This window comes from Pedobacter borealis DSM 19626 (assembly GCF_000708285.2).
Taxonomy (GTDB): Bacteria; Bacteroidota; Bacteroidia; order Sphingobacteriales; family Sphingobacteriaceae; genus Pedobacter; species Pedobacter borealis.
Genome location: NZ_JAUG01000004.1, coordinates 1 through 57,671 on the forward strand (window position 1 = coordinate 1; position 57,671 = coordinate 57,671).

Annotated in this window: 55 protein-coding genes and 1 riboswitch (1 of these 56 running past the window's edge); of the genes, 28 read left to right on the forward strand and 27 right to left on the reverse strand. The window is 38.2% G+C overall.

Translation table 11 applies throughout. The annotated features are described in order from the left end of the window. Window positions 1-473: 473 nt before the first annotated feature. Window positions 474-1,772, forward strand: a complete 1,299-nt coding sequence (locus AW17_RS02060; RefSeq protein WP_029274429.1) for an MFS transporter — start codon at window positions 474-476, stop codon at window positions 1,770-1,772. Window positions 1,773-2,088: 316 nt separating this feature from the next. On the opposite strand, the gene AW17_RS02065 is transcribed toward AW17_RS02060, so the two are convergent. Continuing rightward, on the reverse strand, window positions 2,089-2,469 hold the full coding sequence (locus tag AW17_RS02065; RefSeq protein WP_029274430.1) for a VOC family protein: 381 nt from the start codon (window positions 2,467-2,469) through the stop codon (window positions 2,089-2,091). A gap of 121 nt (window positions 2,470-2,590) precedes the next feature. Here AW17_RS02065 and AW17_RS02070 point away from each other — a divergent pair, with 121 nt between their 5' ends. The 4 genes from AW17_RS02070 to AW17_RS02085 all read left to right on the forward strand — a co-directional run bounded on the left by AW17_RS02070 (window position 2,591) and on the right by AW17_RS02085 (window position 6,958). Next, a complete protein-coding gene (locus tag AW17_RS02070) occupies window positions 2,591-3,871 on the forward strand; it encodes a replication-associated recombination protein A (protein ID WP_029274431.1) in 1,281 nt (426 codons plus the stop codon). Between the two features lie 28 nt (window positions 3,872-3,899). Next, the gene (locus AW17_RS02075) at window positions 3,900-5,408 is read left to right on the forward strand and encodes a DUF5687 family protein (RefSeq protein WP_245234992.1); all 1,509 of its coding nucleotides are present in this window, start codon (window positions 3,900-3,902) and stop codon (window positions 5,406-5,408) included. 2 nt (window positions 5,409-5,410) lie between these two features. Beyond that, entirely contained in the window at window positions 5,411-6,103 is a 693-nt protein-coding gene (locus AW17_RS02080) for an ABC transporter ATP-binding protein (RefSeq protein WP_029274434.1), read from the forward strand. A gap of 177 nt (window positions 6,104-6,280) precedes the next feature. Continuing rightward, window positions 6,281-6,958, forward strand: coding sequence for a YiaD family glycine zipper/OmpA-like lipoprotein (locus AW17_RS02085; RefSeq protein WP_029274435.1), 678 nt, complete (start codon window positions 6,281-6,283; stop codon window positions 6,956-6,958). A gap of 793 nt (window positions 6,959-7,751) precedes the next feature. Here the strand turns inward: AW17_RS02085 and AW17_RS02090 are convergent. Then, window positions 7,752-8,102 carry a hypothetical protein gene (locus tag AW17_RS02090; RefSeq protein WP_029274436.1) on the reverse strand — a complete coding sequence of 117 codons (351 nt, stop codon included), beginning with the start codon at window positions 8,100-8,102 and terminating at the stop codon, window positions 7,752-7,754. Window positions 8,103-8,207: 105 nt separating this feature from the next. On the opposite strand from AW17_RS02090, the gene AW17_RS02095 reads away from it, so the two are divergent. The 3 genes from AW17_RS02095 (at window position 8,208) to AW17_RS02105 (ending at window position 10,991) form a co-directional block, all read left to right on the forward strand. Continuing rightward, a complete protein-coding gene (locus AW17_RS02095; RefSeq protein ID WP_029274437.1) occupies window positions 8,208-9,233 on the forward strand; it encodes a Gfo/Idh/MocA family oxidoreductase in 1,026 nt (341 codons plus the stop codon). Between the two features lie 77 nt (window positions 9,234-9,310). Beyond that, window positions 9,311-10,084: a M90 family metallopeptidase gene (locus AW17_RS02100; RefSeq protein ID WP_029274438.1), complete on the forward strand. Its 774-nt coding sequence runs from the start codon at window positions 9,311-9,313 to the stop codon at window positions 10,082-10,084. A 1-nt stretch (window position 10,085) separates the two neighbouring features. Then, window positions 10,086-10,991, forward strand: coding sequence for a DUF6263 family protein (locus AW17_RS02105; protein ID WP_029274439.1), 906 nt, complete (start codon window positions 10,086-10,088; stop codon window positions 10,989-10,991). Between the two features lie 119 nt (window positions 10,992-11,110). On the opposite strand, the gene AW17_RS02110 is transcribed toward AW17_RS02105, so the two are convergent. The 5 genes from AW17_RS02110 to AW17_RS02130 form a co-directional block, all read right to left on the reverse strand. After that, window positions 11,111-12,097 carry an alpha/beta fold hydrolase gene (locus AW17_RS02110; protein ID WP_029274440.1) on the reverse strand — a complete coding sequence of 329 codons (987 nt, stop codon included), beginning with the start codon at window positions 12,095-12,097 and terminating at the stop codon, window positions 11,111-11,113. Between the two features lie 267 nt (window positions 12,098-12,364). Then, entirely contained in the window at window positions 12,365-13,198 is an 834-nt protein-coding gene (locus tag AW17_RS02115) for a GIN domain-containing protein (protein ID WP_029274441.1), read from the reverse strand. Window positions 13,199-13,202: 4 nt separating this feature from the next. Continuing rightward, window positions 13,203-13,577 carry a GntR family transcriptional regulator gene (locus tag AW17_RS02120; protein ID WP_029274442.1) on the reverse strand — a complete coding sequence of 125 codons (375 nt, stop codon included), beginning with the start codon at window positions 13,575-13,577 and terminating at the stop codon, window positions 13,203-13,205. Window positions 13,578-13,594: 17 nt separating this feature from the next. Then, window positions 13,595-14,413: a hypothetical protein gene (locus AW17_RS02125; protein WP_029274443.1), complete on the reverse strand. Its 819-nt coding sequence runs from the start codon at window positions 14,411-14,413 to the stop codon at window positions 13,595-13,597. A gap of 3 nt (window positions 14,414-14,416) precedes the next feature. After that, entirely contained in the window at window positions 14,417-15,244 is an 828-nt protein-coding gene (locus AW17_RS02130; protein WP_029274444.1) for an ABC transporter ATP-binding protein, read from the reverse strand. Between the two features lie 223 nt (window positions 15,245-15,467). On the opposite strand from AW17_RS02130, the gene AW17_RS02135 reads away from it, so the two are divergent. Next, window positions 15,468-16,547: an NADH:flavin oxidoreductase/NADH oxidase gene (locus AW17_RS02135; protein WP_029274445.1), complete on the forward strand. Its 1,080-nt coding sequence runs from the start codon at window positions 15,468-15,470 to the stop codon at window positions 16,545-16,547. A gap of 290 nt (window positions 16,548-16,837) precedes the next feature. On the opposite strand, the gene AW17_RS02140 is transcribed toward AW17_RS02135, so the two are convergent. Beyond that, a complete protein-coding gene (locus AW17_RS02140; RefSeq protein ID WP_029274446.1) occupies window positions 16,838-19,150 on the reverse strand; it encodes a TonB-dependent receptor in 2,313 nt (770 codons plus the stop codon). A 633-nt stretch (window positions 19,151-19,783) separates the two neighbouring features. Between AW17_RS02140 and AW17_RS02150 the strand changes: the two genes are divergently transcribed. The 6 genes from AW17_RS02150 (at window position 19,784) to AW17_RS02170 (ending at window position 23,466) form a co-directional block, all read left to right on the forward strand. Further along, on the forward strand, window positions 19,784-20,356 hold the full coding sequence (locus tag AW17_RS02150; RefSeq protein WP_029274448.1) for a TlpA family protein disulfide reductase: 573 nt from the start codon (window positions 19,784-19,786) through the stop codon (window positions 20,354-20,356). Between the two features lie 104 nt (window positions 20,357-20,460). After that, window positions 20,461-20,964 carry a GNAT family N-acetyltransferase gene (locus AW17_RS02155; protein ID WP_029274449.1) on the forward strand — a complete coding sequence of 168 codons (504 nt, stop codon included), beginning with the start codon at window positions 20,461-20,463 and terminating at the stop codon, window positions 20,962-20,964. Then, on the forward strand, window positions 20,964-21,446 hold the full coding sequence (locus tag AW17_RS02160; RefSeq protein WP_029274450.1) for a MarR family winged helix-turn-helix transcriptional regulator: 483 nt from the start codon (window positions 20,964-20,966) through the stop codon (window positions 21,444-21,446). The genes AW17_RS02155 and AW17_RS02160 overlap by 1 nt, the downstream gene beginning before the upstream one ends. Window positions 21,447-21,541: 95 nt before the next feature. Further along, a complete protein-coding gene (locus tag AW17_RS02165; protein WP_029274451.1) occupies window positions 21,542-22,600 on the forward strand; it encodes a nucleoid-associated protein in 1,059 nt (352 codons plus the stop codon). Between the two features lie 106 nt (window positions 22,601-22,706). Next, a complete protein-coding gene (locus AW17_RS24005) occupies window positions 22,707-22,880 on the forward strand; it encodes a hypothetical protein (RefSeq protein ID WP_157280182.1) in 174 nt (57 codons plus the stop codon). 22 nt (window positions 22,881-22,902) lie between these two features. After that, on the forward strand, window positions 22,903-23,466 hold the full coding sequence (locus AW17_RS02170; RefSeq protein ID WP_209444183.1) for a transposase: 564 nt from the start codon (window positions 22,903-22,905) through the stop codon (window positions 23,464-23,466). A 101-nt stretch (window positions 23,467-23,567) separates the two neighbouring features. On the opposite strand, the gene AW17_RS02175 is transcribed toward AW17_RS02170, so the two are convergent. The 6 genes from AW17_RS02175 to AW17_RS02200 form a co-directional block, all read right to left on the reverse strand. After that, window positions 23,568-24,914 (reverse strand): DUF58 domain-containing protein, encoded by a 1,347-nt coding sequence (locus AW17_RS02175; RefSeq protein ID WP_029274453.1) that lies wholly within the window; start codon window positions 24,912-24,914, stop codon window positions 23,568-23,570. Window positions 24,915-24,997: 83 nt separating this feature from the next. After that, entirely contained in the window at window positions 24,998-25,975 is a 978-nt protein-coding gene (locus tag AW17_RS02180) for an AAA family ATPase (protein ID WP_029274454.1), read from the reverse strand. Further along, complete coding sequence (locus tag AW17_RS02185) at window positions 25,956-27,146, reverse strand: DUF4350 domain-containing protein (protein WP_029274455.1); 1,191 nt, start codon at window positions 27,144-27,146, stop codon at window positions 25,956-25,958. Before AW17_RS02185 ends, AW17_RS02180 begins: the two co-directional genes overlap by 20 nt. Beyond that, a complete protein-coding gene (locus tag AW17_RS02190) occupies window positions 27,143-27,871 on the reverse strand; it encodes a DUF4129 domain-containing protein (RefSeq protein WP_051691585.1) in 729 nt (242 codons plus the stop codon). Before AW17_RS02190 ends, AW17_RS02185 begins: the two co-directional genes overlap by 4 nt. A gap of 1 nt (window position 27,872) precedes the next feature. Next, on the reverse strand, window positions 27,873-28,757 hold the full coding sequence (locus AW17_RS02195; RefSeq protein ID WP_029274458.1) for a hypothetical protein: 885 nt from the start codon (window positions 28,755-28,757) through the stop codon (window positions 27,873-27,875). A gap of 1 nt (window position 28,758) precedes the next feature. Beyond that, window positions 28,759-29,712 (reverse strand): stage II sporulation protein M, encoded by a 954-nt coding sequence (locus AW17_RS02200; RefSeq protein ID WP_029274459.1) that lies wholly within the window; start codon window positions 29,710-29,712, stop codon window positions 28,759-28,761. Window positions 29,713-29,900: 188 nt separating this feature from the next. Here AW17_RS02200 and AW17_RS02205 point away from each other — a divergent pair, with 188 nt between their 5' ends. Next, entirely contained in the window at window positions 29,901-30,641 is a 741-nt protein-coding gene (locus AW17_RS02205) for an RDD family protein (protein WP_029274460.1), read from the forward strand. Here the strand turns inward: AW17_RS02205 and AW17_RS02210 are convergent, their stop codons facing one another. From AW17_RS02210 to AW17_RS02230, 5 genes are all read right to left on the reverse strand, one after another. Beyond that, on the reverse strand, window positions 30,642-31,037 hold the full coding sequence (locus AW17_RS02210; RefSeq protein WP_029274461.1) for a DUF2752 domain-containing protein: 396 nt from the start codon (window positions 31,035-31,037) through the stop codon (window positions 30,642-30,644). It abuts the gene before it with no gap. After that, window positions 31,038-31,379 (reverse strand): CD225/dispanin family protein, encoded by a 342-nt coding sequence (locus AW17_RS02215; protein ID WP_083488603.1) that lies wholly within the window; start codon window positions 31,377-31,379, stop codon window positions 31,038-31,040. It lies immediately after the preceding gene. 84 nt (window positions 31,380-31,463) lie between these two features. Further along, window positions 31,464-32,189 carry an SGNH/GDSL hydrolase family protein gene (locus tag AW17_RS02220; protein ID WP_083488604.1) on the reverse strand — a complete coding sequence of 242 codons (726 nt, stop codon included), beginning with the start codon at window positions 32,187-32,189 and terminating at the stop codon, window positions 31,464-31,466. A 44-nt stretch (window positions 32,190-32,233) separates the two neighbouring features. Then, complete coding sequence (gene lipB, locus AW17_RS02225) at window positions 32,234-32,962, reverse strand: lipoyl(octanoyl) transferase LipB (RefSeq protein ID WP_051691594.1); 729 nt, start codon at window positions 32,960-32,962, stop codon at window positions 32,234-32,236. Between the two features lie 11 nt (window positions 32,963-32,973). Further along, complete coding sequence (locus AW17_RS02230; protein WP_029274465.1) at window positions 32,974-33,621, reverse strand: 4'-phosphopantetheinyl transferase family protein; 648 nt, start codon at window positions 33,619-33,621, stop codon at window positions 32,974-32,976. A gap of 71 nt (window positions 33,622-33,692) precedes the next feature. Here AW17_RS02230 and dcd point away from each other — a divergent pair, with 71 nt between their 5' ends. The 6 genes from dcd (at window position 33,693) to AW17_RS02265 (ending at window position 41,474) form a co-directional block, all read left to right on the forward strand. Continuing rightward, on the forward strand, window positions 33,693-34,229 hold the full coding sequence (dcd, locus tag AW17_RS02235; protein WP_029274466.1) for a dCTP deaminase: 537 nt from the start codon (window positions 33,693-33,695) through the stop codon (window positions 34,227-34,229). Between the two features lie 790 nt (window positions 34,230-35,019). Further along, window positions 35,020-37,710 carry a carboxypeptidase-like regulatory domain-containing protein gene (locus AW17_RS02245; protein WP_029274468.1) on the forward strand — a complete coding sequence of 897 codons (2,691 nt, stop codon included), beginning with the start codon at window positions 35,020-35,022 and terminating at the stop codon, window positions 37,708-37,710. A gap of 98 nt (window positions 37,711-37,808) precedes the next feature. Continuing rightward, entirely contained in the window at window positions 37,809-38,570 is a 762-nt protein-coding gene (locus AW17_RS02250; RefSeq protein ID WP_029274469.1) for an enoyl-CoA hydratase/isomerase family protein, read from the forward strand. Window positions 38,571-38,737: 167 nt separating this feature from the next. Beyond that, window positions 38,738-39,619, forward strand: coding sequence for an SDR family oxidoreductase (locus tag AW17_RS02255; RefSeq protein WP_029274470.1), 882 nt, complete (start codon window positions 38,738-38,740; stop codon window positions 39,617-39,619). Between the two features lie 65 nt (window positions 39,620-39,684). After that, on the forward strand, window positions 39,685-40,956 hold the full coding sequence (purD, locus tag AW17_RS02260) for a phosphoribosylamine--glycine ligase (protein WP_029274471.1): 1,272 nt from the start codon (window positions 39,685-39,687) through the stop codon (window positions 40,954-40,956). A gap of 11 nt (window positions 40,957-40,967) precedes the next feature. Next, window positions 40,968-41,474 (forward strand): SMI1/KNR4 family protein, encoded by a 507-nt coding sequence (locus tag AW17_RS02265; protein ID WP_029274472.1) that lies wholly within the window; start codon window positions 40,968-40,970, stop codon window positions 41,472-41,474. A 176-nt stretch (window positions 41,475-41,650) separates the two neighbouring features. Here AW17_RS02265 and AW17_RS02270 read toward each other — a convergent pair whose 3' ends face one another. Together AW17_RS02270 and AW17_RS02275 are read right to left on the reverse strand one after the other, a co-directional pair. Then, window positions 41,651-42,796, reverse strand: coding sequence for a TlpA disulfide reductase family protein (locus AW17_RS02270; RefSeq protein WP_029274473.1), 1,146 nt, complete (start codon window positions 42,794-42,796; stop codon window positions 41,651-41,653). Window positions 42,797-43,028: 232 nt separating this feature from the next. Then, on the reverse strand, window positions 43,029-44,210 hold the full coding sequence (locus AW17_RS02275; protein ID WP_029274474.1) for a formimidoylglutamase: 1,182 nt from the start codon (window positions 44,208-44,210) through the stop codon (window positions 43,029-43,031). 72 nt (window positions 44,211-44,282) lie between these two features. On the opposite strand from AW17_RS02275, the gene AW17_RS02280 reads away from it, so the two are divergent. The 3 genes from AW17_RS02280 (at window position 44,283) to AW17_RS02290 (ending at window position 47,245) form a co-directional block, all read left to right on the forward strand. Continuing rightward, window positions 44,283-45,245: an NAD-dependent epimerase/dehydratase family protein gene (locus AW17_RS02280; protein ID WP_029274475.1), complete on the forward strand. Its 963-nt coding sequence runs from the start codon at window positions 44,283-44,285 to the stop codon at window positions 45,243-45,245. Next, window positions 45,245-46,546: an HAD-IB family phosphatase gene (locus AW17_RS02285; RefSeq protein WP_029274476.1), complete on the forward strand. Its 1,302-nt coding sequence runs from the start codon at window positions 45,245-45,247 to the stop codon at window positions 46,544-46,546. Before AW17_RS02280 ends, AW17_RS02285 begins: the two co-directional genes overlap by 1 nt. A gap of 99 nt (window positions 46,547-46,645) precedes the next feature. Continuing rightward, a complete protein-coding gene (locus tag AW17_RS02290; RefSeq protein ID WP_029274477.1) occupies window positions 46,646-47,245 on the forward strand; it encodes a transposase in 600 nt (199 codons plus the stop codon). 92 nt (window positions 47,246-47,337) lie between these two features. Here the strand turns inward: AW17_RS02290 and AW17_RS02295 are convergent, their stop codons facing one another. Continuing rightward, the gene (locus tag AW17_RS02295) at window positions 47,338-48,615 is read right to left on the reverse strand and encodes a voltage-gated chloride channel family protein (protein WP_051691586.1); all 1,278 of its coding nucleotides are present in this window, start codon (window positions 48,613-48,615) and stop codon (window positions 47,338-47,340) included. Window positions 48,616-48,634: 19 nt separating this feature from the next. Further along, window positions 48,635-48,697, reverse strand: a riboswitch (Fluoride riboswitch). Window positions 48,698-48,761: 64 nt separating this feature from the next. On the opposite strand from AW17_RS02295, the gene AW17_RS02300 reads away from it, so the two are divergent. Beyond that, a complete protein-coding gene (locus tag AW17_RS02300) occupies window positions 48,762-49,727 on the forward strand; it encodes a tryptophan 2,3-dioxygenase family protein (protein WP_029274479.1) in 966 nt (321 codons plus the stop codon). Window positions 49,728-49,871: 144 nt separating this feature from the next. Then, window positions 49,872-50,936, forward strand: coding sequence for a branched-chain amino acid aminotransferase (locus AW17_RS02305; protein WP_029274480.1), 1,065 nt, complete (start codon window positions 49,872-49,874; stop codon window positions 50,934-50,936). 592 nt (window positions 50,937-51,528) lie between these two features. Here the strand turns inward: AW17_RS02305 and AW17_RS02310 are convergent. From AW17_RS02310 to AW17_RS02330, 5 genes are all read right to left on the reverse strand, one after another. Continuing rightward, window positions 51,529-51,993 carry a DUF4920 domain-containing protein gene (locus AW17_RS02310; RefSeq protein WP_029274481.1) on the reverse strand — a complete coding sequence of 155 codons (465 nt, stop codon included), beginning with the start codon at window positions 51,991-51,993 and terminating at the stop codon, window positions 51,529-51,531. A gap of 325 nt (window positions 51,994-52,318) precedes the next feature. Next, the gene (gene radA / locus AW17_RS02315; RefSeq protein WP_029274482.1) at window positions 52,319-53,695 is read right to left on the reverse strand and encodes a DNA repair protein RadA; all 1,377 of its coding nucleotides are present in this window, start codon (window positions 53,693-53,695) and stop codon (window positions 52,319-52,321) included. A 348-nt stretch (window positions 53,696-54,043) separates the two neighbouring features. Continuing rightward, window positions 54,044-55,594, reverse strand: coding sequence for an Rne/Rng family ribonuclease (locus AW17_RS02320; protein ID WP_029274483.1), 1,551 nt, complete (start codon window positions 55,592-55,594; stop codon window positions 54,044-54,046). 279 nt (window positions 55,595-55,873) lie between these two features. Continuing rightward, window positions 55,874-56,755, reverse strand: coding sequence for a tetratricopeptide repeat protein (locus AW17_RS02325; RefSeq protein ID WP_029274484.1), 882 nt, complete (start codon window positions 56,753-56,755; stop codon window positions 55,874-55,876). Between the two features lie 9 nt (window positions 56,756-56,764). Further along, a complete protein-coding gene (locus AW17_RS02330; RefSeq protein WP_025143406.1) occupies window positions 56,765-57,067 on the reverse strand; it encodes an HU family DNA-binding protein in 303 nt (100 codons plus the stop codon). 169 nt (window positions 57,068-57,236) lie between these two features. Here AW17_RS02330 and mutY point away from each other — a divergent pair, with 169 nt between their 5' ends. Then, window positions 57,237-57,671: the start of an A/G-specific adenine glycosylase gene (gene mutY / locus AW17_RS02335; RefSeq protein ID WP_029274485.1), read on the forward strand. The gene runs 627 nt beyond the window's last position; 435 of the gene's 1,062 nt are visible here — the first part of the coding sequence; it begins with the start codon at window positions 57,237-57,239; the stop codon falls past the right edge of the window.

Below are 57,671 nucleotides of genomic sequence, written 5' to 3' on the forward strand. Positions count from 1 at the left end.
TTAGTCCAGAGAAAGCGATTGAAATTGCAAAAACTATTTATTCATTGAAGGTTCTTAATCCATTAAATAATGAAGTGGTCGAGCAAACTTTAATCTTGAATGAAGAGCAGAAATACTTAAGCCAATTATTCAACTTTTGAAACTGGGTGTCCCAGTGCGGAAGACAGGTGAGGTCGGGATGAAAAACAACTCCGCTCTTTCTTTATAAAATTATCATATTTTTGATTAACAACTGTTATAACCTGAGTTCGATTATTAAATCTCACTTTGTGACGTTTTAATCAAGTTTTCAGTTAAGGCGGTCGTCACCCTGAATTTATTTCAGGGTCTTTCACGCTAAAAAGATGCTGAAATAAATTCAGCAGGACGATAAAGCTGGATTAGGCGTGTATAAGATATGATTTTCAGCTAATAATTATCGAACTCAGGTTTATAGATTTAAGTTTCATTCAATCAATATCCAATCATTCTACATGGAAGAAGCATTACAACAGAACGAAATTAAAGATATAGAATATCGGTTAAAATCTATATTTGGCGGTTCGGTGGGTAATCTTGTGGAGTGGTACGATTGGTATACCTATTCTGCTTTTGCGCTTTATTTCTCTCCTGCCTTTTTCCCGAATAGCAATCCAACTGCACAGTTATTAGATACTGCAGGTATTTTTGCCGTAGGCTTTTTAATGCGGCCTATCGGTGGCTGGTTGTTTGGCAGCATTGCCGATAAGTTAGGCAGAAAAAGATCGATGACACTTTCTGTTCTCATTATGGCCATTGGGTCATTAATTATCGGTTTAACTCCAGGTTACAAACAGATTGGAATTGCAGCACCGTTACTACTCATTTTTGCAAGATTGATTCAGGGGTTGAGTACTGGCGGCGAATACGGTACTTCTGCCACTTACCTCAGTGAAATGGCCACTAAAAAACATAGAGGCTTTTATTCAAGCTTTCAATATGTAACCCTGATCGGTGGGCAATTATTGGCCTTAGGTATTCAATTAATTTTGCAAAACTGGTTGCTTACACCTGCCGAACTGCATGAATGGGGCTGGCGGATTCCATTTTTTATCGGCGCCATACTTTCTTTCATCGCGCTGTACCTACGTAGACATATCGACGAAACCTCAGCTTTTAAAAGCAAAAACTCGGCAGACAAAAAAGGTGGCATTGCGGTACTGATGAAATATCCAAAAGAAGTTTTTACCGTAGTAGGCTTAACTTTGGGCGGAACGATTGCCTTTTATACATTTAGCACTTACATGCAGAAATTTCTGGTTAATACGGTACATCTCAGTAAAGAAACCTCCACAACATTATCATTCATTTCTCTGTTGGTTTTTGCCGTTATGCAGCCGCTGTTTGGCCTGTTATCCGATAAAATTGGGCGTAAACCTTTATTAATTGGTTTTGGTGTGCTGGGTACTTTATGTACTTATCCAATTTTAACCGGTTTGGCTGGAGAAACCAATACTACTATCATATTCTTGCTGATGATTGGCGCTTTGATTATCGTGAGCGGTTATACGAGTATTAATGCTGTAGTCAAGGCAGAACTGTTCCCTGCCGAAATCAGGGCTTTGGGTGTGGGTTTACCATATGCTTTAACTGTTGCCATTTTCGGTGGAACGGCAGAATATTTTGCGCTATGGTTTAAGAACATCGGTCACGAAAATTATTTCTACTGGTATGTAACCGGATGTATTTTAATCTCGTTGATTTTATATACCACGATGAAAGATACGAAACACCATTCGAAGATTGAAGATTAATTTCTTGAAACTTAATACAATACGGGGCGTCATTTCCAACTTGATTGGGAATCTTAATGCAATCAAAACAGCCCTTTTTTGGTAATGAAATGTTGAGGTGTCAGTCTGAGTCTGTCGAAGGCTTTTCTTTAAACAACTTAAATAGTCCTCGTTTGTAACGAGGATTATCGAGATCTGCATTTGTAATGCAGATAAACAAACCAAATGGCGATAAAATCGCCTTTCTCCTCCATCCTCGTTGCAAACGAGGACGATGAAAGCGTTACCATCTCCGTGTCAATCTGTGCTTCCGTGGCAAAAAGTCTTTGCGAGGAGTTTACAAATAATTACTCACTTCAATTAAATTCATATCCGGGTCGCGGAGGTAAATAGAGATGATTTTCCCATTGGCGCCAGTGCGTTCTACAGGCCCTTCCTCAATTTCGATGCATTTTTCTTTAAGTTCCTGTATCACTTCGCGTAAGGGGAAATCGGTAATAAAACATAGATCGGCTGTTCCGGGCATGGGTTTGAAAGCTTTTGGTTCAAACTCACTTCCATATTGGTGCAGGTTAATTTTCTGATTCCCAAATTTCAAAGCCTTTCTGTTTTCGGCAAATTCAATAATTTCCATTCCCAGGGCAAGGCTGTAAAACCTGCAAGTGCTTTCTAAATTGGCAACCGTTAGTACCAGGTGATCTAAGTTTTTAGTGTCCATAGTAATAAATTAGAACTAAAGCATTCGTCCTTTTGTTTTAACAACCTGGGATTTATGCTTTCAATATTTGGTTAGTAAATTATCGACAAACAAAATACTCAATTTTTATATATTTACCATTATGGAAAACCTGCCTCCTTTAGCCGAACGTATGCGCCCTCAAAATCTCGATGAATATGTTGGTCAACAGCATTTAGTTGGAGAAGGTGCGGTTTTACGCAAAGCGATCGAAAGCAGTCAGCTCCCTTCCATGATTTTTTGGGGACCTCCAGGTGTGGGTAAAACAACCTTGGCCTATATCATTTCGCAGGCACTAGATCGCCCGTTTTTTAACTTAAGCGCCATTAACAGTGGTGTGAAGGATATTCGGGAGGTAATTGATAGGGCCGCACAGCTGAAGGATAGTTTTTTAGGCCTACCCATTTTGTTTATTGATGAGATTCACCGTTTTAGTAAATCGCAACAAGATAGTTTATTGGGGGCAGTGGAAAGAGGCTTGGTTACCTTAATTGGTGCAACGACCGAAAATCCGTCTTTCGAGGTGATCTCCGCTTTACTTTCCCGCTGTCAGGTTTACATTTTAAAATCGTTAACCGAAACGGAGTTAGCGGGTTTATTGGAAACAGCTATTAAAAAAGATAGCATTCTCTCAGAGAAGAATATTACTATAAAAGAGCACGAAGCATTGATCCGTTTATCGGGTGGTGATGCGCGGAAATTGTTAAACGTGCTCGAAATTGCCATTAATGGCATCGGTGGAAATAAAATTATACTCACCAACGAAAATGTACTGGCGCATGCACAGCAGAACCTTGCGTTATACGATAAAGCCGGAGAGCAACACTACGATATCATTTCGGCCTTTATTAAATCCATCCGTGGCAGCGACCCCAATGCAGCTGTTTATTGGCTGGCTCGAATGATAGAAGGGGGTGAAGATCCACTTTTCATTGCCCGTAGATTGCTGATCTTGTCTTCAGAAGATATTGGCAATGCCAACCCTAATGCCCTGCTTTTGGCCAATAATTGTTTTACTGCAGTAAATGTAATCGGTTATCCGGAGGCGCGGATCATCTTATCGCAATGTGTAACCTATCTGGCCAGTTCGCCTAAAAGCAATGCAGCTTACGAGGCCATTAACAAAGCACAGGCCTTGGTTAAACAGACAGGAAATTTGCCTGTGCCTTTGCATATCCGTAATGCACCGACCAAATTGATGAAAAATATCGGTTATGGAAAAGATTACCAATATTCGCACGGATACGAAGGCAATTTTTCACCACAAGAATATTTTCCAGAAGAATTAAGTGGCACAAAACTCTACGATCCGGGGAAAAACCCTGCAGAAGAGAAGTTGCGTGAAAAGCTTAAGCAGAACTGGAAAGACAAATACAAGTATTAGTGTAACATTTTCTGTCGAATGACTACTAATGAGTATATTAACCACATTAACATCTAAACTAAATATGCTGAGTACTTTTTTAAGCCATCAAAGAAAATCTTTCTGGCGTTCGCGGAATAAAGGCGGTAGTATTGCTACACAAATCATTATTGGTTTTTTTATGCTTTATTTTCTTGTTGTTGCAGTGGGGATTGGCTTTGGTATGACAATTTTTCTCCCAAAAATTTTCCCCAATCAAACTGTAATGACAAGCTTCAACGGAATAATTTTATATTATTTCGCATTCGATTTTTTGATGCGGTTACAGCTTCAGGACATCCCGACACTGAGCATCATTCCTTATTTGCACCTCAAGATACCAAAGCGTAAGATCATCAATTTTTTAAATGCAAAGGCACTTTTCTCGGCCTTTAATTTATGGCCATTTTTCTTGTTTTTTCCGTTCATATTCATCGAGATATGGAGTATAGATGGTGCGTTAGTTGCAGTAATGTACATTGTCGCTATCCTCTCCATAATGGTATTTAACAACTATTTTATACTATACCTTAAGCGTAAATCGATCACCAATGTATTGTTTACCTTGGTTGGTTTGGTTATAATCGGCGTGTTTGCCGCCTTAGAATATTATAAGGTGATTTCTATCATGGTCGCATCTAACTTTGTTTTTAGCGAGATGGCCGATAAACCTTATTTGGGGCTTATCTTTCCAGTTATAGCATCTGTAATTTTTATCCTCAATTCTAATTACCTGCGCAGAAATCTTTATGTAGAAGAATTAGGTTCGAAACAGGAGAAGAAAGTAAGTACTGATTATGCTTTTTTAAACCGATTTGGGAAAGCTGGCGAATTGGCTGCACTAGAACTCAAATTAATTTTAAGGCACAAACGGCCGCGTTACTCGGTATTTATGGGGCTGTTCTTTTTATTATATGGATACCTCTTTTATAAGGCCCCGTATATTGCAGCAGATTCTTTTAGTAAGATGATTTTTGCGGCAATTTTTATGACGGGTTTTTCTGTACTTAGTTATGGCCAGTTTATGTTTGCGTGGCAAAGCTCACATTTTGATGGTTTACTCATAAATAAAATCGACTTTAAAGATTACATCAAAGGCAAGTTTTTACTCTTTACTATAATGTGTACCATAACAACTATTTTAGCCAGTTTTTATGGCTTTTTAAGTCCAAAACTTTTATTATTACACTTAGCGGCATATCTGTATAACATTGGCTTCTGTACAGTTCTGGTTTTGTATTTAGCCACTTTTAATTACAAACGGATTGATATCACAAGAAGTGCTAGCTTTAATTTTCAGGGTATGGGCGCTACCCAATGGATTTTAATGATCCCTTTTATACTTATTCCCTATCTTGTTTATTTGCCTTTTGGTTATTTAAACAGGCCGTACCTGGGTTTAATGACAATCGGCTTTTTTGGCCTTATCATGTTATTCATGCGAGCTTACTGGGTTAACTATATTGCAAAAAGATTAGAATTACAACGTTATAAAATAGCCGAAGGCTTTAGAGAATAATTATGATTTTAGAAGTTAAGAATTTACAAAAAGTTTATGGCGATAAAACCGTTGTAAACATCGAGGATTTGCAGATTACCGCAGGCGAAACCGTTGGCTTAGTTGGAAATAACGGCGCTGGTAAAACCACTTTCTTCCGGATGCTTTTAGATTTAATCCGCCCAACCAATGGCCAGGTTTTATCAAAGGGCGAAAATGTAATGCACAACGATAACTGGAAAAACTATACCGCATCGTTTTTGGATGAAGGTTTTCTGATCGATTACCTAACTCCAGAGGAGTATTTCATTTTTATTGGCAGTTTGCATAACTTAAGTGTGGCTGATGTTTCTGCCTACCTAAACCAATATGGCGAGTTTTTTAATGGCGAAATATTAAACAGTGGAAAATACATCCGCGATTTTAGTAAAGGAAATCAGAATAAAGTAGGAATTGCGGCTGCCCTGATGCAGAAGCCGGAAATCTTAATTTTAGATGAGCCTTTTGCCAACCTCGATCCAACCACGCAGATCCGTTTAAAGAAATTGTTGAAAGAGCAGACAGGCAACATGACTACCTTTATTTCCAGTCATGATTTAAATCACGTTACCGACGTTTGTAACCGGATCATTTTGGTTGAAAAAGGGCAGGTAATTAAAGATTTTAAAACAGACGAAAATACATTGAAAGAGTTGGAGAGTTATTTCTCTGCCTAGTTTTTGTACTAAGAATGATACATTATCGAAGAGTCTCCATTAATTCGGGACTCTTTTTTTGTGCGTATAATTTTTATTTAGGCTAAAATTTGGTCAAAACAGACAGAAAATCCAGTTCGGTTACTTTTTGGCATTGTGTTTGAATATAAGGAGTAGAAATTATAAATCTAGATTATTATGAGTATTTCAAAAGTAAGAATAGCAACATTAAGTATAGGGTTAGCAGTAGGTTCGATGGCATTCCAAAGTTGTGATAGTTTAACTAAAACACAAAAAGGAGCTGGTATTGGTGCTGCAGCTGGCGGTGTTATTGGTGCATTGATCGGTAAAAAAGCCGGTAATACAGCAGTTGGCGCCTTAATTGGTGGTGCTATTGGCGGTACAGCGGGAGCTTTTATCGGCCGTAGAATGGACAGACAGGCAGCTGAAATTCAGAAAGCTATTCCTAACGCAGAAGTTATTCGTGAAGGTGAAGGAATTATTGTAAAATTTGATAGTGGTATTTTATTCGATTTCGATAAAACGGCTTTGAAAGATGCGGCTAAAACAAACATCCAGAGTTTAGCTTCTTCATTAAATCAATATCCTGATACTGATATCAAAATTATCGGTCATACCGATAGCCGTGGTACAGAACAATATAATATGGGCCTATCAGAAAGAAGAGCAGCAGCGGTTAAAGCTTATGCGGTTTCTCAAGGTGTTCCATCATCAAGGTTAGTTACCATTGGTAAAGGTTTTGCTGAGCCAATTGCAGATAACGAAACCGATGCAGGCCGTGCAGCTAACCGTCGTGTAGAGATTGTAATCGTTGCTAACGATGCATTAAAAGCGACAGCACAAAAACAAGGATAATATCGCAATTTCCCTCTACCTATGAGGTCATTATAAATGCAGCCCCGGTGTACATCCACCGGGGTTTTTTGTTGCCCCATGAAACTTACGAAGTCGGCTTGGGCTGGGAATCTGATAGACTTCGTAAGTTTTCTTGCAGAGTTAGTTGTGGTGCCGGATGTTACCATCTGACACTGTTAGTGTATATTCTTTAGTCTTTTGAAAAGCAGGTTCCTCTGTCTATCGGTTCCGAAAGCCCCGCCATTCGCTTTACCTCACTACGTTCGGTGCTCGCTGCTGTCGGGTTTAGTTGACTTGGGTTTGTGCTGCTTGGGTAAGTTGGATTACTGTGTTGATGTGGTGTCTGATGTTACCATCTGACACTCGATTAATAAATTTAGTCTGTTTTTTGAAAATCAGGTTCCTGTGCTCGTCGGTTCCGAAAGCCCCGGTATTCGCTTTACCTCACTGCGTTCGGTGTTCGCTGCTGTCGGGTTTAGTTAACTTGGGTTTGGTGCTGGGCAGGCCAAACTTCCGAAGTTTCGCTTAGCCCAAACCGAGGCTAACTTCGGAAGTTTTCTAACCGCCCTGCAACCCCAAATACTTGCATGAATGATCTAAACGGGATTGAAGCGACATCCTCCCGATCCCGATTCTTCATCGGATTGGGAGATATAGCGAAAAGGTACTGATATTAAAAAAAGCAAATGGCCTTGCTTTCCAAAAAGAAAGAATCGTACTGTGCAGTCAGATGTTACCATCTGACTGGGTAAATCTGTGTCAGATAGAAATATCTGACACCACGGTAAGGAAGTTAATCCGCCGAATAAATATCTTCGAAATAACTTACCACGAGCGATTTCATCAGCATTTCCTGCTCGAGCATGGTATAAGGCGGAATTGCTTTAATTAACTTCCAATGTGGCCAACCATCCTGATCCAAACCCTCAAGCTCATAAAAGCCCATTTCGCTCAATAAACGGCAAGTTGCTATGTGCATCAGCTCCTCTTTTTGGCGTTTGCTGTATTTTTTTGGCCCTTTGCCCAATTCCTGAACACCAATTAGAAAAAGCATTACTTTTAAGTCAGGAAAATCCGAATCAAATTCCTTCGAAATCTTTTCCTGTAAAACTTTCCACTTGGCATTAATCTCCGACGGCTTCATATCTGGCAAAGATAAGGTAAAAAGGTGTAAGGCCTAAGTAAAAGCTTTGCAGTTTTAACATTAAAGCTTGAATCGTAATTGTATTTTTAGCTACATTTATAACCTATGGATACGAATATCAATAAAACAATTAACGCGGGTTTATTAGCTTATGGCATGTCGGGGCAAGTTTTTCATGCTCCCTTTTTACAGGCACATAGCGGGTTCAATTTAAAGGCTATAGTAGAACGCAGCCATAAAAATGCAGTTAATGATTATCCCAATATTACAAGTTATAATAGCGTTGATGAGCTTTTAAATGATACCGAAATAGAATTGGTTGTTATTAATACGCCCAATAATCTTCATTATGAGCATTCGAAAGCAGCATTAACCAGGCATAAACATATTCTGGTTGAGAAACCATTTACGGCAACAGCTGCACAGGCGAAAGAACTTTTTGAACTTGCCGATAGCGTAGGGAAGCAAATCTTTTTCTACCAGAACCGTCGTTGGGACAGTGACTTTACCGCTGTGAAAAAGGTGATTGAAAGCGGTAAACTGGGTAAGCTGGTTGAAGTTCATATGCGTTACGATCGCTATCGTAATGTGATTGGGCCTAAGGCATTTAAAGAAAACCCGGTAGAGGCCAGCGGACTTTTATACGATTTAGGCCCGCACCTTTTAGATCAGGTAATCAGCCTGTTTGGCAAGCCATTAAGTTTCCATAAAATACTGGGTAAGAATAGAGTAGGTACTTTGGTAGACGATTATTTCTCGATCCAACTGAGTTACCCTAATAGTTTGTATGTTTTTGTTACTTCGAGCATGTTGGTGGTAAACCCACAGGCGGGGTTTATTTTACATGGCGTAAATGGAAGTTTTATTAAACAAAGAACGGATATTCAGGAAGAACAGTTGCTGGCGGGTATGAAATTAACCGATCCGCGCTATGGCATTGAGTCTGCAAGTAAAGATGGTTTATTAACAACTATTGATGCTGAAGGCCATAAAACTGAGGAGACAATTCCATCAGAAGTAGGAAGTTATTTACCGCTTTTCGAAGCTGTTTATCAAGCCATAAAAAACAATAAACCCTACCCGGTTACACGTGAGGATGTTTTGATCCAATTAGAAATTATCGAAAGCTAACCCTTATCTGTCCATCTGTTAAATTCTTATAATCACCCTAAATCTGTGCAATCCTTTAAATCCGTGTAATCCTTATTATGAACTCGCTTCCACTTGCCTACTTAATTCCTATTTTTCTAATTGCCCTTTATCTTATCCTTAAAAAAAAGAAGGTTACTGTTGAGCCTTTAACGGATGTAGACAAAAAGATACTGGATGACTATGTAGGGTTTTACCATAATCTCGATTCGACCGATAAGATGAGGTTTGAGCAGAAAGTGGCCGCGTTTTTCAGCACGGTTAAGATCGAAGCGGTGGGTTTAGAAATGACAACATTAGACGAATTGCTGATTGCCTCAAGTGCGGTTATCCCCATTTTTGGTTTTGATGATTGGCAATACAAAAACTTAACCAGCGTTTTATTGTATCCGGATACTTTTAATAAAGATTTCCAGTTTGAAGGTAGCGAAAGGAATATTATGGGCATGGTAGGAACTGGTTATATGAATGGACAGATGATTTTATCACGTTCGGCCTTGCGACATGGTTTTTCTAAAAGTGCAGGGAAAGAAAATACGGCTATACACGAATTTGTGCACCTTTTGGATAAATCTGACGGCGCAACAGATGGTGTTCCAGAGAATTTAATTGCACATGAATATACTTTGCCCTGGATTAAGATGATGCATGAAGAAATGGAAAAAATTGAAGACAATAAATCGGATATTAACCCTTATGCCATTACCAATCAGGCTGAATTTTTTGCTGTGGTTTCTGAATATTTCTTCGAAAAACCTGAACAGTTAAGGGAAAAACATCCGGAATTATATTTTCAGTTAAGCCGCATTTTTGCACAACAGCCTGCAGGTTAAAATGGTCAATTATCAAATAAAAATAGTTACAATAATCATCTGGAGCCTGGTCTCTATAACTGCCTTTGCACAGAAAACCTATGTGTTAAGACAAAATTATCCAACGGGCTATAAGTACGATTTCACACTTACTTCCGAACAGATCATTAACCAGAAAATTGCTGGCCGCGATGTACATTTAACCCAAAGCATTGGAACGGATTATACTTTTGATATTACCGAAGGTCATAGCGGTGAAAAGGATGTGAAAGTAATATACAACAGAATTTTTATGAAATCTGTAGCAATGGGTAATACCATGACCCTTAAATCCGATGATCAGGATAGTACCAAAAAGAATCCTTTTAGCGGCTTAAAAGGAGCTTCTTTTTATATGACTGTAGCCCCAAATGGTGCGATTAAAACAGTTGCTGGTATTGATAAAATGCTCGATAATATGGCGGCCAGGATGACTAAGGATACCAGTCAGGTTAAACAGATTAAAAATGCTTTAAGTAAACAATTTAGCAACGAGGTGATAAAACAGACCATGGAATCGTCATTTAAAATTTACCCTGATAAACCCGTTAAAATAGGCGACAGCTGGACGGTTGATACCAAAATGCAGATGAGCATGCCGATTGAAACGATTACACAATACACATTGAAGGAAGTGAAAGATGGTATTGCTATTTTAAGCGTAAAAGGAACATTAGTCTCAAAAGGAAATTTTGAAGTGATGGGCAACAAAATGGAAACTGATTTACAAGGAACCAACTCGGGAGAAACCTCACTTGATATGAAAACTGGAATTGTACTTAACAGCCACCTCCGTGTTGAGCTGTATGGTAAAATGAAATCGATGGGGCAGGACATAGATTTCGAAATGCAAGGTATTAATAAAATTGTAGGGAAAGAGGTTAATTAAAAATTAAGTTCGGTATTCCTGCTGTCAGTCTGAGCCTGTCGAAGACCCTTAAAAAAATCACGAAAGATTTTCCTTCGACAAGCTCAGGATGACATCCTTCGTGATTTGACTTCTTCGTATTACAAACTACCAGTTAACGCCACCAAAAACTCCGTCGGAATCTCGATATGCGGAATATGGCCACAGGCATCAAATTCGATAATTTTAGCGCCGATAATTTTAGCTGCGGTCTGCTTTCCTAAAAGTTTATATTGCCCGTGTAAAGCCTGTTGATCTGGCGTAAGCAGGCCTTTGCCGACGATCGTTTTATCTTCTTTTCCGATAAATAAAACAGTAGGTACCTTTAAGTTCTGAAATTCGTATACCACAGGCTGTTCATAAATCATGGTATAAGTTAACGCGGCAACTTTAGCCCAACGCGGGTAGTCGGAACTATTGGTTACCCCTCCCGCAATGCTCACCAGGTATTCGTATTCAGGTTTCCAATACGTAAAGTAAGAGCCCTGGTAATATTTACGAACACTTTCTGCTGTGGTTTTAAGTTCCGTTTGGTACTGCTGCGCTGTGGTGATATAAGGAATGAAAGTTTTATAATCTTCTAATCCGATTGGATTTTCGAGCAAAAGTTTTTCAGTCGTTTCCGGATACATCAAAGCAAAACGTGTAGCCAGCATACCGCCCATACTATGACCTAAAACTACGGTTTTTTGAACGCCTAACGTATCTAGTAGTCGTTTATTCCAGCTAGCCATTTGGTGGAAACTGTAATGAATAAATGCTTTTGATGATTTACCAAAACCAATTTGATCAGGTACGATAACCCGGTAACCGATATTGGTTAGGGCTTTAATTACGTTGCCCCAGTAATAACCACCGAAATTTTTTCCATGGAAAAGGATTGCTGTTTTTCCGTTGGCTGCTGCGGTGGGCGCAACATCCATATAGGCCATTTTAATATCTTGCCCTTCGGTATTGATAGGAAAATATTTAACCGGATATGGGTATTTAACGTTATCAAGGGTGATAGATAGGGTGTCTATTTTTTGTGCATGTACATGGCTAAAAACGAACAGGCTGAGGGCAAATAAAAGAAAAAATCTCTTCATAATGGGGGTAATGATGTAAAACTAAAAAGCTAATCGGCCCAAGTTAAACTTTTGCCAATTAGTTAGCTTAAAAATCATGCCCTTTTTAAATAACGAGAATAAAAGATGTTTGTAAATACATTAAATCGTAAAAAAACGAGTGTATCATAAAATAGAGTTGTCATCCTGAGCTTGTCGAAGGAACTGTTTAAATGCTTTTGATAAAGCGTTTCGACAAGCTCAACGTGACAGGGCTTGAATTTAACCTATAGTATAGCTTCATTAAAATTATTTCTTAAACATTTGCTTTAAGTATTTTACAGGCATTTGAACTTTTGTTTTATCCGAAAAGTCACCTGAAATATTGTTAATCATAACATTTTCTAGCGTAATTTCAGACGTATTGAAGGTGTTGATTGTTAGATTGTCAATGCTGTTCTTTTGATCTCCTTTAATGTCAACTGATGAATCTTTACAGTTGATATTAAGGTTTTTATAAGAACTGTTAGATGAATAAAAAGACGCGCTATCAAGATTTACATTCAATTGTTTGATGTCTGTTTGATTAATTACTCTCGTAATTTTCTCATTTACGCTAAATGTTATCGGCGTGCCAAGGCTTAGCGAGCCAGATCTTTTCATATTAATGCTTAATGTATCCGCTCTTGCTGTTAGAACTACGCTCGAAAGATTATTTAGGTTAAGTGCATGAATATTTGGGCTATAAACTACTATAACAATGGTGTCGCCTGTATGGGATCCATCAAGTTTGTCATCAAAATCGATTTGTAATACACCGCTGTTGTCTACATTAAATTTAATATCATCCTTAATATCTTCCGGTACTTTTACTCCGTACATTTCACTTTCAATGAAATGTAATTCTAGAAATACTCTTTTTCCATTATTGATGTTAATAGTGCTAAATTTGGTTTTTATGGGTATTGAAGCCCTATTTGCTGTTTTCTTTTCAAAAGGTTCTGAGTTCGCTACTTGAGTGTCTACAAAGCTCCCACTGGTAGATGCAACATAGTTCATTTTAATATTTACAGCTACAACTATAATCGGTATAACAATTAATAGTACCGCCAGGCTAATTAATAATTTATTGCTTGTTTTCATGTTTTTAAGCGTTAAAATTTTCTTTTACAAATGTTTCGTATTTGCTTTTCAGTTCATCAAAACCAATATTTAATAAATAGATGTTCCTGAATACTACGGGAAGCTCATCTATAATGAACTGCTGTTTTCTGTAGTTTCTTACATTATCCATTGCCGCTTCATCTACAAAAAAACCAATTCCTCTTTTATTGTTAATGATGTTCTTGTTTTGTAGCAGCTCGTAGGTGCGCATTACCGTATTAGGGTTTACTTCCATTTCTACAGCCAGTTCCCGCACCGAAGGAACTTTCTCATCGGCTTTCCATTTTCCGAGCAAGATATGTTCGCAAACATATTCTGCTATTTGAAGGTATATTGCCTTGTTATCTCTAAATTCCATATCTATACCTTTTAAAATTAAACCTCTTTTTCTTTAAGACGGATGTAAGTAATCGTCCAGATAATTAAAGTGATGATGCTCGTTACCAATAAAATTGTTAGCAAAACCCAGTCTTTGTCCTCTTTTCTAAAATGATGATGATTAGCAACTTTACCCTCCATTAACCATATCGAAAGTTTAACTACCAGGTAAGATGCCAGGCCAATAAAAACCATTACAGATAGTGCTGTTTTAATATAGTGAAAGCGGTTAAAGTAGACAGATCCTAAAAGGAACACGCTGGTAATAAGAAAGGGGAAAGCAAAAAAGTAGCTGCAATATTTTCTATAGCCTTCATCATTAAATACCTGATAAGTAATCGTTTCAACTTCTCTAATAGCCCCGTTTTTTGGCAAAAGGCCTTTAAAGGCGTCAAGGTGACCGTTCAGGTATTTTACAAAGGCCAAGTCTGTTAAATAAAAGATCAACAGGTAGCTAAACAAACTTATTATTGCAGTATAAACTACGCCTGCCAGAAATTTTTCGCATACTGAAGCGGGTGTCATCAACTCTAAAATTGCCCTCGATTTCTGTCCCAGGATATTAAAATAGCTACTGGCTACGATACTGATAAAAACAAATCCCAAAATCAGGAAAAGAGGATAGCGGAAACGCATATCGAGGTTGCCGTCGTAGTCAAAATTATTGTCTTTAAGTGGCGATGGTATATTATAGCTATAAAATCCCACTACAATTCCCAATAACACCACTAGACTGATCAGGTAAATCTTGCCAAAATCGAGCCACTGTCTTCTAAGCAATAAGCCAAATCGATTAATATTAAATGTGTTGTTCATCGCTTAACTGAATAAAGGTTTAAATTTGATTTTTTCGGCAAGTATAGCATTGAAAAGAAGTTCCATATCTAATTTGCTTTCTTCTTGATGATAGTTTGGCATAACAGCATTATAACCAGAGAGTGATGCCTCCGCGTAGATGATGCTATCATCGATTTCTTTAACTTTCTTGAAGGTTAACTTGGCTGTAATTTCTTCTACCGAAGCTTTAAGCGCAACGTCATTTTCGTCAAGCATAATCACCGTGTCGATCAAATTGTCCAAATCCCTAACCTGGTGCGTAGAGATAATGATACAACGTTCATCTGTCATAGCAGAAGCCATAATTTTTCTGAACTGTGCCTTTGATGGAATGTCTAAACCGTTAGTCGGCTCATCCATAATTACCAGTTTGGCTTGTGTAGCCAGTCCAAAGGCGATAATTACTTTTTTCTTCTGGCCATAGCTCATGTTGATGAGTTTCTGTTCAACCGGAATATCAAATTCCTTAATCAGATCGGTAAAATACTGGTTATCGAAATTTTTGTAAAATGGAGCATTTGCTTTTAAATAGGCATCTATTTTTACCGATGGCAAATAAAATTCTTCTGGTATAAAACAGATCTGCTCTAATAGTGCGGGCTGTCTTTTGGCAGGATTAAAGCCCATTACATCCAAGGTGCCGCTCTGTGCATACACCAAACCAGCCAGGTTTTTTAATAAGCTCGATTTACCAGCTCCATTTTTTCCAAGCAAACCGTAAATATGACCATTGCTTAAGCGCATGCTCATATTTTTAAATAATGGCTTATGCTTGCTGTAGCCAAAATTAAGATTGTTAATATTTATCATATCTACTGTATTAGTTAAATAATACACTAGTGTATGGTGTTGTTTGATAATTTCCAAATTTTTGTAGAAAAAAGTTTAACGGTAAGCGAATAGCGGTTGGCGTTTTCAGGCCCGTAACTCCGCGCTCTCCGCCACCGGAAGGTAAAATATCAGTCTAATAATTGTTGCATTAAAACATCCTTAGCTGGAGATTGTATGTTTGTGGAAAAGCAAATCACACGATATGTCTAAATTATTTTCTCCTTTTACCATAAAGGATGTAATCTTAAAAAATAGAATTGTTATTTCGCCAATGTGCCAGTATTCTGCTGTTGATGGTTTTGCAACCGATTGGCATTTGGTGCATTTAGGAAGCCGTGCCGTTGGTGGTGCAGGTTTAATTATCCAGGAAGCTTCTGCAGTAACTGCCGATGGAAGAATTACCTATGCCGATTTGGGCATCTGGAAAGATGAACATGTAGTTAAATTAAAACAGATTGTTTCGTTTATCCATGATAATGGGGCAATTGCAGGCATCCAACTGGCACATGCAGGTAGAAAAGCCAGCTGTGAAGTGCCCTGGAAAGGTGGCGAACAAATTGCCGCTGGTGAAAATAGCTGGAAACCAGTTGCGCCATCTCCAATTTCTTTTAAGCCAGGACAGGTTGAACCACATGAATTAACGATATCAGAAATTCAGGATATTGTTTTTGCTTTCCGGGCAGCTGCTAAACGTGCATTGGATGCAGGCTATAAAGTTGTAGAAATACATGCTGCACACGGTTATTTACTGCATCAGTTTTTTAGTCCGCTGAGCAATAAACGTACAGATGTTTATGGCGGAAGTTTCGAAAACCGGATCCGTTTGGTCATCGATGTCGTGGAAGCCGTACAATCGGTATGGCCGGAAAACTTGCCTTTATTTGTTCGTATCTCGGCAACAGACTGGACAGAAGGCGGCTGGAATGAGCATGATTCGCTACAACTGGTTGCAGTTTTAAAAGATCGTGGCGTCGATTTGATAGATACCTCATCAGGCGGAAATGTGCCTGATGCTTTTATCCCTGCAGGACCAAATTACCAGGTTCCTTTTGCTGATAAGATCAGAAATGAAATTGGCATTTATACAGGTGCAGTAGGCGTAATTGTAGAGGCACAGCAGGCGGAAGAAATTTTAGAACAAGGCAAAGCTGATTTGATTTTTATTGCCCGCGAATCGTTACGTGATGCTTATTTTCCTACACATGCGGCGCAAGTGCTTGGCGATGATACCGAATGGCCAAACCAGTATGTTAGGGCTAAGAGGGAAACGTTTAAAAAGTGACAGCGATAATAAACCGCCATAAATCGTCATTTCGACTGAAGCCTACCGATTTTTCATCGGTTGCGTAACGGAGAAATCTTTAATTTTTTTAATAAACATGGTTTAAAGATCTCTCCTCCGAAGGAGTTCCTTTGGAACACTCCGCGTTGCTTCGGTCGAGATGACGACCTTTCTATTGGAACCCCTCAATCATAGCGAAATGACGATTAATCTTAGATATACTTAAACAAAAAGCGGAGTGATCTTATTGATCAACCCCTCTTTTTGTCTGTAAATGGTGTTCGTGAGTTTTATTTTACCAGTGTAAAAGGAACATACAATCCGAAAGTGATATTTCTACCGGTATTGTAAACACCTAAATTAGGATTCTCCTGATCAAAACGGCCTGGTTTAAATCTACTTAAAGCATCATAATATTTCTGATCTAGCAAGTTGTTGGCCGAAACAGATAGTTTGATTGGCTGTTTGCCTAAATTAAATGTAGCACCAATACCTGCGTTTAATAGCGTATAACCGCTGGTTGGCGTTTCGAAAACATCATCTACGCGTGTTTGTTTAAATGCCGAGTTGATGCCTACAGAAAGATATGCATCATTTGTTCCTTTAAGTTTAGGCTCGAAACGCAATTCGTTTCTCAAAGTTCCCGCAGGGATAAATGAAAGTGGCCTGTTTAAAGTGTTATTCTGTGCATGAACGTATCCAAAGGTATTCTCGAAGTGGATAAACGGAACAGGATGGATGGTTAAACTGGCTTCTGCACCATAAAGGTTGGCGTTTACCTGTCCGTAACGGTAAACATCATAAAGTGTACCTTCAGCTTCTCTTTGTTCGCCATTGTTGGAAGCATAAATATAATTGTGGATGTAGTTGTTGTAAACACTTGCACTTGCACTTACAATTTTTCCTTCGTATTCCAAAGCTGCATCTACCTGGTAACTACGCTCAGGGCTTAAGCCGGAGTTACCGATTTCATATCTAAATGTACCTTCGTGTACGCCGTTCGAGCCTAACTCTGCAGGATTCGGTGCACGGAACGCAGAACCTGCATTGGCTTTAAAGTTCCATTCTTCGTTAAATTGGTGCGTAAAACCCAATGCGCCACTTACATTGGAAAACTTATTTTTGAAAGGTGCGAAAAGCTCTTCTCCGTCATCAAACAATTGTTTTCCGTTGTTTTTTCTGAAATCATAACGTGCACCGATGCTAAATGTATTGTTCTCCCAGTTTTTCTTGGCAAAAGCAAAAACACCTAAACCAAAAGTATCATAAGCTGGAATTAAAAATTCTGTTCCTTTATTTTGGCTATGTGCATCATCTACACTTACCCCAAAAACGGGCTGCCATCCGTTGGTTTCGTGTATATAATATTTCAGGTCTGCATTGTAGGTTTTAAGATCGAAGAATAAGGCCGGGTCTGGTCCATCTAACTCACGGCGTTGGTTTTGTTGATAGCCAAAATCAGCTTTCAAATTGCCGTTACCGATAATGAAATTGTTGTTCAATGCAATTTTAAAGTGCCTGATATCCTGACGAGGGTATTCTAAAGTACGGTTTTTATAATCATCGTTTGTAAAAGCGCTACCATCTTCTTTTACAAAATTTCCATTGTCATCTAAAGCCGGCTCATAAAAGCCAATATTGTTATGAAAGTTAGAAACGTTTAAGTGGGTATAACCCCAGCTTTTATTTAAACCTACCATACCACTTAAATCGGTTTCGTTAAAGCCCGAATTAGGGAAGTAACCTGTTGGTGTTTTAAAAGAGTAAGCACTTTTATACGTTCCACGGGCTCTCCAAACAAACCCGTTTTCGTTACCATTTAACATTAACGAGTTAGCGGTAAGGCCATTATTTGTAGAGTAATTGGTAATAAATTCACCTTTAATCTGCCCTTCGGGTGCGGTACTTGGCTCTAATAGATTAATTACGCCGCCGAGTGCATCAGAACCGTACATTAACGATGCTGCGCCACGTAAAACTTCAACGCGGTCCGATTTAAACTGATCGATTTCAATACCATGCTCATCGCCCCATTGCTGGCCTTGTTGTTTTATCCCATCATCTAAAGTTACAATTCTGTTGTAACCCAAGCCTCTGATTACTGGCTTAGAAATAGATGGGCCAGTAGTAATCTGCGATACACCAGGTATTTTGGTTAACGCATCAATTAAATTCGTTGAAGGTTGTAAAAGCTGATCCTTGCCAATTACTGCAGAAGAAGCACTATTTCTTTTGCTGGTACTGCTGATCAAACTTCCGGTAATTACAATCTCCTTTGTTTCTATGGCAGTAGGTTGTAAAGAAAATTCTAATCCGGCTGCGCTTGCAAAATTTACCACCTGTGTAGTGGTTTTATAGCCAACATAATGTACCTCAATAAGATAACTTCCTTTTGAAGGAAGGTTATTCAATGTAAATTCTCCATCATTGTTGGTTACTGCCGAAACTTTTAAATCAGGAATAAAAATGGTTGCCCCTGGCAACGTTTGTTTGGTGCTGGCATCAATAACCTTACCTGTTATATTCTTTAAAGTGGCAGCAAAAACAGTGCTGCTTAATAATGTATATAGAATTACCAAGCCAATAAGCTGTAATTTTTTCATGTGTTGTAGTAAATAAAAATGATAGAAAAACCAAAGCAATAGCTAAATGAAGCTAGTTTTAGTTTTTCAAATAAATAATTTGATTAAGCGCGGATGCGCTTGAAAAGAAAAAATTATGCTAATGGGGGACCACGTAGGCAAGTACGCTTTATTTCGGTAAAGGCATTCTTTAAGGTCGCTTCGGTTCGGCTAAAAATTTTGGCTGATAAGAAGATTCTGTAAATGTGGTGCGTTTGCACATAATTTTTTTCAAAACTAGCATTACAGATTAAACAGGTATCGCCATGGGCCTGCACGTGGCTAACATGTTTACAGTTGACCTCTTTTTGCACAACTGGAAGAGGGTTGTGGTGATGAAGTACACTCCAGGGAGTTAAAGCAATAGCAAATACGATCAACATAAATGCTGATAGATATTTTTTAATGTTTTGTCTATGCTTTTTCAACAGTCCAAAAGTAGTAATTCCTAAGCAATTATATATATTTACAAAGTAACATTGTATTTATAGTGTTATGACCTGCGATTTAATCAATGGTTTAACGTAAGAAGGGTGTAAATCTTCTAATAAATTATTGAAGTACCAATTGTGAATCTATTCTCGTTATTATTTATATAAGAAAAGCAGATAGGCAATGAAATTTATCAGGAAAAATATATTCAATGCGTTATTTATCATTATCCTTTTGATAATAGTTTTTGTGCCCGATGCAAAAGCATTTTTAATTAGGGGATTAATGGAAATTGGTTTTTATTCGCCAAAAGTTGAAAGCCCAAAGGAAATCGTAACGAGCCTTAACGGAATTCAGTTTAAGGATGTAAAAGGAAATGTGATTGATCTTGGCGATTTAAAAGGAAAAGTCATTTTTCTTAATTTTTGGGCAACCTGGTGTCCTCCCTGTAGAGCTGAAATGCCATCGATTAACAAATTATACACTCAGTTTAAAGATGATAAAAATGTTGTTTTCATTTTTGCGGATGCAGATGGCGATTTTGCCAAATCGGGCAAGTTTATGTCCGACCGTAAATATGCGATGCCCGTTTATAAAGTAGAAAGTGAGATTCCTGAAAAAGTATTTGCAGGCGCTTTACCAACAACAGTTATTTTTGATAAACAGGGACGATTGTCTTTCAAGCACGAAGGCGTAGCCAATTATGCCGATAAAAAGATTGTCGACTTTCTCAATAAGTTAAAGAACACAAAATAACTTTCTCCAGTAACCAAATTCTTCCTAAAATTTGAGGTTCAAATGATATTGGCATTTGGAATATATGTAGTTAGCTACATATATTTGTCGGATAATATTTAGCAATGCAAAACGACTTTAAAATTGAACGGTTAGATAATCAATTCTGTGAAGCGATTATTGGGTTAATTCTGCCCATCCAGCAAATAGAATTTAATGTAGATATAGACCTGGCAGCACAGCCGGATTTGTTGGATATAGAAAAAAATTATGATGGCTCGGGCGGTGCTTTTTGGGGTGCCATACTAAATGGTGAATTGATTGGTACCATTGCCTTAATTGCTGTTCCTGAGCATCAATCGGGGGCAATCAGAAAAATGTTTGTTAAAAAGGAATTCCGAGGAAAAGATTTGGGTGTTGCGCAAGCTTTATTAAAAACACTTCTAGCCTACTGTGAGGATAATAACCTGAATGAGGTATATTTGGGCACAAAAGACATATTGCAGGCCGCCTGCCGTTTTTATGAACGTAACGGATTTAAATCAGTTGCAATGGAAGATTTGCCAGTTTACTTCCCTCGGATGGCTGTAGACAATGTTTTTTATAGCCTGGATTTAAAATCTGTTTAATGGAACAAAATGAAATTGATGCTTCTGGTTTATTGGCCATTTCTACCCGTTTGCAAAGGCTGAGCGATCGGATCCGTAAAGATGGTCTGTTGATTTATAAAGCATTTGGAATTGATTTTCAACCCAAATGGTTCCCTGTGCTTTATACTTTATATAAAAAATCGACGATGAACGTGGTTTCGTTGTCAGATGAAATTGGTTATGCACATCCTTCTACCATCAGTTTGTTAAAAGAATTGGAGAAGGAGAAACTAATCCGGTCTAAAAAAGATAAAGTAGATACCCGTAAACGTTTGGTTGAACTCACAGAAAAGGGTACAGCACTTCTTTCCACTATGGAACCCGTTTGGGATGTGATTATTAAAGCCACAGCAGAAATTACGAATACGGAAAATAACTTAATGAAGGCTATAAATGAGGTTGAGGCATCGTTAAAGGAAAAAAGCTTTCTGCAGCGGGCCGAGGTTTATATTAAGAAATGAGTGAAGGATAGAATGATGGAGCGGGAAAATAATTGAATTAGAGAATGATTGAATGACCGGGAAGGTTAACCAATGATTTTACTATTTTTGCCCCCATGATTTCATTTTTCGAGGCTTCACTTAAGCAACTTTCTATCCACCATGCAGGCAATAAATTGCTTGAAGAGTATTATAAATTATCTGATGCGCCTTTAAAAATTGATGATGAAGTGTTGGGAAACCTGTTGATGCAGTATTTCTTAAAACCTTTCGAAAAGGTAAATGAGGTCTACCGTTTTTACCATCCTAACGATAATCTGGAGTTGAACGAAGTATTCCATTTCGTTCATGAAATTTTCGAAAACAACGAACTTTTTCATGAAGATTCGCAACAACTGGCCAAACATTTATACGATGTAGCCAATCACCCAAAAATTAAATCTGGCGAGCTGTATGTTGCTTATTTTGAAAAGGTGCAGATAGAAGGCGAGCAATTGGATGTAGTTGGCGTTTTTAAATCCGAAACAAAAGATACTTACCTAAAAGTTTACCCTGAGCAGGATGGCTTTAATGTAAGTTACGAGCAAGAAGCCATCAGTATTAATAAATTGGATAAAGGCTGCCTGATTTTTAATGTTGATAAAGAAGAAGGTTACAAAGTTGTGGTGTTGGATCAATCGAAAAGTAGCAACGATTCTGCTGTTTACTGGAAAGATGAATTTTTGAAGCTGAAAATCAGGAACGACAGTTATAACCAAACCAATAATGTTTTAGGGGCTTACAAAAACTTCGTTACGCAGAAACTTGATGATGATTACGAAATCTGTAAAGCGGATAAAATCGATCTCTTAAACCGCTCGATGAAGTATTTCAAAGAAAAAGAAACCTTTGATATTGAGGAATTCGGTAATGAAGTAATTGGTAATGCCGAAGGCATTGAATCATTCAAAAACTATAAGAAAAATTACGAGCAAGAGTACGAAAGTCCGATTGCCGATAATTTTGAAATCGCCGAATCTGCTGTTAAAAAACAAGCCCGAGCCTATAAAAGCGTGTTAAAGCTGGATAAAAACTTCCATATTTATATCCATGGCAATAAAGATATGATCGAAAAGGGTTACGACGATGATAAATCAATGAACTTTTACAAGGTGTATTTTAGGGAAGAGGAGTAGAGGGGGGTGAGTTGGGCGTTTGGGGTTTGGAGTCGGTTCAACGTTACCATTTCCTCGGTCTGTGTCCCCACAGACCGAAACTGAATTATATTTTCTATTTTTAATAATGGAAAACAATTATATTTTCAAACAAGACCGTAACTCAAAAATGCTTTTGGATGAAGTTTATTTTTGGACGGATACGATTAAAGATTGGAAAAAGATATTTTCTATCAATAAGTATAAAATAATAGTAATTGATACCATTCCCTCGGTCTGTGTCCCCACAGACCGAAACTGAATTATATTTTCTATTTTTAATAATGGAAAACAATTATATTTTCAAACAAGACCGCAACTCAAAAATGCTTTTGGATGGTGTATATTTTTGGACAGACACGGTTAAAGATTGGAAAAAGATCTTTTCTATCGATAAGTATAAATTAATTTTAATAGATACTTTAAGGGAACTTGTAAATAGAAAAAAGATTATTGTTTATGCTTTTGTAATTATGCCAAATCACTTGCACTTAGTTTGGCAGATGATTGAGGCGAATGGAAAAGAGATGCCTCATGCAAGCTTTAATAAATTTACTTCTCATCAGATTTTTCAGGATTTGAAGGATCATCATCCAAATATATTGCCGTATTTTGAAGTATCAGATGCAGAAAGAAACTTTCGTTTGTGGCGAAGAGATCCTTTAGCTATTCTTATGGATACTCCGGATAAGCTTGAACAGAAAATAGACTATATCCATCTCAATCCATTACAGGAAAGATGGCAGTTGTGCGAGAGACCGGAAGATTACGAATGGTCATCAGCAAAATTTTATGAAACTGGAATAGATAATTTTGGCTTTTTAACTGATTATAGGGATCTTCTGTAGCTTTATTCTATTTCGGTCTGTGAGGACACAGACCGAGGATTAGCGTGAGCTTGATCATCGGTTGTGAAGTCGATTTTGGACTCGGGACTGAAGACTCATGACTAAATTCGCTGTTGCGCTTTTAATGCCAAATATTGGTTAATTACATTAACAGTAAGTTTTTGGGGAGGGGTAAGGATGGCTAAAATGCCATGTTTGTTAAGCTCCTTAACCATTAGTTTTTTCTCGTAGATAAATTTCTCGGCAATGGTTTTATGGTAGATGCCTTCTACATCTTTTGCAGGTGCTGTACTTAATTCTTTTAGTTCAGTATTTTCGAAAAATACAACCACCAGCAAGTGGTACTTGGCAATTCTTTTTAAATAAGGTAACTGCCTTTGCAGTGCCGATAAACTTTCGAAATTGGTAAAGAAAACCAAAAGGCCCCTTTGTTTTACTACTGATCGTACCGCGGAATAAAGTGCCTCGAGATTACTTTCAAGGTATCTCGTTTTTTCTTTGTAAAGCACATTCATGATAGTGCCAAGCTGAGAAGCTTTACGATCTGCTGGTACAACAGCGCCGATATTTTCAGATATCGTAATTAAACCTGCTTTATCTTCTTTAAGCATGGCCACTTTCGAAAGTGCAACGGCTGCATTTATAGCATAATCGAGTAGGCTTAATCCTTCAAAAGGCATGCGCATTACACGCGATTTATCAATTACACAATAAATATTTTGCGATTTCTCGTCTGTATAGGTATTCACCATTAAACCACCTTTTCTGGCCGTAGCTTTCCAGTTAATGGTACGGATATCGTCGCCACCAACATAATTTTTGATCTCGTCAAATTCGCTGCTTTGTCCAACCTTTCTGATTTTTTTGATCCCGAATTCTGTTAAATAGCGTGAAGCGGCCATCAATTCGTATTGACCAAGGTTAATAAAAGAAGGAAAAACAGGCAGGATCTTGGCGCCATCAAAATTATAACGGCGGTTAATTAAGCCCAGAGGTGAACTGACGTACGCTCTAATAAAACCAAAATCATACTCACCACGTTTTGTTGGCCGCAGGTTGTAGTGGATCGATTTTACTTCAGCAGATTTTAGGTGAAGTTTAAAATCTTTATCCCGGAGTTGAAACTGAAAAGGTACTTCATCAATCACCCTGGCATTTACCCCAAAACCATAACTGTTCCTGATTTCGATTTGTATCGGATTTTCATCTCCATTACTCAAACGTTTCGAGGTAATTCTTTTGGCATCAATCCCTTGGGCATTGCGGTATAGAATAAAAATATCGATAAAAAATAAAACAAATATGGCGCCAGTGGCAATTTCAGGAATATCGCCCAGCCAGGCAAAAAAGAACTTCAACAAAAAAAGTACAATACAGAGGCCTAAAGCCGCAAATAAGCGATCGCTTAGGAATAGATTGTTATAATATTGCTGAAAGAATTTTTTCAATGTTGTTTAATCGGTTAACTGTATAAATTGTTTAATCGGTTAATTGCAAACTGTGTACTAAAAATTGGCAACTGCAAACCGACTTATCTAGGTACTTCAATTTTTTTTACAATCTGGTTAACGATGTCGCTTGTGGTTAATCCTTCCATTTCTTTTTCAGGTGATAACAATATCCTGTGCGCTAATACAGGGCCTGCAACGGCAATAATATCTTCAGGTGTAACAAAATCACGGTTTTGAATAGCTGCGAAAGCTTTTGCACTGTGTACTATTGCTAAAGATGCCCTTGGCGAAGCGCCCAGATAAAGTGATGAATTGTTGCGGGTTTCATTTACGATTTTGGCAATAAACTCCAATAATTTTGGCTCTACAAACAAATTTCGGATGATTGCTCTAGCCTCTTGTATCTGTTTAACAGACAATACTGGTTTTACATCGTTTAATAATGTTTTATTAACTAAAGTGTGCTGAGCCATTAAAATCTCAGTTTCTTCCGCTAAAGAAGGGTATTTAACCTCTATTTTGAATAAAAACCTATCCAATTGTGCTTCAGGCAGGCGATATGTTCCTTCCTGCTCAATCGGATTTTGAGTGGCCAATACCATAAAAGGTTCGTCCATGATATAGGTATGGCCATCTATAGTTACCTGGCGCTCTTCCATCACCTCGAACAAGGCCGATTGGGTTTTTGCCGGTGCACGGTTAATTTCATCAACCAGAATAATATTGCCAAAAATAGGACCTTTTCTAAATTCGAAATCTCCTATTTTGGTATTAAAAATCGGGGTTCCTAAAACATCAGATGGCATTAAATCGGGGGTAAACTGAACCCTCGAAAATTGTGCATCAATAGATTTTGCCAGCAATTTAGCGCTCAGCGTTTTGGCTACACCGGGTACTCCTTCAATTAAGATGTGCCCGTCGGCAAGCAAACCAACAATTAAGAAATCAATAACCTGTTTTTGGCCGATAATGATATTTCCAAGTACATTTCTGATTTGATTTACAGCTTCATTTAAGACGCTTAAATCGGTACGTGGGTTAAACTGTTCTTGCTCCATTGCTTTGCGTATTTTTATAAAACTGTTCTATGCTTTCGTTTAAATTAATCAATTGGGTATCGCTTAAATCGCCCATTGTTGGCGTTTGGATAAAATGTTTGGTCAGGGTTTTGGCCAGGGCTTCATTAATGCCTGTTTTCTCTATTAGCACCTGAGCAAATTTGCTGTCGATATCGTTGGTCTTTAGATAATACCTGGTTCTTAAGTACTCCATAAAGTAATTGATCTTTTTTAAGGCTATATCGAGGTTGTTCCGCTCGTGGTAATAAACACTGCCCACCACATTAACAAAGGCCAAAGAAGAATTAGTAAGCGGATCTGCGATTGGGATAATTCTTTGCCTGCGCTTAATGTCGTACAAGACAAAAACTATCAGGCTAAATATTGCCAGATAGTATGCAAACTCCAGTTCAGGATGTTTAAAGAACACCCTGAGCATATCGGTAGCGGTGTTCTTTTGCACAGAAAAATATTCATCAAAAATGAGTTGCTTATTGCCGTGCAAATAACTCAAGGTTTTAGCGGCATATTCTGCACCATATTTATCCAGCAGATTAAAATTAGTGTAAAAACCGGGTTCTGCGATGAGGTAAAGATTGCCTTTTCCGTAAGCATAACGGATAAAATTAGGTTGGCCTTTTCCATTTACGCCAAGTATTGTCGTTTTGTTGCTATCTACCTTACTAAAATACTGGCTGCCGATGCCTCTTTCAAAACCATAGTTTGCATCAGTTTTTAACTCTGGATTAGTGAAATTTAAGGTACTTCCTTCGAGAGACATTGCGGTAGAAGTTTGCACTTTAAGTTCCTTCCTTATTTTTCCTAAATCATAAGTGGCTATAAATACATCATTGCCCGCTTGCATATATTTTATCAGCTGTTCAAGATCAGTTTTACTAATGTCTGTGTTTTGCGCAACGATTATATAAGCCGTTTTATTGAATCTTTTAGATTTTAGCGTAGTATAAACGGCTGTTTTCGACTGTTGAATACTTGCCGAGGGCAAAATATCTTTGATTCTATTGTATAAAATATATGTTCCGTATGGGATTTTGTCGTTAATAGCATATGTTGGCGCCCAGTTTGTTGGCGTAGGCTTATTATACTGCGCAATTAAATAACCCAAAATTAGAATGGAACCGATAATCAGGTATAATTTGTAGCCTTTCATTTAATCTGGTTGTTAAACTGGTTAAATGATTGCTTGATAGGGTCGAATTTCACTTCATCGATAGGGAAATCGCCATACCAGATATAATCGAACTGTAGGGTAAGCTGGCTAAAATCGTTTCTCAGCTCTGGCTTACTGATTTCCATTAAATAATTATAATTGGTTTTATCGGGCTGCCATTGGATAATTTCGGCATCGCTCAATTTTTTTAGCGCCCTCAAGTATAAAAGCCTAACGGCCAGACGGAATTTTCTTTCGGCAACTAATCTTTGTAATTCCTGTTCATAATCTATCTCATGGATGTTTTCGGTAATTACATCGTATGGAAGGATTGTTTCTTTCGATTTTTTAGTAAAGATTTTTTCTGCGCCAATAACTTTAACCACAATAAATATGATCAGCGCAACACCAAGTCCGATAAAAATATACCTGGAAAAAATGTTGGATGCTGCTCCCTGAAACAGCTCGCCGATTACATCCCAAAACCAAAGCCAAAATTTGTCCCATAACGATAATTGCTGTTGACCTATTTCGTCGTATTGAAACTCTTTTTGTTCTTTATAATTGCTTATGGCCTCTTTATCAAATTTTGAGGCCACAACCTTACTGCTGTCTGTTTTAATTATAACAGTTACAGGCTTAGGTTTAGCCGTCTGCGCCTTGTTGATTACCGGAATAAAAAACAAAAGAGAAACAAGAAGATATCGGAAGAGTGCACGCTGCATTTTAATATTCTTCTGGTCTGGTATCTATAGGTTTTTCGGTATTGCCAAAATTAGAAATCCGTTCCATTAAGCCAGTGCTTTCTTTTTGTTCAACCAAACTGAAATAGGCCAATGAAATGGTAATGATGGGGATGATGGTAAACGCCTGGCACAATGACTGCAAAACAGTTGTAATCATGGTAAGTGTTAAGGACATGTGGGGCGTTTTATGCGTAAACATCCCAATCATATTAAACAAAGTTGTAGGTAAAATGATCATGCTCATACAGGCATAAACAATAATCCATACCACGATCAGCGTACCGAAAGTAATCCAGAAATTATCTTTTATAATTTTGAAGCTTCTGCTAAAAGAGTAACCTAAAGAACCATTTTCGATTACCATAATGGGGAACATCATGGCCACATAGGGGAATAGCCAAAAGCCAGGTACAAGGCAAAACATAAAGGCTATACATAACAGGATAATCAATAAGATAGAACTGCCAAAAATCCTGAAGAAGTAATACTTAAAATATCCCCATACTTCATCGGTGGTTGGTGTTTGGTTCCCTTTCTGTACGTATATAGCGATATAAGATAGTATGGCAACACTCATACTGGCATATGTTGCCAAAGAGAATAAAATAGATAAGAAATACTCTAACCCATATGAAGCCGAAAAACCTAAACCTTTGGTATTTCTTCCATTACCGATGGTATTGATGATGTTAACCATTTTGTATTGTTGCAATAACATGGTTAGCATACTGGCCAGTACAAATAAGCCGCAAAATGTGAAATATATTTTAATGAGGGGCTTAAAATTTTGACGCATGAAGGTAAAGGTGTCGTTAATCACCTGTCCGAAATCTCTTCTTTTCTTAAATTCAATTTTCCCTAACATGTTAATTTAGTGTTGCTTGTTTATTGTAGATTTTTATGGGGTATATAAATACATACCAAATAATGAAAGCAGCAGAAGATAATAAAATGAACATACTTAACCATAACGGCATCTCAGTATGTCGGGTAACAAAACTCTCAAAAAATGCTGCAACTATAAAAACCGGTATCAGGCCAATTACAATTTTTAATCCATCTTTAGCCCCTTTTAAAACTGAAGCCATACGGGTATAGGTTTTGGGAAATAAAAGGCTATTGCCCAAAATTAAACCAGCCGCACCTGCCAAAACAATTGCCGATATTTCTAATGTTCCGTGAATCCAGATCACCAGAACCGATTGAAAGCCCAATCCCTTACTAAAAAAGAAATATTGGAACGAACCCAGCATCACGCCATTTCTGAATAATGAAACGATAGAGCCAAATGAAAATATAATACCCAGAACAAAGGTATATAGCGCAACATAAATATTATTGGCCCCAATTTGCATAAACATCATCAACTCATTACTTTGTTTGTAAATCCCAAAAGGATTACCTTTGGCAATGTTTTCGTTTGTCATGTTTACATAACCATCGCCCATAATCAATCGCACAAAAGTATCATCGTATTTTGCCGATAAAGCACCAATGGCACAAGAAACCAGGAAAAATGCCAATGCATAAAATACCTGTTTTCGGTGCTGTAAAAATATTAAGGGGAGTTCTGTTTTCCAGAAATGGACAAAGCGGTTCGATTTTTCCTTTTTGTTTTTGTAAACGGATTGATGTAATTTAGAGGCTAAGCCATTGAGATAAGCGGTTGTTTTCGAATTTGGATAAAACGTTTTTGAGTAAGCCAAATCGTTAGTGATTTCGATAAACTGATTGGCCACTTCATCAGGATTTGCCTGTTGCATGGAATCATAATGTTGCCACTTCTTCGAATTTTGTTTAACAAATAATGCTTCTCTCATTTAAAGGCTTTACCAAATCTCGGGTTAAAATAGCTAATTTTTTATGGAAATGAAACCAACATTATATTCAAATCAATTAACGAGGCTGAACAAATATACATAGATGAACAATCTAAATAAGAAAACTTTAGTTTAAAAAATAAAGATCGGCCTACAGCTATTATCCTTAAAAAAAATTATGTTTGAATATGGATAGCATCAGAATTAGCACTGCTCAAAATATTGATATTGATTACGAAATTGCTGGCCTTGGAGAACGTATAGCTGCAAGGTGTATCGATCTGGCTGGATTTCTAATTCTCGCTGTAATTACGCTAGTAGTAATGGGCGCTGCACAGATGGCGATGTCGGGAAGTGCTGCAATAGTTGTTTTCTTTATTTTCCTGGCAATTTTTGCTTTCTACGACCTGGTTTGCGAAATCACTATGGATGGCCAGACTTTGGGTAAGAAGGTGTTAAAGATAAAGGTAATTAGTATTGATGGTACACAACCAACACTTGGACAATATGTTTTTAGGTGGTTATTTAGGATGATCGATTTCGGCTTCCCGTTTGGCTGGGGTGTTGTAGCACTGGTTTCTGTAGCAGTAACCAAAAACCATCAAAGATTGGGTGATATATTAGCAAAAACGACATTGATTAAAACTAAACCGAGAACCGAATTTTCTAACGTGGCTTTCAGTTTTAATTTACCTGAAGAATATGAACCGCAGTTTAAAGAAGTTCTGCACTTAAATGATAGAGATATAGAACTAATTCATGAAGTGTTAACCGGTTATTACCAAACTGGGAATGCCGATTTAATTTATGCCATGGCGGCCAAAACCAAGGAACACATTTTTGTAACCATTCCGGCCGGGATGAATGAACTGCAGTTTCTAGAGGCGGTGCTAAAAGATTATAATCACCTTACTGCTACAATGGCCTAGCTAAGCAGCGAGATAATTGAATGGTGTGTAGGGCAAATTTCTGGCGATCCAGAATATCATTACGATAGCAAAAATTACTTTAGGTGTATTTGGGTTATACCAAAAGCGCATCACCAGGTTCTTCTTTGTTGAAAAAGAATAAATTTTGAAAGCCAGCTGGGTAATGAGTAGTGGTAAGCTGCGTACAAGGAGTAGATTATATCCTGCAGCTTTTTGGATATCGAGGTGGAGCAGGGCATGTATTGCCCTTTGTGAACCGCAACCAGGACAATCGAGGTGTAAATATTTGTGGAAAGGGCATTCCGGAAAGAAATTGTACATCTCAGGATTAAAGTTATAGTAAATTATTACAAATGCTAACCCTATAATGATTTCTAAGATGTACGTTAATTTCATCTATCTGTAATTACTCATCATGGCACCGCCAAAACCTAGCACCACAAAAAATAATATATATAAGACATAAACTCCAATTCCAATAAAGAATCCAATTTTTGTCCATTTGCCGGCGGCTTGAGATGCTGCCTGAGCCCCTGCATAGTCGCCCATGGCATATTTACTATTAACATTAGCCGCATTTACAATACCAGCTATTCCAAAAGGCAGGCAGCAGAATAATGTAACCAGAATTGATTCTACAAGCCAGTTCTTTGGTGCTGGGCCTTGATTTCCGAATGGTGTTTGTCCAAACGGCTGCTGACCGAAGGGTGCTTGTTCTTGAGGTTTTTGATCTTCCATAGTATCAACTTTTAAGTGTATTAATTTAAATAGTTAACCTAAAATAAATTTTTTAATTTAAAAACAGCATAAATAAGTCTTTAATTATTTCAACACATTGGTCACTTTTGGTAATAAAGCATTAGCCCATTCGGCGTACATTTTACCACTTGGATGCAATCCATCACTCGCCACTAACGACGGATCGGTTGCTGCATTTCGAGATGCAGGTGTAATGTTGGTATAGTTTACGCCAGCTGAAAGCGTGATTTCTTGGTTTGCAGCGTTAAAGCTATCGATATCATTAGCAATACTTTGTGTATTTCTTCCTGAGTTTTTGCCAAAGGGCGTAGCGCCCCAATCTGGAATAGAAACTACAAAAACCTTATTCTTGTTGCCTCCGGCAAAAGCGATTGCCGTTTGTAACAATTCTGTGAATTCCTTTTTGTATGTGTTTATTGGGTAACTCCTGTATTGATTGTTTACGCCAATCAAAAGCGTAACAAAACTGTAGGTGCCTGTTAAATTCTCTTTTTTTATACCCGCCTGGAGTTCGTCGGTAGTCCAGCCGGTAACCGCAATAATTTTTGGATTAGCTACACTGCTACCTTGAGCTTTTAATAAACTTTGAAGCTGATAAGGAAAAGATTCTGCCTGTTTAACCGATTCGCCAATGGTATAAGAATCGCCAAGTGCCAGATAAGTAAAATTACCTCCTCCATTTGGTGAAGTTGTTGTCCGATCGATAAGGGGTTCAATAGGCATAGGCTGTTGTTTTGTACAGCCCGAAGTTAAGAAAGAAAATAAAATGGCGCTTAATAAAATCTTCATAGTTTAATCTACGAATTAGCGTTCGGTTTAGTTTTACCAACTAATTAAATCAGTTTCATTTTAAAGAGTTCGGCAATATGATTCTTTAATTTCCCTTTTACTTCTTCCATATCAAGATGATAGCCCAGCTCTTTTGCTAAAGAAGTTACGGCTTTATCATCAATGCCGCAGGGCACAATATTTTTAAAGTAATCTAAATCTACATTTACATTAAAGGCAAAACCGTGCATGGTAACCCAACGGCTGCAACGAACACCCATGGCACATATTTTACGGGCCTTTTCGTTATCGGCATCTAACCACACCCCCGTAAAACCAGGATAACGGCCAGCTTCTATCCCATAATCTTTTAAGGTAAGGATAACGGCTTCTTCCAGGGTGCGTAAATATAAATGTATGTCGGTAAAGAAATTATCAAGATCAAGAATAGGGTAGCCCACTAGCTGCCCCGGACCATGATAAGTAATATCGCCACCCCGGTTTATTTTATAGTAGGTTGCCTGTTTATCTTTCAATCCCTGCTCATCCAATAATAGATTTTCGGGATGCCCGCTTTTACCTAAGGTGTAAACATGTGGGTGCTCGCAAAATACAAGATGGTTTGGGGTAGGCTTATTGGTATTGTTTACACGGTTTTCTGTCTTAATGGCCACCGTTTTATTTAACAGATCTTCCTGTTTGTCCCAGGCTTCCTGATAGTCTGTTAAGCCCCAGTCTGTAAAAATAGTTGGCTTTAAATCTGTTGCAATTGCTTTTTCCGCTGTCTCGTTCATCTCCATTTATGTTAAGAATTGCTGGCTACATAGCCTAACATGTAACTGTCTTTGGTTTTAAAGTAATTAACGGTCAGCTCTCGCGTACCTGTTGGCAGTTCTACCAATGCATTTAGTGAGCCTTCGCTTTTTAGCTTAAAAGGTTTAATATGGATATGCTGTTTAAATTCTAAACCCTTTTTGCCATGCCACTTATAAATAGCTTCTTTAGCGCACCACGCAACATATAAGCCATCCGTATTATCGCCAATCTGTTTCTGGGCGAGCTCTACATCGCTTAAAAACTTGTGTTTAATGCTTTTTATCTTGTGCTTAATCAGTTCGATATCGATACCTACAGCATGATCTTTGCTAATCATTACGGCAGCATAATCATAAGAATGGCTTAATGAAATATGATAATCGAAATTAACCAGATAGGGCTTGCCATGTTCATCAAACTGACAGTCGATATACTCAGTTGTATTCAGCATTGTTCTCAATAGTAATCTTGTGCTTAACCAGTGCAGTAACCGCTTGCCGCTGTTTAATGACGAAATAATGTCATGTTCATGCTGCTTAAGCTGCAGTCCGGCCAACAATTCTTCCTCCGTTTCTTCAATTTTCCAAATTGCTAAAACAGAATGCTGATCAATATTTTTATTGTAAATTATTGGCATTGATTAAATTGGAGATTACATGCAAAATTATCTTAAATAAATGATAATTTAGGCCAAAAATACGTATAAAAATGATATTATCTGATAGCAGGATATTAGAAGAAATTGAGAAGGGAACAATCATCATTGAGCCTTTTAAACGCGAATGTTTAGGAACCAACTCGTATGATGTGCACTTAGGGAAATACCTGGCTACTTATAAAAGCCGTGTGCTCGATGCGAAGGCGCACAATGAAATCGAACATTTCGAAATCCCTAAAGATGGTTATATCCTTCATCCCGGTACGCTATATCTTGGTGTTACTTTAGAATATACCGAAACACACGGGCATGTACCTTTTTTAGAAGGTAAAAGCAGTACCGGCCGCTTAGGTATCGATATCCATGCAACAGCAGGTAAAGGAGATGTTGGTTTTTGTAATACCTGGACATTAGAAATATCAGTAGCACAACCTGTGAAAATTTATGCCGGAATGCCTATTGGCCAATTGATTTATTTTGTTGTTGAAGGTAAGATCGAAACGATGTACAATTCAAAAGGTAACGCTAAGTATAACAACAAAACCACCAGGCCGGTAGAAAGCATGATGTGGAAGAATAAGTTTTAACGATTTGGTAGTCGGTTAACTATTTCAACTGCCTAATTGTCGACAGCCGATTGAAAACAGGCATCTTTCTCGTTTTTGGAAATGAAAGGCAGTGTGCTATGGCTGCTTTAGCCCCGCCATTCGCTGTGGTCCCGATAGAAGGAATCGGGAGCCGCCGCTGCTGTCGGGTTTATGATTGGCAGTCTGTTCTCCGGGGGCCAAACATTGTTCCTAAACCCGATTGTCGTGAATGCCGATTTTTCATCGGCAGAAACAAAAGCGGGGCTGGTTAGACCAAGTGATCAGAACCCCTCATTTCAGAATCAATAGTCTAAAAGAATATTTTTTGTTTTTGGAAATGAAAGCCAGTGTAACGTGGCCGCTTTAGTCCCGCCATTCGCTGTGGTCCCGATAGAAGGAATCGGGAGCCGTCGCTGTTGTCGGGTTTATTAACAAGGGACTGTTTTCTGGGCTGCTGAACATTGTTTCTAAACCCGATTGTCGTGAATGCCGATTTTTCATCGGCAGAAACAAAAGCGGGACTGTAGCTGCCAAATGCTCCGAAGCCACTCATTTCCAAATCAATAGCTTAAAAGAATATTTTTTTTTGGAAATGAAAGCTAGTGTGTTGTGGCTGCTGTATTAAGACCAGGCATACTGAATCCTTCATTTTCAAATCCATATTGATAAATTAATGGGTTTCTGTAGTTGTGAACTAAAAATTTAGATTGAAACTAAATTTCATGGTATCTTCATAAAAATATGCCTTAGGTTTTGTACCTTGACACATATTTATTTGTTACTTAACCACATGAAACTCAAAATTACTCTCGCAATCAGTTTTCTATCTCTACTTATTGTTTTTGCCGCATTTAAAATGGATGATGATCCATTTAGTCAGCTCTTGCAAAAACTCGAAGATTACACCAGTAAATATCCGCAAGAAAAAGTTCACCTTCACTTAGATAAGCCTTATTATGCCATTGGCGATGATATTTGGTTCAAAGCCTATGTTGTAAATACCAAGACTTCGGCCCCTTCGGGCATTAGTAAGATCCTGTATGTGGAGCTGATAAATGAAAAAGATTCGTTAAAAAAACTGGTTAAGTTACCTATTATGGGAGGAATTACCTGGGGCGATTTTAAGTTAACAGATTCACTTGGTGAGGGCAATTATAGAATTAGGGCCTATACCAATTACATGAGGAATTTTGGCACCGAATTCTTTTACGATAAGACAATTAAGATCGGAAATAGCTGGGCTAACAAAGTTTTTACAAAAACTTCTTACAGTTTTACCAAAGAGAACAATGCAGATAAAGTAACGGCAACAGTTCATTTTGAAGATAAAAATGGCGTGGCTTACAGTGAAAATGAAGTAAGTTATGAAGTTCAGTTAGATTACCGTACCGTTACAAAGGGTAAAGTTAAAACAAGTTTAACAGGTGATGCGGTAATTAGCTTCACAAACAATCAATCTTTCCAAAATAAATCGGGGAAAATTATTGCGACCATCGCGCTGGATAATAAACAAAAAGTAATCAAATCTATCCCGATCACTTCCACGTCTAACAATGTTGATGTACAATTTATGCCAGAGGGGGGGACGCTTGTTGAAGAATTGCCCCAAAAAGTTGCCATTAAAGCTGTTAATGCCGATGGCCGCGGTGAAGATGTAGAAGGAAGTATAGTAGATGAAGGGGGAAATGAAGTAACCAGTTTTGCCACCAATTATTTAGGTATGGGTAACTTTGTGTTTAATAATCAGGCAGGTAAGTCATATTCGGCAAAGGTTAAATTTAAGGATGGATCAGAAAAAACGTTGAAATTACCTGTGGCCGTTAAAAGTGGTTATGCACTTTCTGTAAATGCTTTAGATACAGGTAAAGTGGTGGTTAAAATTATGGCCAGTGCCGATCTTGTGAATGGCGATGAACTAAAAGTTGTGGCGCAGCATGGTGGCAATGTATATTATGGCTCGAAAGCTAAAATGGATAAACAGGTATTAGTGGCCAATATTCCAAAAAAGAACCTGCCAACTGGTATTGTGCAGTTTACTTTATTTTCAAGCAGCAATCAACCTTTGGCAGAGCGGTTGGTTTTTATTAATAACAAGGCCGAACTAATTGACGTATCGATTAATTCATCAGGAGTTTCTGGTTCAAAAAGAGGAAAAGCAGCCTTTACTTTCGATGCTGCTAATGATAGCAAACCCGTTTTAGGTAGTTTTTCGGTTGCTGTAACCAACACGGTAAAAGTAACACCTGATGAAAATAATGAGTCTAATATCCTCACCTCGTTGTTGCTTACCTCTGATTTGAGTGGCTATGTGGAGAAACCCAACCATTATTTTTTAAAGGATGACCTTCAAACACAAAAGGAACTCGATAACTTAATGCTTACCCAGGGCTGGAGAAGATTTCTTTGGAAAAATATTATCAATGGTGTTGGTCCGAATATTACCTATAAACCCGAGCAGTCTATTACCATTAGTGGTACGGTAATGAAAGGCAATAAGCCTGTACCTGGTGGTAAGGTGATGCTAATGGCTACAAAAGGAACGGTGTACATTTTGGATACGGTAACTAATGCCGAAGGAAAATTTGTTTTCGATAATTTAAGTTTTGGCGATAGTACAAAATTTGTTGTTCAGGCCAGAACTAAAACAGAAAGGAAGTTTGTGGATATTAATCTTGACATCGTTCCCGGGCAGATTGTAACCAAGAATAAAAATGGAGCCGATATCGATATCAATGTGAATAATACTTTGATGAAGTATATTAAAGAAAGCGATAACTATTTTAATGAGATGACCCGTTTAGGCTTGCTGGAGCGGACCATTAAACTTGAAGAAGTAACCATTACTGAAAAGAAAAACCCAGCAAAAAATTCATCCAACTTAAATGGTGCCGGAAGAGCCGATTTCGTGATGACAGCCGATCAGTTATCGACATGTATTACCTTATCGCAATGTTTACAAGGCAGACTTCCTGGTGTAATATTTAGAGGTAATGTGCCATATTTAATGCGCAGCCAAAATACTCCTATTCAACTCATTGTGGATGGAATGCCTATGGAAGCCGATTTTCTGGATAATGTTAACCCTAACGATGTAGAATCTATTGAGCTTTTAAAAAGTATCGGTAATACAGCCATTTATGGTTCGCAAGGTGGCGGAGGTGTAATTATCGTTACAACTAAACGTGGCGATGGAGGAAGAAGTACTACCCGTTATGCTCCAGGTATTGTAACCTTTAATCCAAAAGGATTTACGATTTCAAGAGAGTTTTATTCGCCAAAATATGATGCAACAAGCTCAAGCAGCAGGACCGATTTCAGAACAACTATTTATTGGAACCCACAGGTTGTTACAGATAAAGACGGAAAAGCACAATTCGAATTTTATAATGCAGATGAGCCTGGAACCTACCGTGTAGTAATAGAAGGAATAGACGCTATAGGGCATTTGGCAAGAAAAGTTTACACTTATGATGTTAAATAGAGAAAAATAGATAAATTTGAATTAGTATGCGTGCATAGTTTATGCTGCGGTATATTTGTCTTGATACTAGATTCTTAAATCTTGATACTATTTAAAATATGAATACAATAAAAGTAAGTGTTAAAGACCGCCTGGCAATCATTACGTTAGATAGAGGAAAATCGAATGCCTTAAACCGCGAGTTGATTACCGAGCTTGACGATATGCTTAAAAATATTACCGCCGATGATAACATTGGCGGTGTGATTTTAACCGGGACAGCACCTTTCTTTTCTGCTGGATTGGATTTGGTAGAACTTTATAACTATAACGAAGAAGAGGCTAAATCTTTCTGGCAGTTGTTTTTGGGTTTTACAGCCAGTATGGTCTCATTTAAAAAACCGATGGTAGCGGCAATTAGTGGCCATAGCCCGGCCGGCGGATGCGTAATGGCATTGGCCTGCGATTATCGGGTAATGGCAGAAGGACAATATATTATTGGACTTAATGAGGTGCCAGTAGGTATTATTGTGCCAAATAGTATTTTTCAATTGTATGCGTTTTGGTTAGGTAAGGCTGAAGCCAGTCGTAGTTTGCTTTCGGGTAAACTTTACAGCCCCGAAGAAGCTTTAAAAGCCGGTTTGGTTGATGAATTGGTGAAAAATGAAAGTTTGTTAACGGCTGCCGAACGTAAGATTAAGAAATACATGGAGCTCGAAAGTAATACCTGGTCGCAAAGCAAGTTAAATATACGCGAGGAATTAATTGCTGCCGTAACTGCAGATCAGTCGGCTACTTTAGAAAAAATGTTAGCACAATGGTGGTCGCCGGCAACACGCCATATTTTAAAAACAATTTTAGCTAATCTGCAGAGAAAATAAGTTTAGAGTTCGGAGCAGGGCGTTTGGAGTCGATTACTCGGTTCAAACAACTGAGCGATTACTCAGCACGGTTAACCAGTTTCAACAATTAACCGATTAACCAGTTTCAACAGTTAACCATTTAACAATTCCCAGCAATTTAGCTTTAACCAATTAACCAATATACTATGTTCAGTTATAATGCACCAATGCTCAGAGAAGACGCTTTAAAAGGAAAAACCATTGTAATTACAGGTGGTGGAACGGGGTTAGGGAAAGCAATGGGCGTATATTTCTTGAAATTAGGAGCCAACCTCGTAATCACAAGCAGAAAACAGGATGTACTGCAAAAAACTGCCGATGAAATGGAAGAAAAAACTGGCGGCAAAGTATTGGCGGTTGCATGTGATGTTAGAGAAGTAACGCAGGTAGAAAACGTATTGGCCAAAACTTTAGAAAGATTTGGTTCAGTTGATGTATTATTGAACAATGCTGCCGGTAACTTCATCTCTCCAACCGAACGGTTATCAGCCAATGCATTTTCATCCATTATTGATATCGTTTTAAAAGGAACAGTTAATTGTACACTTACCTTTGGTAAACACTGGATTAAGGAAAAACAAGCCGCAACAGTCTTAAATATAATCACTACCTATGCTTTTACGGGCTCAGCCTATGTTGTGCCTTCTGCCTGTGCAAAAGGCGGTGTTTTAGCACTAACCAGATCTTTAGCCGTAGAGTGGGGTAAATATGGTATCCGTACCAATGCTATTGCTCCAGGTCCGTTCCCAACCAAAGGCGCATGGGAGCGTTTATTGCCCGGCGATTTAGCCAAAAAATTCGATTTCAAAAACCGTGTACCGTTGAAAAGAGTTGGCGATCATCAGGAACTTGCCAATTTAGCTGCATTTCTGGTGAGCGATTTCTCTGGATACATTAATGGCGAAGTAATTACCATTGATGGCGGCGAATGGCTGCAGGGAGCAGGCCAGATGAACGGTCTGGAAGCAATCCCGAACGAAATGTGGGATATGCTCGAGCAAATGACAAGAAGTGCAAAAGGAAGCTAGTATTTGATGACAAGTCTTATTACTTGATACTCGCTACTTGTTACTAAAATATTATCTTTGCCGATATGAATATCTTACTTTTAGGTTCAGGCGGCAGAGAAAGCGCATTCGCTTGGAAAATGAGCCAGTCTTCGCACTGCGATAAACTAATTATTGCTCCAGGTAACGGTGGTACAGGAGCTTATGGTACAAACATCAACATCAATGTAAACGATTTTGATGCCATTAAAAAAGTAGTGCTTACCGAAAACATCGAACTCGTTGTAGTAGGTCCGGAAGAACCTTTGGTAAATGGTATTCACGATTTTTTCCTTGCCGACAAAGCCATTGCGCACATTCCAGTTATCGGACCTAAAAAAGAAGGGGCTATTTTAGAAGGAAGTAAAGATTTTTCTAAACAGTTTATGGAACGCCATGGTATTCCTACTGCGGCCTCAAAATCTTTCACGCCCGAAACTTTAGAAGATGGCTTGGCTTATCTGCAAAACCATGCATTGCCGGTTGTTTTAAAGGCCGATGGTTTGGCAGCAGGTAAAGGTGTGTTAATCTGTACCGAAACCATCGAGGCTCAGGAAGAATTAAAACTGATGCTTGGCGGTAAATTTGGTGCAGCCGGGGCAACAGTAGTAATCGAAGAATTTTTAAGCGGGATAGAACTTTCGGTATTTATTTTAACCGATGGCGAAAATTATATCACGCTGCCTTCAGCTAAAGATTATAAACGGATTGGTCAAGGCGATACCGGTTTAAATACTGGTGGTATGGGCTCTGTTTCGCCAGTTCCTTTTGCCACACCAGAATTTTTGGCTAAAGTAGAAGAACGGATTATTAAGCCAACAGTTGAGGGTTTAAAGAAAGATAATATCGATTATACAGGTTTCATCTTCTTCGGACTGATAAAAGTAGGGGAAGAGCCATTTGTAATCGAGTACAATGCACGTATGGGCGATCCTGAAACAGAGAGTGTGATCCCTAGAGTTGAAAACGACTTGGTAGAGTTGTTTTTAGCTACTGCCAACAAACAATTAAACCAGGTGAGTTTGGTTATTTCTGAGCAAACAGCTGCTACTGTAATGATTGTGGCAGGTGGTTACCCAGGCGATTACCTGAAGGGTAAAGCCATTACCGGAATTGAAAACCTACGTCATTCTAACGCATTCCATGCCGGAACATTGTTAGAAAATGATGTCGTGAAAACAAATGGAGGAAGGGTAATTGCGATTACCAGTTTGCAAAAAGATTTGTTTACTGCCTTACAATCTGCAACTGCTGATGCTGGTAGAATTTATTTCGATGGCAAATATTTCAGAGAAGATATTGGTTTTGACTTAATTTAAAAGAATATAAGTTGAAAAAGATACTTAAAAAGATTTCCGAAATCGCAATTAAACAAGGAGAGTTTAGTTTTACAACTGAGCAGATCGAAACAAAGTGGCTAGGTAATCAACCTGCCACCTTAGCCGAAATACAAGAAGCTGAAGTAAGATTGGGGGTAACGCTACCAACGGATTATAGAGAATTTCTGTTGATTACCAATGGATTTACCACGCCAAATGAACATGTTGATCCATCGTTTTCAAAAGCAAGCGATATCGCATTTCTAAAGGATGTTGATCCACAGCTGATCGAGATTTGGACAGAAAATGACGAGTTGCTAGAGGTGGCCATTAAACTGGCCAGAAGCATTATTATTGGTGGCTTAGGAGAAGAGCAATATTTTCTTCTAATCCCGCCGGTAATTGAAAATGCTGATTGGGAATACTGGAAATTTGCATCATGGATTCCAGGAGAAGATCCTTACGAAGGACTTGAAAATTATTTCATTAACGTATTGGATTTCTTAAAATCTGCATAATACGTTTTCGTATAAACAAAGAAAGAGGGTGTATCATAAAGGCGATTTCAGCCCAGAAGCTGTCATGTTGAGCCTGTCGAAACACCTCAAAGAGTATTTAAACAGGTCCTTCGACAAGCTCAGGATGACAAATTTATATTTATGATACACCCTCTTTCTTTGTTTTGAACGCTTTTTTATTTCGATTTACTTCCCAGTAATTCCTGAAGTTTATCTTGTAAAGCTTGTTCTCTTAAGCCTTTAGCAATAATTTTGCCTGTTGGATCAATTAAGAAATTGGCTGGAATTGAGCGGATACCATACATTTGAGCCACCTCGTTCTCCCAAAATTTTAAGTCCGAAACATGTGTCCATGTTAATTTGTCATCAGCAATTGCTTTTAACCATGCATCTTTTTTACCCGGACGGTCTAAAGAAACACCTAAAACGGTAAAGCCTTTATCTTTAAATTTGTTGTAGGCTACTACCACATTTGGGTTTTCCTGACGGCATGGGCCACACCAAGATGCCCAGAAATCGATCAGTACATATTTTCCTTTAAAATCAGATAATTTAACCGGTTTGCCTTCTGGATCATTCTGCGTAAAATCCATGGCCATTACACCTATCTCTGTTTTTTTTCCAGCATCAAACATTTGAGCAATTTTTTTGCCTGTATAAGTTGCTTTAAGCTCAGGTGATAGTGCTCCAAAAGCCTTTTCTGCTGCAGCAGCCTGATCAGGATCTGAAGCCAACTGGCTAATAGAAGTTAAGCTTATAAATGATTTTGGATTGCTGTTTGCAAACTGCAATAATAGTGGAGGCATTCCCTCTGATGCTTTTTCGAATTTAGCTCTCAGTGCACCTACAACTTCTTTATTCTGTTTTTGCTCTGCAGTATAGCCTCTATATTCTGCATCGATAGCCATAAGCTGATCATTTACCGGTTTGGTTAATGCTTTTAATTTCTTTGCATCGTCATTAACTGGTGAGCCAGTAATTATTGCTTTTTTTAATGAATCTGCTGCGGCCAGTTTTATGTTTCCAGGCTCTACATAAAGCGATAAAGCATCTAATTTTTCGCCTTCTGCCGGACGGTTAACATAAGGATTTTTATTTAAGAAAAGACTTCCCTGTGCCGGACTGGCTAGTGTTCCTTTAAAAGCAAAAACACCGTTTGCTACAATTGCCGAATCGGTAATGCTTTTACCTTCTGTCTGATAAACAAGGTAAACCTTATCTCCGGTTTTTAGGCCTTTTATGTCGCCGTTAACTGCAAATGGCTTCTGTGCCAATGCTGCAAGTGGCAATAACGCCATTGCTGATAATAATATTTTTTTCATCTGTATAATATTTTTTTCATTGATGATGTAGCTATCATGATTTGTTGATTTTACTTTGATTTTGAAAATCATGATGGTTTCATGAGGTTAGTTTAATCCTGTCCAAATATAGAAATCTGTACCGCTAAAACGTAAATAGCTGTGTAAAATTATGATAGATTTATTCGTTTAATTATTTAGCTCCCAATAACATAATAGGATTTTTCTAACCCCACCTTGAAATTACATAAGTTTAGTTTAATTTTTGATAGGTTCTCCACCATAAATCGGGCATTTCGCCATTAACAGCAGTCTGGTAATCATCATATCTGCAAGGCACAAGGTGGTAGCGCTCGTTTTTAGATTGTCCCGAAGGGTAAGGGACCTGCATCCACCAGCGGTCTGATTTTTTGCTTTTCACAAACATCATTTCCCCTGAACCATCTTTTAAACTGGTTCGATAGATCATAAATTGCGATTTCGGCGTAAGCGGGAAGTCCTTTTTGCGGGCGTAAAATCCATCTACAAAATACCATACCATCTGAGCAAGTAAAAAGGCTGTTTGTCCGTTGTTATCGTAGGCCGGATTAAACTCGTAAAAACCAATTGAGGTCAACTTATCATTCATGCCAGCATAACGGGCAATACGGCAAGCTTCTTCGCCATCAAAACCATTTGGTGTGGTATTCGCATTTGCAGCAGCATCGGCAGAACGGATAGCGCCCATGTCAAAGCTAATCATGTTTGCATTACGGATAATGGGCTCTGTTAAGGTAATGTCCTGAGCAAATTCACCCAAGCGGTGTACATCAAAATATAATTTATCCATCACGCTCAAACTTTCTTGGTTTACAAAATAAGTTTGATAACCCACATTGCTAAAATTGAAAAGGTAATTGGGCTGGTGCAGGAAAATTTTGTTCAGGTAACAGTCCGAGCGGGTAGCAATTCCCTCATTGTCGTCATCGCCAATGTCAAATTGGTTATCAATAACCACCAGATCTACTTTTTGCTCTAAATCTTCATAACCCAGGTATTGGCCATAGGTTAGGTCTTGCCCACCACCAATAATGATCGGAATAATGTCTTTTTTAATCAGTTCCGAAACCACCATCTTGATGGCAATGTAGGTATCGGCAATGGTTGCGCCATGTTTAATATTGCCTAAATCGACAATCCTGCTATTAAAAGCACCTTCGTTGAGTTTATAAAATTTCTCTCTAAAATAATCGGGTGCCAGGGCAGAGCCTTCATTGTTAACGGCGCCTCTTCCATCAAGTACCCCAAAAATTGCCAGATCGTAGGTGTGCTCCTCAAAATCGGGGAACGATTCGGTGTAAATCTGCGCTTTTAACCCCAGCTGACTTGTAAAAAATCCTTGCTTGGGTGTAAAACTATCGGGGTTTATAGGGGAAAAGAAATCCGTTAATGACATATATTTAAAACTCTCGGCTCAAATATCTATTTTTGAATGCGTATTTCCACATATAGCTCGAAAAAAAATAAAATGATACTGGTAACCGGAGGAACTGGATTTTTAGGATCTGAATTAATTAAGCAGTTAACCGATAGGGGTTTAACTGTTCGGGCCTTGAGGCGGGAGAAATCTAAAATCCCTTCACAAATCCAGAATATCCCACTCGTTGAATGGTTTGAGGCTGATATTAACGAGCCTTCTGCATTGGAAGATGCCTTTATCGGGATTACCAAAGTTTACCATTGCGCAGCTTTTGTGTCCTTCAACCCAAAAGATAAAAAGCAACTTTTTCACGTAAACATAGAAGGAACCTCGAACATTGTAAATCTTTGTGCCGAAAATAACTGTCGTTTATTGCATGTAAGCTCAGTTGCTGCGTTAGGAAATGCTAAAAAAGGCAACAAGATTACTGAAAAAGACTTTTGGGAATACGATGCCAAAGCACACGCCTATGGTTTATCGAAATACGAGGGTGAGATGGAAGTTTGGAGGGGCATTACTGAAGGTTTAGACGCTATTATTGTCAATCCATCGGTAATTATCGGTAAAAGTGCGGGCTTTGAGGGGAGTGGAGCAATTTTTAAACTGGTAAAAGGTGGTTTTCCATTTTATACTGATGGGGCTTCGGGTTTTGTAGATGTAGAAGATGTGGCCAAAGCGATGATCTTGTTAATGGAGGCGGAAGTTTCTGGAGAACGGTATATCATTTCTGCCGATGATTATCATTATAAAGATCTGTTCAGCGAAATTGCACAGGGTTTTGGCGTTAAAGCACCAAAAAGAGAAGCAAAACCATGGATGCTCGGAATAGCCTGGAGGGCGCTAAAATTTACATCCATATTCACTGGTAAACAGCCTTCCATCACTAAAGATGCTGCAAAGAGCAGTTTAACCTTAAGTTATTACAATAACAATAAAATAAAAACGGAAACAGGCATTACCTTTAAGCCAGTTGCCGAAAGTATAAAAGAAATTACCCAACATTTAAGATAATGCCCAAACAGAAAGCCTATTACATCATCGATTTTGATAGTACCTTTACACAGGTAGAAGCACTTGATGAACTTGCACGAATTTCGCTAAAGAACCACCCAGATAAAGAGGCGATTTTTCAAAAAATTGAAGATTATACCAATTTTGCCATGGAAGGAAAACTTTCCTTCTCCGAAAGTTTAGCACAACGTGTTAAGCTTCTTGAAGCTAACGAAGATCATTTAAAACAACTCATCAAACATTTGAAAAAGAAAGTATCTACCTCTTTTTCGCGTAATGCCGAGTTTTTTAAGAAACATGCCGATGAGGTGCTGATTGTTTCTGGCGGATTTAAGGAATTTATTACTCCTGTAGTGAGCCAATACCACATTAAAAAGGAAAATATTTATGCCAATACCTTTGTAACCACTGGCGATGGTAAAATTATAGATTACGATCATACCAATCCATTAAGTGAAGAGGGTGGCAAAGTAAAATTACTTCAGCATTTAAAGCTCGAAGGCGAACTATTCGGTATTGGCGATGGGTATTCTGATTTCCAGTTGCGCGAAAGCGGTATCATCAATAAATTTTTTGCATTTACAGAGAATATAGCCCGTGAAAGTATTGTTTCGAAAGCTGACCATGTAACACCAAGCTTCGACGAGTTTTTGTACGTAAACGATCTGCCGCGTGCAATTTCTTATCCTAAAAACAGAATCCTTTGCCTGGTAATTGGTGAAGTTGATCCCTTAACGATTGCTATCCTTAAAAACGATGGTTTATCAATTAGGCATAAAACTTCTTTTGAAGATAAATACGTAAAGGATGTGGGAATTATTCTTTTAGCTGATGGCGAAAAAATAAATAAAGAACAGTTAAAAAACGCAGCTAAGCTAAAAACTATAGGTTATTTAGGTAATGCGAAAAATAAAATAGACCTCGATTTATGTACCAAACAAGGTATTGTTGTTTTCGATGACCCTAAAAATAATCCACGTAATATCGATTTTATCCCGAAACGGGTTGCCGATTTTATGAATACCGGAGCAACTTATCTGAGCAGCAATTTCCCTAACTTACAATTGCCAAAAATTGAGAAATCGCATCGCTTAATTCACATCCACAAAAACGTTCCGGGTATTATGGCGAAAATCAACACTGTTTTTGCCAAGCACGACATTAACATTGTGAGCCAGTTTTTAATGACCAATCCTGAGATTGGCTATGCCATTACCGATATCAATGCAGAATACGATAAACAATTGTTTAAATCGCTTAAAAAGATCGAGCATACCATAAAGTTTAGGGTGCTGTATTAATTTTCTCGAAGGCTTTGACAACCTTATAGGCTATTTGCCAGTAGGTTGTCAAAGCTTTTTATAGCCTATTTTTAGTATATTGGTTTATGCAACATTCTTATGGCAAAGACCGAACATTACTATACTAAATTTGAACAAGGAAAATTCTATCACATTTATAACCGATCTATAGATAGGCAACCACTTTTTAAATCAGATGCTAATTATAGGTTTTTCCTAAAAAAATTCGATCTATACCTTTCCAATGTTTTAGACGTATATGCATATTGTTTATTAGGGAATCATTTTCATCTGCTAATCCGGGTTAAAGAAAGTTTAAAGGCTAATGACCCAATTAGTGAATTTTCAGTGCATGATATTGTAAGCAAACAATTCAGAATATTTTTCCAATCATACGCATTGGCATTTAATATCCAGCATAAAAGAATAGGTACATTATTTCAAACGCCATTTAAACGTGCTCAGATAAACGACGAATCTTATTTTACAAGGCTTGTTTATTATATTCATTCTAATCCTCAAAAGCATAATCTTATTTCCGATTTCAGAGATTGGAAATGGAGTTCTTACGGTCGGATTCTACTTGAAGCCAATACTAAATTAAAGAAACATTATGTGTTGGATTGGTTTGGTGGAAAAGCAGGATATCTAAAATTTCACTCTGACATTCAGGATGGTATCATGTTTGATGAACTTTGACAGCCTTCTTTGCAAATCTCTAGAAGATTGTCAAAACCAATTCGATAAGCTTTGACAACCTTACAGGCCTCTTGTTGAGAAGGTTGTCAAAGCTATCTCAAAAACTGATGCCTCTTCAACAACAAATGCTTAGGTGCACCTATCGTTTGCGACCGATAAATTCCCGTATGGCCTGAAAATAAGTAAGCAGTAACACAGGCTAAGGCGATATAAATTCCCGATGAGGTACCAAATAGCTCTACGCCCATAAAAATACAGGCCAAAGGGGTGTTCGCTGCCCCTGCAAAAACAGCCACAAAGCCCATTCCTGCCAACAGTCCAAGAGGTAAGGGGATAAAGAAACTCAAAAAACTACCCAGTGTGGCCCCAATAAAGAAAAGTGGAGTAACTTCACCGCCCTTAAACCCTGCACTCAGGGTAAATGCTGTTAAAAATAATTTGATCGCAAATGTATAATACGCTTCTTGTTGAACAAAGGATTCTGAAATAACCGGAATGCCCAAGCCGATATATCGTGTATTTCCGATCAGGTAAATAATACCAATTAAAACTAGTCCACCAATAAATGGCCTTAATGGTGGGTATTTGATTTTACTGAAAAGACTTGATAAGCCATGGTTTAAGGCTGAAAAAGATCTTGCCACCAGTCCAAATAGTATTCCTGCACCTAAGGATAACAGTAAATTGATCGAATTCATTTCCGGCACCAGAGAAATGGAATAATGGGTATGCCCAACACCCCAGCTTTTGCAGGCATAATCGGCAATAATTGCAGTAATAAATGAAGGAAGAATGGAACTATAGGTTAAACTTCCAATAACGAAAACTTCCAATCCGAATACTGCGCCTGCCAATGGTGTCCCGAAAACAGAGGCAAAGCCAGCACTGATCCCGCAGATGAGGATCACTTTTCGATCTCTGGCTTTAAGTTTAAACAGTTTCGTAAACTGGTCGGCAAAGGCTCCTCCAATTTGCACAGCTGTACCCTCTCTTCCAGCCGAGCCGCCAAATAAATGGGTAATAATCGTGCCTGCAAAAATGAGTGGCGCCATAATCAGCGGAATCACATTTTTGGGCGATTGTAATTCCTCAATCAAGAGGTTGTTGCCCTTTACAACGGCTGCACCCCAGTAATGGTAAGCCAGGCCAATGAGTATACCGGCAATTGGTAAAAAGGCGATAATCCAGAGGTGTTGTTCACGGTAATTGGTTGCCCAGTTTAAAGTTTCTAAAAACAGGGCAGAGGCAGAGCCTATAATCCCACCCAATATTGCAGAAATCAACAGCCACTTTAATGTGCTAATTAAGAGTAATCTGAAGTCGAGTTTAATAAACAGAAGAAATCCTTCTGTTAGTTTTTTAACAGGCATTTGAATTCAATTTTAAATAAAAATCGTAGGAGTCATCAGCCTGTTTGGGCGGTTTTGGCGGTACTCCATCGCCATTGTCCCAAATGTATAAAATTTAGTTATTTGTTGCAAAATCTTTATCACCTTTGTGCAGCTAACTTTAAACCATGGATTTTACACCCGAAATAAAAGACAAACTACATCAACTGCAAGAAAAGTATACGGCAATGGGGCAAGATATGGCATCGTACCTCGATGGACTCTTATATGCCGATTTCTTAACCTATTGGGACTACATTCATTTGGATACTTTGCTGAGCTTACAGAATCCTAAAACACCCATTCCGGATGAAGAGATTTTCATTATGTACCATCAAATCACGGAACTTTATTTTAAGCTTGCACTGCACGAATGCAGGCAGATTGCTGAACATGAAAATTTAACCGCCGAATTTTTTACTGCACGCGTAAAACGGATCAACGCTTATTTCAATGCCTTAACCACTTCTTTCGAGGTGATGGTTGATGGTATGGAGAAAGAGCAGTTCCTGAAATTCCGCATGTCGTTATTGCCTGCCAGTGGATTCCAATCTGGCCAGTACCGGATGATCGAGATCTGTGCTACAGATTTTATCCAATTGGTAGATAAAAGCAAACGCGAAGAACTAAGTACTGCAACAATAGAAGAACAATTCGAAAATATTTACTGGAAATTCGGTGCAACCGAGCTGTCTTCGGGTAAGCAAACTTTAACCTTAAAGCAATTTATTAAAAAGTATGCTGCTCAGTTTCTACAACTGGCTAAAGATCGCACCTTAACTAATTTTTCTGCTTTATACCATCAATTGCAAGCGAATGGAGCCGATGTTTCTGCCCTTGCAGAGGAGTTGCGTAAGTTAGATTTGTATGTAAATGTAGAATGGCCTTTATCGCACTACAAATCGGCCGTACGTTATTTGGAGAAAGATCCGGTTGATATTGCAGCAACAGGTGGAACCAACTGGCAAAAGTATCTGCCTCCGCGTTTTCAGAAGAGAATCTTTTATCCGTTCTTATGGACCGGTGAGCAAATAGAAGAGTGGGGTAAAGGTTGGGTGCTTAGTGTACTTAAAACACTCAAAAACAAAGATTAATATTACAAAAAGCTATTAAAAAAGCCTGTTTTTTCTTAATTTGCGCGAAATAATTAATGACAGAATGAGCGAACTATTGAATAAGAGAATGAGCGGTAAAACACTCAACCATTCGATCATTCACCCATTCAAAATTCAAATACAATGACCGAGACATTAGATATAAAAATCACCAAAGCAGCGCAAACACGTTTGGCTGTTACTGATTTTTCGCAATTACCGTTCGGTAAGGTTTTTACCGATCACATGTTTACTGCCGACTACGAAGATGGCGAATGGAAAAATTTACAGATTCTTCCTTATGGCCCAATTCCGATGAGCCCGGCAATTTCTGCACTTCATTATGGACAGGCGATTTTCGAAGGATTAAAGGCTTACCGCCAACCAGATGGTAAAATTAGTGTTTTCCGTGCCGATAAAAACTTCGAACGTTTTAACAAATCAGCCGCCAGAATGTCGATGCCGGGTATTCCTGAAGAAATTTTTATGCAAGGTTTGGCCGCATTAATCAATGTTGATGAGAAATGGGTACCTAATCAGGAAGATTATGCTTTATACATCCGCCCGGTCATGTTTGCAATGGACCCTTATTTGGGCGTTAAGGCATCTGATACCTATAAGTTTGCTTTGTTAACTACACCAACTGGTCCATATTACAGTAGTGCACTAAAGGTTAAAATTGAAACTGAATTTACGCGTGCAGACGAAGGTGGTGTAGGCTTTGCCAAAACTGCTGGAAATTACGCACGTTCGTTATATCCTTTCGAGCAAGCTAAAAAAGAAGGTTACGATCAATTGATCTGGACAGATTCGGTAACGCATGAGTTTATTGAAGAAGCTGGAACTGCCAACTTACTTTTTGTAATTAATGGCAAATTGGTTACGCCATCAGTACGCAGTACGGTTTTAGATGGTGTAACGCGTGATACCATTATTAAACTGGCTAAAGATGCCGGAGTAGAAGTTGAAGAACGTAGGGTTTCTGTCAAAGAAGTGATCGAAGGAATTGAAAACGGAAGCTTAACAGAGGCTTTTGCCGCAGGAACTGCAGCTACAGTAACGCATGTGGGCGAAATGGGCTATAATGGTCAGAGCTATAAATTGACCGACCCATCTACAAGACATATTTCTAATGGCATTGCTAAAAAATTAAACGATATCCGTTACGGTTTAGCACCTGATGAATTTGGCTGGAACTGGGTTTTATAATTCGGAAACCATTTAAAAGTAAACCCCGATACAGCATATGCATCGGGGTTTCTTATTTATAATATCGTCATTTTGAGGGATAATTTATTGTATAAAAATCAATATGAATGACGCATATCTTTTTTTGCCCAGAAGCTCATTCTTGCCTCGGCTCGCCACCGCCAAAGGGCTCTTTCTTTTTGGCATCAAAAAGACCAGCAAAAAACCCATGAAAAAACAAAAAATGCCGGCTGAAAATTTTTCTTTCGAAGCTAGTGGGTTGGCTTGATGAGTGCGGCCCGAAAAATTTGTTAGGCCGGGTTTAAGTAGAACGGGGATACCGTGGTGCGGCCTAGTTGGGCGGAAACACAAAATAGGTTAAAACGTTGATTATTAGTTGTTTGTAAAATAACGTCAATGGTAGTGGTGTATAACGCGTCGAAAACCCGAAAGCTCAGCGCGAAGCTAATCTATTATAGATCTCTCCATTTCGCTACGCTTCAGGAGATGACGACTTTCATATAGTATATTGTTATTTATAATTTATTGTAGCAAAATTTAGCTCTTTAGGCTTGCCGCCGCTAACTTCGGTCTTCGGACCCCGGACTTTCTTTTATTTATCCAAAATCACTACGCCTTTAGCTTCGAAAGCCAATTCTTTTTTAGGATCGGTAATTTTTGCTACTTCTTCAGGAGATTTTTTAGCATCTTCAGCATAGTGGCGTAAAGTTTCTACCGAGATGGTTTGTCTCTTTGCTAATCCATCCAAAACTACTTTTTTGCCAACAATATCCATCGGCATAAAGAATGCATAATCTTTAAAAGTTACCCGCATTGGATCGCCATTGGGCATTTCTAAAGTCATCCAGCAGCCCTTTTTCTTACACACATCTACCACCTTGCCTTCGATTTTCATATCGGCAATTTTTTTATCCCCCATGGCAGCTTCCATCTTTGCAGCAGGTTTTACATCGCCTGGTTTAACTTCTTCTCCAAATTTTTGACCAGTATATGCGCTTTGAGCAAATGAAAATGCCGCTAATAGGCAAAAGCCCAAGCTTAGAATGATTTTTTTCATGATTTTACAATTATCCGGTTAATGATCTAATCAAAGTTATTTAAAATTTTTCATTCATAATGAAAACAAAAAATCCCCGCTAACATCCATTAACGGGGAAAATCATCCCTATAATTGTAAATCACATTTTATGATGTACATTTTAAATTGTTATAGGCAAACTAGAATCCAAAAGTTTAATTTTTGTTTTGGTTGTAGTTAATTTCTTTGTATCCAGGTAGTTGTTATTTTTTTGCCAATTTATTAATATTCAATGATGTTATAGGAATGTAGAATATTATCTTCTTTCTGTGGAAATTTGTTGAGTTGTTTCCCCACCTTTTATCTATCCAAAAACAAGGCTGAACACTTCTTCTATCTTACTTACTGCTTTAATCTCAAGGCTGTATTTGTCTATGGCAATTCCTTTCAAATTGTATTTAGAGATGTAAATCGTTTCGAAACCCAATTTGTCTGCTTCGGCAATGCGTTGTTCTATTCTGTTTACTGCCCTAATTTCTCCTGATAGGCCTACTTCTGCGGCGAAACAGTTTTTTGAAGAAACAGCGATATCCTGATGCGATGATATAATGGCAATTAATACAGCCAGATCAATTGCAGGGTCTTCGACTCTAATTCCGCCGGCGATATTTAAGAAAACATCTTGTGTACTTAATCTAAAGCCACAGCGTTTTTCTAAAACAGCTAAGAGCATATTCATCCTTTTGGTATCGAAGCCCGTTGCTGAGCGTTGAGGAGTTCCATATGCTGCCGAACTCACTAAGGCCTGTGTTTCAATCAACATCGGCCTGGCACCTTCTAAGGTTGCGGCTATGGCGATTCCGTTTAGCTCTTCATCACGTTGTGAGAGCAAGATTTCTGATGGATTGGAAACTTCTCTTAAACCACTGCCCTGCATTTCGTAGATCCCGAGTTCTGCGGCTGCACCAAACCGGTTTTTGATGGATCTTAGGATGCGATAAACGTGGTGCCTGTCGCCTTCGAACTGTAAAACGGTATCAACCATGTGCTCGAGTATTTTAGGCCCTGCAATAGCGCCATCTTTGGTGATGTGGCCGATAAGGAAAACAGGTACGCCGGTTTCTTTTGCAAAACGCAATAATTCGGCAGTACATTCCCTTACCTGCGATACGCTACCTGGTGTTGAATCGATATGAGCGGAGTGCAAAGTCTGAATAGAATCTACAACTAAAATTTCAGGTTCAAGAATTTCGATCTGTTTAAATATATTCTGTGTAGAAGTTTCTGTTAAAATGTAACAGTTGGACGAGGGGCTTTCCTGAATCCTTTCTGCCCGCATTTTAATCTGTTGTTCGCTTTCTTCACCGGAGATATAGAGCAGTTTTTTGCCCTTTAAATTTAAAGCCAGTTGCAACATCAAGGTCGATTTCCCGATGCCCGGTTCACCGCCGATGAGCACTAGCGATCCTTCTACTAATCCACCACCTAAAACACGGTCCAATTCTTTATCGCCAGTTAATATTCTACGTTCAGTTGACGATTGTATTTCATCAACCTTGCTTGGTTTGCTTAATTTGCGGCTAGTAGTATCGCTTTTCCAGGTCGGAACAGAAGCTGAGCTTTTTTCTACAATTTCTTCAACAAAGGTATTCCATTGGTTACAAGACGGACATTTACCTAACCATTTTGCCGATTCGTAGCCACAGCTCTGACAGAAAAATGCACTTTTTGATTTTGCCAATTGATTAAAATTTTAGATTACGAATTTAACCTTTCAGGATTGAAAGTGTTTTTATTTTTTTGAACAATTAATCGTTTGGCCCTTTAAGCCGTTGGTCGAGATGTCGTTGGTCGAGATTTGTAATCTCGACCGTATGAATTGTGGATTTGCAATCCACACAAGGAATTCATATTTCTGAAATCGGGATTACAAATCCCGACTAGCATGAATCTCGACCGTATGAATTGTGGATTTGCAATCCACACAAGGAATTCATATTTCTGAAGTCGGGATTGCAAATCCCGACTAGCAAAAATAAAAAAGCCCGGATTTAAAAAAATCCAGGCTTTCTGTTAAAGGTGTTTTGAGTTATAATTTAATCTCCTCATCTTTTGCGGAGATGAAGTGAAACTCGGTTAAGTGATACGATGATTGTGCCTTAACTTTAATCCATTGGCCGTATTTAAAGAACCAGCGGCGTTGAAGGTTGAAAATGCCTTTTGTAATATAAGCTTCGATGTATGGGTGTACGCAAAGGGTTACGCCTTTTTCATTCTGCTCTCTTAAAATATAATTAAGGTTGTTCTCAATATCATCCATTAAAACGATACTCGCTTTAATTTCTCCGGTCCCATCGCAGGCCGGACATTTTTCTACCGTAACAATATTCATTTCCGGACGAACACGTTGTCTGGTAATCTGTACCAAACCAAATTTGCTTGGAGGCAAAATAGTGTGTTTGGCTCTATCCAATAACATCAGCTCACGCAAATAATCGAATAGCATTTTACGGTTTGTTGGTTTGTGCATATCGATAAAATCGATTACCACAATACCGCCCATATCGCGCAAGCGCAATTGACGGGCAATTTCTTTGGCCGCCTCTTTGTTTACCTGTAAAGCATTCTCTTCTTGATTTTCTTTACTGGCAGTACGGTTTCCACTATTCACGTCTATAACGTGTAGTGCTTCAGTGTGCTCTACAACAAGGTAAGCACCACCTGGTAAGTTTACTGTTTTTCCGAAAGCGTTTTTAATCTGCTTTTCTACACCAAAATGATCGAAGATAGGTTCTTTCTGTTTGTATAGTTTAACGATCTTTTCCATTTCGGGAGAGATATCGTGAACATAAGAACGGATATCATCGTACAGCTCCGGCGTACTCACGTAAACGTTTGTAAAATCAGGGTTCAGAATATCGCGGATTAACGTTGATGATCTGTCCATTTCTCCCCAAACTCTTTTTGAAGGTTCGGTAGATGGCATTTTTTTAATGAAGTTTTCCCACTTGGCAATTAAATCTAAAAGATCTTTTTGCATTTCGGCAACTCCTCTGCCTTCAGAAACGGTTCTGATAATGACCCCAAAATTTTGAGGTTTAATACTTTCAATAATCTTTTTTAAACGATTACGTTCGGTATTACTTTTAATTTTTTTTGATACAGATATGGTATTGGAGAATGGCACCAGTACCACATACCTGCCGGCAATCGAAATGTCGGAACTTAAACGCGGTCCCTTTGTAGAAATTGGCTCTTTGGCAATTTGTACAGGTAGGAGCATGTTTTTACTGAGCACATCAGAAATTTTGCCAGCCTTGTTAATATCGGCTTCTAGCTTTAAATTATCTAATAATGTGCCTGTAACCGAGCCATTACGCTTGATCTTCGTTAGCTTAATTAAAGATTGCACCTGAGGGCCCAAATCAAAGTAATGCAAAAAAGCATCTTTTTCATAACCAACATCCACGAAAGCGGCATTCAGACCAGGCATAATTTTTTTAATGCGGCCTAAATAAATATCGCCTACAGCGTAGTTAATATTGATTTGCTCTTTGTGAAGCTCAACAAGTTGTTTGTCTTCAATCAACGCTATGGTAACTCCGGCAGGAGTCGAATTGATAATTAATTCTTTTACCAACAGCTACAGATTTAAGGCTTTCGCCTATTAACAAATGGATAGTAAATAAAACAGTGATGTAGCCAAAAATTATACAATAAAAAAATCATATAAATTGTTTAAACCTCATAGTGTTTACTATGAGGTTTAATTGGCTTTAATCAAAATAAGAAACTATTTTTTCTTATGTCTGTTTTTTCTTAAACGTTTTTTACGTTTGTGGGTAGCCATTTTATGTCTCTTTCTTTTTTTACCGCTTGGCATAGTTTTAAGTTTTAAATGTTTTTATTAATCTGTTAATTAATTTTTATTCTTTAGTTCAGCCACCTTCTTATCAATGAATGAAGATAAGGTTGGGTTAGCCGCTAATTTTTTGCTTGATAGGTAAGCATTTACTGCTTCTTTATTTCTGCCTAAATTTTCTAAAGCTGTTCCTAAATAAAAATAGGCTTCAGGGGTTGGAGCAGTGGCAATTACCGTGTTAAAACGAGGAATTGCTTTGTCAAACTGACCTGATTTTATGGAGAACAATCCTAAATTCATATTCGCCTTTACATTTTTAGGTTCTTTAGCAACAACTTCTAACAACATTGCAATACCTTGCATTGGTGCGCCTAAGCCGTTTACTATCGTTACACCTAAGCCTGTTTTAGCTTCAATGTTTGTAGAGTCTTTCTCTAATGCATTTTTGTAAGATGCATTGGCTTTCTGCAATAAAGCAGGTTGCGCTATGCTATCTTGTGTGCTTTCAAAAGCTTTTATAAATTGATTACCGGCCGCTAACCATGATTTTGATGATGGTTCGCCTTCGGCTACAACTTCTAAATACAATGCAGATGGCGTAATTTGTTCAACATCGTCCCATTTCTGAGCCAGTTGCTTAGCAAGTTCAATCTTCTCTGCACCATTTGCGCCTTTGTAGCTGTTTTCTAAAGCTGTAATGTCTGTAGCCAAATTCTTGTTGATTACATTCTTTGCAGCAGTAGACGAAGTTTCGAGGTTTAGTACCGATGTAGTTGATGGAGATGCTGCTGCTCCGGCCATTGGGCCACTTGAAGGCATTTTTCCATTTTCTTCCGTTGGTTTAACCAAACCCTTAATGTCTCTTGTAAATAAGAACGCAACAAGCAATACAATCGCTCCAATAACTATGGTTTGTTTTGATCTGATGTTGCTATTCATATATAAGACTTAGGCTTCTACGTTAATTTTTTTTGAATTGCTTTTCACTTTATCAACAAATACTTTTGCTGGTTTAAAGCTAGGAACGAAGTGTTCTGGGATAATTATTGCAGTGTTTTTTGAGATATTTCTCGCAGTTTTTTGCGCTCTCTTTTTAACAACAAAGCTTCCGAAGCCTCTAACGTATACATTTTCACCGCCAATCATGCTGGTTTTGATAACCTTGAAAAATGCCTCAACTGTTTCCTGTACATCAACCTTCTCAATTCCGGTTTTTGTTGATATTTCTGAAATAATATCTGCCTTAGTCATATTTTATTATTTATTATATATTATGTTTTAATATTACTACTGTTTTGGGGTTGCAAAAGTATTGCTTTTTAATGAGATAGGGAAATAAAAGATGATTTTTTTATCACTAGACTTATCAGGCAATTGCAAGTTTTTTTTAAATCGGATAAATAGACCGTAATTTGCAGTAATGATATTTCAAAATGAACTCATCAATTGGTACCTGATAAACAAGAGAGATTTGCCCTGGAGGCATACCAATGATGCTTATACCATCTGGTTATCAGAGGTTATATTACAACAAACACGAGTAGAACAAGGGCTTCCGTACTTTAATAGGTTTTTAGAGAATTTCCCTACAGTTGCCGATTTTGCCAGTGCTACCGAAGCCAAAGTTTTGAAGCTTTGGCAAGGACTGGGTTATTACTCGAGGGGCAGGAATATGCATGCAACCGCTCAAATTGTGGTGAAAGATTATCATGGAATCTTCCCAAATCTGCATGATGAGCTCATAAAATTAAAAGGGATTGGCGAATATACAGCTGCTGCCATTTCCTCATTTTCATCTGGAGAAGCACGGGCTGTGGTAGACGGAAATGTATTTCGGGTACTCTCCAGGTTCTAT

Bases quoted from the DNA above. Each gene is read 5' to 3' on its own strand.
- AW17_RS02280 (WP_029274475.1), top strand. From the start codon at position 44,283: ATGATACTGGTAACCGGAGGAACTGGATTTTTAGGATCTGAATTAATT.
- AW17_RS02210 (WP_029274461.1), bottom strand. From the start codon at position 31,037: ATGAAATTAACGTACATCTTAGAAATCATTATAGGGTTAGCATTTGTA.
- AW17_RS02275 (WP_029274474.1), bottom strand. From the start codon at position 44,210: ATGTCATTAACGGATTTCTTTTCCCCTATAAACCCCGATAGTTTTACA.
- AW17_RS02090 (WP_029274436.1), bottom strand. From the start codon at position 8,102: ATGAAGCCGTCGGAGATTAATGCCAAGTGGAAAGTTTTACAGGAAAAG.
- AW17_RS02305 (WP_029274480.1), top strand. From the start codon at position 49,872: ATGACCGAGACATTAGATATAAAAATCACCAAAGCAGCGCAAACACGT.
- purD (WP_029274471.1), top strand. From the start codon at position 39,685: ATGAATATCTTACTTTTAGGTTCAGGCGGCAGAGAAAGCGCATTCGCT.
- AW17_RS02290 (WP_029274477.1), top strand. From the start codon at position 46,646: ATGGCAAAGACCGAACATTACTATACTAAATTTGAACAAGGAAAATTC.
- AW17_RS02135 (WP_029274445.1), top strand. From the start codon at position 15,468: ATGTCTAAATTATTTTCTCCTTTTACCATAAAGGATGTAATCTTAAAA.
- AW17_RS02180 (WP_029274454.1), bottom strand. From the start codon at position 25,975: ATGGAGCAAGAACAGTTTAACCCACGTACCGATTTAAGCGTCTTAAAT.
- AW17_RS02125 (WP_029274443.1), bottom strand. From the start codon at position 14,413: ATGAACAACACATTTAATATTAATCGATTTGGCTTATTGCTTAGAAGA.
- AW17_RS02085 (WP_029274435.1), top strand. From the start codon at position 6,281: ATGAGTATTTCAAAAGTAAGAATAGCAACATTAAGTATAGGGTTAGCA.
- AW17_RS02295 (WP_051691586.1), bottom strand. From the start codon at position 48,615: ATGCCTGTTAAAAAACTAACAGAAGGATTTCTTCTGTTTATTAAACTC.
- AW17_RS02170 (WP_209444183.1), top strand. From the start codon at position 22,903: ATGGAAAACAATTATATTTTCAAACAAGACCGCAACTCAAAAATGCTT.
- AW17_RS02215 (WP_083488603.1), bottom strand. From the start codon at position 31,379: ATGGAAGATCAAAAACCTCAAGAACAAGCACCCTTCGGTCAGCAGCCG.
- lipB (WP_051691594.1), bottom strand. From the start codon at position 32,962: ATGAACGAGACAGCGGAAAAAGCAATTGCAACAGATTTAAAGCCAACT.
- AW17_RS02115 (WP_029274441.1), bottom strand. From the start codon at position 13,198: ATGAAAACAAGCAATAAATTATTAATTAGCCTGGCGGTACTATTAATT.
- AW17_RS02060 (WP_029274429.1), top strand. From the start codon at position 474: ATGGAAGAAGCATTACAACAGAACGAAATTAAAGATATAGAATATCGG.
- AW17_RS02205 (WP_029274460.1), top strand. From the start codon at position 29,901: ATGGATAGCATCAGAATTAGCACTGCTCAAAATATTGATATTGATTAC.
- AW17_RS02200 (WP_029274459.1), bottom strand. From the start codon at position 29,712: ATGAGAGAAGCATTATTTGTTAAACAAAATTCGAAGAAGTGGCAACAT.
- AW17_RS02185 (WP_029274455.1), bottom strand. From the start codon at position 27,146: ATGAAAGGCTACAAATTATACCTGATTATCGGTTCCATTCTAATTTTG.
- AW17_RS02310 (WP_029274481.1), bottom strand. From the start codon at position 51,993: ATGAAAAAAATCATTCTAAGCTTGGGCTTTTGCCTATTAGCGGCATTT.
- AW17_RS02155 (WP_029274449.1), top strand. From the start codon at position 20,461: ATGCAAAACGACTTTAAAATTGAACGGTTAGATAATCAATTCTGTGAA.
- AW17_RS02065 (WP_029274430.1), bottom strand. From the start codon at position 2,469: ATGGACACTAAAAACTTAGATCACCTGGTACTAACGGTTGCCAATTTA.
- dcd (WP_029274466.1), top strand. From the start codon at position 33,693: ATGATATTATCTGATAGCAGGATATTAGAAGAAATTGAGAAGGGAACA.
- AW17_RS02285 (WP_029274476.1), top strand. From the start codon at position 45,245: ATGCCCAAACAGAAAGCCTATTACATCATCGATTTTGATAGTACCTTT.
- AW17_RS02070 (WP_029274431.1), top strand. From the start codon at position 2,591: ATGGAAAACCTGCCTCCTTTAGCCGAACGTATGCGCCCTCAAAATCTC.
- AW17_RS02255 (WP_029274470.1), top strand. From the start codon at position 38,738: ATGTTCAGTTATAATGCACCAATGCTCAGAGAAGACGCTTTAAAAGGA.
- AW17_RS02195 (WP_029274458.1), bottom strand. From the start codon at position 28,757: ATGTTAGGGAAAATTGAATTTAAGAAAAGAAGAGATTTCGGACAGGTG.
- AW17_RS02140 (WP_029274446.1), bottom strand. From the start codon at position 19,150: ATGAAAAAATTACAGCTTATTGGCTTGGTAATTCTATATACATTATTA.
- AW17_RS02160 (WP_029274450.1), top strand. From the start codon at position 20,964: ATGGAACAAAATGAAATTGATGCTTCTGGTTTATTGGCCATTTCTACC.
- AW17_RS02220 (WP_083488604.1), bottom strand. From the start codon at position 32,189: ATGAAGATTTTATTAAGCGCCATTTTATTTTCTTTCTTAACTTCGGGC.
- AW17_RS02165 (WP_029274451.1), top strand. From the start codon at position 21,542: ATGATTTCATTTTTCGAGGCTTCACTTAAGCAACTTTCTATCCACCAT.
- AW17_RS02230 (WP_029274465.1), bottom strand. From the start codon at position 33,621: ATGCCAATAATTTACAATAAAAATATTGATCAGCATTCTGTTTTAGCA.
- AW17_RS02110 (WP_029274440.1), bottom strand. From the start codon at position 12,097: ATGAAGAGATTTTTTCTTTTATTTGCCCTCAGCCTGTTCGTTTTTAGC.
- AW17_RS02270 (WP_029274473.1), bottom strand. From the start codon at position 42,796: ATGAAAAAAATATTATTATCAGCAATGGCGTTATTGCCACTTGCAGCA.
- AW17_RS02325 (WP_029274484.1), bottom strand. From the start codon at position 56,755: ATGAATAGCAACATCAGATCAAAACAAACCATAGTTATTGGAGCGATT.
- AW17_RS02080 (WP_029274434.1), top strand. From the start codon at position 5,411: ATGATTTTAGAAGTTAAGAATTTACAAAAAGTTTATGGCGATAAAACC.
- AW17_RS02100 (WP_029274438.1), top strand. From the start codon at position 9,311: ATGAACTCGCTTCCACTTGCCTACTTAATTCCTATTTTTCTAATTGCC.
- AW17_RS02330 (WP_025143406.1), bottom strand. From the start codon at position 57,067: ATGACTAAGGCAGATATTATTTCAGAAATATCAACAAAAACCGGAATT.
- AW17_RS02245 (WP_029274468.1), top strand. From the start codon at position 35,020: ATGAAACTCAAAATTACTCTCGCAATCAGTTTTCTATCTCTACTTATT.
- AW17_RS02190 (WP_051691585.1), bottom strand. From the start codon at position 27,871: ATGCAGCGTGCACTCTTCCGATATCTTCTTGTTTCTCTTTTGTTTTTT.
- AW17_RS02120 (WP_029274442.1), bottom strand. From the start codon at position 13,577: ATGGAATTTAGAGATAACAAGGCAATATACCTTCAAATAGCAGAATAT.
- AW17_RS02095 (WP_029274437.1), top strand. From the start codon at position 8,208: ATGGATACGAATATCAATAAAACAATTAACGCGGGTTTATTAGCTTAT.
- AW17_RS24005 (WP_157280182.1), top strand. From the start codon at position 22,707: ATGGAAAACAATTATATTTTCAAACAAGACCGTAACTCAAAAATGCTT.
- AW17_RS02300 (WP_029274479.1), top strand. From the start codon at position 48,762: ATGGATTTTACACCCGAAATAAAAGACAAACTACATCAACTGCAAGAA.
- AW17_RS02105 (WP_029274439.1), top strand. From the start codon at position 10,086: ATGGTCAATTATCAAATAAAAATAGTTACAATAATCATCTGGAGCCTG.
- AW17_RS02130 (WP_029274444.1), bottom strand. From the start codon at position 15,244: ATGATAAATATTAACAATCTTAATTTTGGCTACAGCAAGCATAAGCCA.
- AW17_RS02075 (WP_245234992.1), top strand. From the start codon at position 3,900: ATGAGTATATTAACCACATTAACATCTAAACTAAATATGCTGAGTACT.
- AW17_RS02150 (WP_029274448.1), top strand. From the start codon at position 19,784: ATGAAATTTATCAGGAAAAATATATTCAATGCGTTATTTATCATTATC.
- AW17_RS02250 (WP_029274469.1), top strand. From the start codon at position 37,809: ATGAATACAATAAAAGTAAGTGTTAAAGACCGCCTGGCAATCATTACG.